Source organism: Promicromonospora sp. NPDC052451 (genome assembly GCF_044547525.1).
In the GTDB taxonomy this organism is placed as follows: Bacteria; Actinomycetota; Actinomycetes; order Actinomycetales; family Cellulomonadaceae; genus Promicromonospora.
On record NZ_JBIUAP010000006.1, the window covers coordinates 171,293 to 228,963 of the forward strand.

Annotated in this window: 48 protein-coding genes, 2 tRNA genes and 1 riboswitch (2 of these 51 running past the window's edge); of the genes, 14 read left to right on the forward strand and 36 right to left on the reverse strand. The window is 73.5% G+C overall.

Annotated features, from left to right (window positions below):
* Window positions 1-608: the 5' portion of an ABC transporter substrate-binding protein gene (locus ACIG47_RS12690; protein WP_397431121.1), read on the reverse strand. 784 nt of this gene lie to the left of the window's left edge; only the first 608 of its 1,392 coding nucleotides appear in the window; it begins with the start codon at window positions 606-608; its stop codon lies beyond the left edge, outside the window.
* A 164-nt stretch (window positions 609-772) separates the two neighbouring features.
* Between ACIG47_RS12690 and ACIG47_RS12695 the strand changes: the two genes are divergently transcribed.
* Window positions 773-1,702, forward strand: coding sequence for a sugar-binding transcriptional regulator (locus ACIG47_RS12695; protein WP_397431122.1), 930 nt, complete (start codon window positions 773-775; stop codon window positions 1,700-1,702).
* Here the strand turns inward: ACIG47_RS12695 and ACIG47_RS12700 are convergent, their stop codons facing one another.
* Together ACIG47_RS12700 and ACIG47_RS12705 are read right to left on the reverse strand one after the other, a co-directional pair.
* Window positions 1,703-3,205 (reverse strand): mannitol dehydrogenase family protein, encoded by a 1,503-nt coding sequence (locus ACIG47_RS12700; protein WP_397431124.1) that lies wholly within the window; start codon window positions 3,203-3,205, stop codon window positions 1,703-1,705.
* A gap of 88 nt (window positions 3,206-3,293) precedes the next feature.
* A complete protein-coding gene (locus ACIG47_RS12705) occupies window positions 3,294-4,151 on the reverse strand; it encodes an SDR family NAD(P)-dependent oxidoreductase (protein WP_397431125.1) in 858 nt (285 codons plus the stop codon).
* Window positions 4,152-4,210: 59 nt separating this feature from the next.
* Here ACIG47_RS12705 and ACIG47_RS12710 point away from each other — a divergent pair, with 59 nt between their 5' ends.
* The gene (locus ACIG47_RS12710; RefSeq protein ID WP_397431127.1) at window positions 4,211-4,894 is read left to right on the forward strand and encodes a TetR family transcriptional regulator; all 684 of its coding nucleotides are present in this window, start codon (window positions 4,211-4,213) and stop codon (window positions 4,892-4,894) included.
* A 4-nt stretch (window positions 4,895-4,898) separates the two neighbouring features.
* On the opposite strand, the gene ACIG47_RS12715 is transcribed toward ACIG47_RS12710, so the two are convergent.
* Window positions 4,899-5,849 (reverse strand): helix-turn-helix transcriptional regulator, encoded by a 951-nt coding sequence (locus ACIG47_RS12715; RefSeq protein WP_397431129.1) that lies wholly within the window; start codon window positions 5,847-5,849, stop codon window positions 4,899-4,901.
* A 91-nt stretch (window positions 5,850-5,940) separates the two neighbouring features.
* Here ACIG47_RS12715 and ACIG47_RS12720 point away from each other — a divergent pair, with 91 nt between their 5' ends.
* The gene (locus ACIG47_RS12720) at window positions 5,941-7,101 is read left to right on the forward strand and encodes an epoxide hydrolase family protein (RefSeq protein ID WP_397431130.1); all 1,161 of its coding nucleotides are present in this window, start codon (window positions 5,941-5,943) and stop codon (window positions 7,099-7,101) included.
* Window positions 7,102-7,180: 79 nt separating this feature from the next.
* On the opposite strand, the gene aztD is transcribed toward ACIG47_RS12720, so the two are convergent.
* The 5 genes from aztD to lnt all read right to left on the reverse strand — a co-directional run bounded on the left by aztD (window position 7,181) and on the right by lnt (window position 13,680).
* Window positions 7,181-8,476 (reverse strand): zinc metallochaperone AztD, encoded by a 1,296-nt coding sequence (gene aztD / locus ACIG47_RS12725; RefSeq protein ID WP_397431132.1) that lies wholly within the window; start codon window positions 8,474-8,476, stop codon window positions 7,181-7,183.
* A gap of 169 nt (window positions 8,477-8,645) precedes the next feature.
* A complete protein-coding gene (locus ACIG47_RS12730; RefSeq protein ID WP_397431134.1) occupies window positions 8,646-9,278 on the reverse strand; it encodes a DUF6518 family protein in 633 nt (210 codons plus the stop codon).
* A 113-nt stretch (window positions 9,279-9,391) separates the two neighbouring features.
* Window positions 9,392-10,030 (reverse strand): GyrI-like domain-containing protein, encoded by a 639-nt coding sequence (locus tag ACIG47_RS12735; protein WP_397431136.1) that lies wholly within the window; start codon window positions 10,028-10,030, stop codon window positions 9,392-9,394.
* Window positions 10,031-10,149: 119 nt separating this feature from the next.
* Complete coding sequence (locus ACIG47_RS12740) at window positions 10,150-11,862, reverse strand: carbohydrate-binding protein (protein ID WP_397431138.1); 1,713 nt, start codon at window positions 11,860-11,862, stop codon at window positions 10,150-10,152.
* A gap of 96 nt (window positions 11,863-11,958) precedes the next feature.
* The gene (gene lnt / locus ACIG47_RS12745) at window positions 11,959-13,680 is read right to left on the reverse strand and encodes an apolipoprotein N-acyltransferase (RefSeq protein WP_397431140.1); all 1,722 of its coding nucleotides are present in this window, start codon (window positions 13,678-13,680) and stop codon (window positions 11,959-11,961) included.
* Between the two features lie 160 nt (window positions 13,681-13,840).
* Between lnt and ACIG47_RS12750 the strand changes: the two genes are divergently transcribed.
* Complete coding sequence (locus ACIG47_RS12750; RefSeq protein ID WP_397431390.1) at window positions 13,841-16,156, forward strand: glycoside hydrolase family 3 N-terminal domain-containing protein; 2,316 nt, start codon at window positions 13,841-13,843, stop codon at window positions 16,154-16,156.
* Window positions 16,157-16,225: 69 nt separating this feature from the next.
* Here the strand turns inward: ACIG47_RS12750 and ACIG47_RS12755 are convergent, their stop codons facing one another.
* The gene (locus ACIG47_RS12755; protein WP_397431142.1) at window positions 16,226-18,067 is read right to left on the reverse strand and encodes a LamG-like jellyroll fold domain-containing protein; all 1,842 of its coding nucleotides are present in this window, start codon (window positions 18,065-18,067) and stop codon (window positions 16,226-16,228) included.
* A 154-nt stretch (window positions 18,068-18,221) separates the two neighbouring features.
* On the opposite strand from ACIG47_RS12755, the gene ACIG47_RS12760 reads away from it, so the two are divergent.
* Window positions 18,222-18,294, forward strand: a tRNA-Ala gene (locus ACIG47_RS12760).
* Window positions 18,295-18,598: 304 nt separating this feature from the next.
* Window positions 18,599-19,225 (forward strand): superoxide dismutase, encoded by a 627-nt coding sequence (locus ACIG47_RS12765; RefSeq protein WP_397431144.1) that lies wholly within the window; start codon window positions 18,599-18,601, stop codon window positions 19,223-19,225.
* A 49-nt stretch (window positions 19,226-19,274) separates the two neighbouring features.
* Here the strand turns inward: ACIG47_RS12765 and ACIG47_RS12770 are convergent, their stop codons facing one another.
* From ACIG47_RS12770 to rplU, 13 genes are all read right to left on the reverse strand, one after another.
* Window positions 19,275-20,690 (reverse strand): hypothetical protein, encoded by a 1,416-nt coding sequence (locus ACIG47_RS12770; protein ID WP_397431145.1) that lies wholly within the window; start codon window positions 20,688-20,690, stop codon window positions 19,275-19,277.
* Window positions 20,691-20,754: 64 nt separating this feature from the next.
* Window positions 20,755-20,827: transfer RNA gene (locus ACIG47_RS12775), tRNA-Ala, on the reverse strand.
* 92 nt (window positions 20,828-20,919) lie between these two features.
* Window positions 20,920-21,585 (reverse strand): histidine phosphatase family protein, encoded by a 666-nt coding sequence (locus ACIG47_RS12780; RefSeq protein WP_397431147.1) that lies wholly within the window; start codon window positions 21,583-21,585, stop codon window positions 20,920-20,922.
* On the reverse strand, window positions 21,582-22,019 hold the full coding sequence (gene rsfS / locus ACIG47_RS12785; protein ID WP_397411404.1) for a ribosome silencing factor: 438 nt from the start codon (window positions 22,017-22,019) through the stop codon (window positions 21,582-21,584). The genes ACIG47_RS12780 and rsfS overlap by 4 nt, the downstream gene beginning before the upstream one ends.
* Window positions 22,016-23,086 (reverse strand): hypothetical protein, encoded by a 1,071-nt coding sequence (locus tag ACIG47_RS12790; protein ID WP_397431148.1) that lies wholly within the window; start codon window positions 23,084-23,086, stop codon window positions 22,016-22,018. Before ACIG47_RS12790 ends, rsfS begins: the two co-directional genes overlap by 4 nt.
* A 16-nt stretch (window positions 23,087-23,102) precedes the next feature.
* Window positions 23,103-23,717: a nicotinate-nucleotide adenylyltransferase gene (nadD, locus tag ACIG47_RS12795; protein WP_397411408.1), complete on the reverse strand. Its 615-nt coding sequence runs from the start codon at window positions 23,715-23,717 to the stop codon at window positions 23,103-23,105.
* Between the two features lie 44 nt (window positions 23,718-23,761).
* Window positions 23,762-23,914, reverse strand: a complete 153-nt coding sequence (locus ACIG47_RS12800; RefSeq protein ID WP_182485788.1) for a hypothetical protein — start codon at window positions 23,912-23,914, stop codon at window positions 23,762-23,764.
* A gap of 126 nt (window positions 23,915-24,040) precedes the next feature.
* Window positions 24,041-25,378, reverse strand: a complete 1,338-nt coding sequence (locus ACIG47_RS12805) for a glutamate-5-semialdehyde dehydrogenase (RefSeq protein ID WP_397431150.1) — start codon at window positions 25,376-25,378, stop codon at window positions 24,041-24,043.
* A gap of 58 nt (window positions 25,379-25,436) precedes the next feature.
* Window positions 25,437-26,897 carry a hypothetical protein gene (locus tag ACIG47_RS12810; RefSeq protein ID WP_397431152.1) on the reverse strand — a complete coding sequence of 487 codons (1,461 nt, stop codon included), beginning with the start codon at window positions 26,895-26,897 and terminating at the stop codon, window positions 25,437-25,439.
* Between the two features lie 45 nt (window positions 26,898-26,942).
* Window positions 26,943-28,115, reverse strand: coding sequence for a glutamate 5-kinase (gene proB / locus ACIG47_RS12815; protein ID WP_397431153.1), 1,173 nt, complete (start codon window positions 28,113-28,115; stop codon window positions 26,943-26,945).
* Window positions 28,116-28,185: 70 nt separating this feature from the next.
* Entirely contained in the window at window positions 28,186-29,703 is a 1,518-nt protein-coding gene (obgE, locus tag ACIG47_RS12820; protein ID WP_397431155.1) for a GTPase ObgE, read from the reverse strand.
* 116 nt (window positions 29,704-29,819) lie between these two features.
* Window positions 29,820-30,077: a 50S ribosomal protein L27 gene (gene rpmA / locus ACIG47_RS12825; protein WP_119143073.1), complete on the reverse strand. Its 258-nt coding sequence runs from the start codon at window positions 30,075-30,077 to the stop codon at window positions 29,820-29,822.
* A gap of 76 nt (window positions 30,078-30,153) precedes the next feature.
* A complete protein-coding gene (rplU, locus tag ACIG47_RS12830; protein WP_119143071.1) occupies window positions 30,154-30,462 on the reverse strand; it encodes a 50S ribosomal protein L21 in 309 nt (102 codons plus the stop codon).
* Between the two features lie 318 nt (window positions 30,463-30,780).
* On the opposite strand from rplU, the gene ACIG47_RS12835 reads away from it, so the two are divergent.
* Both ACIG47_RS12835 and ACIG47_RS12840 read left to right on the forward strand, forming a co-directional pair.
* Window positions 30,781-32,595 carry a BCCT family transporter gene (locus ACIG47_RS12835; protein ID WP_397431157.1) on the forward strand — a complete coding sequence of 605 codons (1,815 nt, stop codon included), beginning with the start codon at window positions 30,781-30,783 and terminating at the stop codon, window positions 32,593-32,595.
* Window positions 32,596-32,671: 76 nt separating this feature from the next.
* On the forward strand, window positions 32,672-33,262 hold the full coding sequence (locus tag ACIG47_RS12840) for a protein-L-isoaspartate O-methyltransferase (RefSeq protein WP_397431158.1): 591 nt from the start codon (window positions 32,672-32,674) through the stop codon (window positions 33,260-33,262).
* Between the two features lie 22 nt (window positions 33,263-33,284).
* On the opposite strand, the gene ACIG47_RS12845 is transcribed toward ACIG47_RS12840, so the two are convergent.
* The 3 genes from ACIG47_RS12845 to ACIG47_RS12855 all read right to left on the reverse strand — a co-directional run bounded on the left by ACIG47_RS12845 (window position 33,285) and on the right by ACIG47_RS12855 (window position 39,389).
* Window positions 33,285-33,983, reverse strand: coding sequence for a thymidine kinase (locus tag ACIG47_RS12845; protein WP_397431160.1), 699 nt, complete (start codon window positions 33,981-33,983; stop codon window positions 33,285-33,287).
* A gap of 289 nt (window positions 33,984-34,272) precedes the next feature.
* Window positions 34,273-35,478: an acyltransferase family protein gene (locus ACIG47_RS12850; RefSeq protein ID WP_397431161.1), complete on the reverse strand. Its 1,206-nt coding sequence runs from the start codon at window positions 35,476-35,478 to the stop codon at window positions 34,273-34,275.
* A gap of 197 nt (window positions 35,479-35,675) precedes the next feature.
* Window positions 35,676-39,389: an Rne/Rng family ribonuclease gene (locus ACIG47_RS12855; RefSeq protein WP_397431163.1), complete on the reverse strand. Its 3,714-nt coding sequence runs from the start codon at window positions 39,387-39,389 to the stop codon at window positions 35,676-35,678.
* 424 nt (window positions 39,390-39,813) lie between these two features.
* Here ACIG47_RS12855 and ACIG47_RS12860 point away from each other — a divergent pair, with 424 nt between their 5' ends.
* From ACIG47_RS12860 to cydC, 4 genes are read left to right on the forward strand one after another with little or no spacing between them, the layout of a single operon-like run.
* Entirely contained in the window at window positions 39,814-41,310 is a 1,497-nt protein-coding gene (locus tag ACIG47_RS12860) for a cytochrome ubiquinol oxidase subunit I (protein ID WP_397431164.1), read from the forward strand.
* Between the two features lie 45 nt (window positions 41,311-41,355).
* Window positions 41,356-42,405, forward strand: coding sequence for a cytochrome d ubiquinol oxidase subunit II (cydB, locus tag ACIG47_RS12865; protein ID WP_397431165.1), 1,050 nt, complete (start codon window positions 41,356-41,358; stop codon window positions 42,403-42,405).
* Window positions 42,406-42,419: 14 nt separating this feature from the next.
* Entirely contained in the window at window positions 42,420-44,288 is a 1,869-nt protein-coding gene (gene cydD / locus ACIG47_RS12870) for a thiol reductant ABC exporter subunit CydD (RefSeq protein ID WP_397431167.1), read from the forward strand.
* Window positions 44,285-46,090, forward strand: coding sequence for a thiol reductant ABC exporter subunit CydC (gene cydC / locus ACIG47_RS12875; RefSeq protein ID WP_397431169.1), 1,806 nt, complete (start codon window positions 44,285-44,287; stop codon window positions 46,088-46,090). The genes cydD and cydC overlap by 4 nt, the downstream gene beginning before the upstream one ends.
* Window positions 46,091-46,133: 43 nt before the next feature.
* Here cydC and ACIG47_RS12880 read toward each other — a convergent pair whose 3' ends face one another.
* Window positions 46,134-46,571 carry a GNAT family N-acetyltransferase gene (locus ACIG47_RS12880; protein WP_397431171.1) on the reverse strand — a complete coding sequence of 146 codons (438 nt, stop codon included), beginning with the start codon at window positions 46,569-46,571 and terminating at the stop codon, window positions 46,134-46,136.
* A gap of 48 nt (window positions 46,572-46,619) precedes the next feature.
* Window positions 46,620-48,245, reverse strand: coding sequence for a phytoene desaturase family protein (locus tag ACIG47_RS12885; protein ID WP_397431172.1), 1,626 nt, complete (start codon window positions 48,243-48,245; stop codon window positions 46,620-46,622).
* A 126-nt stretch (window positions 48,246-48,371) separates the two neighbouring features.
* Window positions 48,372-48,550: riboswitch (cyclic di-AMP (ydaO/yuaA leader) on the forward strand.
* Here ACIG47_RS12885 and ACIG47_RS12890 point away from each other — a divergent pair.
* Window positions 48,551-49,459 (forward strand): C40 family peptidase, encoded by a 909-nt coding sequence (locus ACIG47_RS12890; RefSeq protein ID WP_397431174.1) that lies wholly within the window; start codon window positions 48,551-48,553, stop codon window positions 49,457-49,459.
* A 94-nt stretch (window positions 49,460-49,553) separates the two neighbouring features.
* The gene (locus tag ACIG47_RS12895; RefSeq protein WP_397431175.1) at window positions 49,554-50,531 is read left to right on the forward strand and encodes an NAD(P)-dependent oxidoreductase; all 978 of its coding nucleotides are present in this window, start codon (window positions 49,554-49,556) and stop codon (window positions 50,529-50,531) included.
* Window positions 50,532-50,828: 297 nt separating this feature from the next.
* Here ACIG47_RS12895 and ACIG47_RS12900 read toward each other — a convergent pair whose 3' ends face one another.
* The 8 genes from ACIG47_RS12900 to ACIG47_RS12935 form a co-directional block, all read right to left on the reverse strand.
* Complete coding sequence (locus tag ACIG47_RS12900; protein ID WP_397431177.1) at window positions 50,829-52,055, reverse strand: DNA-formamidopyrimidine glycosylase family protein; 1,227 nt, start codon at window positions 52,053-52,055, stop codon at window positions 50,829-50,831.
* Complete coding sequence (rnc, locus tag ACIG47_RS12905; protein ID WP_397411449.1) at window positions 52,048-52,812, reverse strand: ribonuclease III; 765 nt, start codon at window positions 52,810-52,812, stop codon at window positions 52,048-52,050. The genes ACIG47_RS12900 and rnc overlap by 8 nt, the downstream gene beginning before the upstream one ends.
* Before the next feature lies 1 nt (window position 52,813).
* Window positions 52,814-53,008 carry a 50S ribosomal protein L32 gene (rpmF, locus tag ACIG47_RS12910; protein WP_108495103.1) on the reverse strand — a complete coding sequence of 65 codons (195 nt, stop codon included), beginning with the start codon at window positions 53,006-53,008 and terminating at the stop codon, window positions 52,814-52,816.
* Between the two features lie 2 nt (window positions 53,009-53,010).
* Window positions 53,011-53,565, reverse strand: a complete 555-nt coding sequence (locus ACIG47_RS12915; protein WP_397411451.1) for a YceD family protein — start codon at window positions 53,563-53,565, stop codon at window positions 53,011-53,013.
* Between the two features lie 162 nt (window positions 53,566-53,727).
* Complete coding sequence (gene coaD, locus ACIG47_RS12920) at window positions 53,728-54,240, reverse strand: pantetheine-phosphate adenylyltransferase (protein ID WP_397431179.1); 513 nt, start codon at window positions 54,238-54,240, stop codon at window positions 53,728-53,730.
* The gene (rsmD, locus tag ACIG47_RS12925) at window positions 54,237-54,854 is read right to left on the reverse strand and encodes a 16S rRNA (guanine(966)-N(2))-methyltransferase RsmD (RefSeq protein ID WP_397431181.1); all 618 of its coding nucleotides are present in this window, start codon (window positions 54,852-54,854) and stop codon (window positions 54,237-54,239) included. The genes coaD and rsmD overlap by 4 nt, the downstream gene beginning before the upstream one ends.
* Window positions 54,855-54,956: 102 nt before the next feature.
* Entirely contained in the window at window positions 54,957-55,934 is a 978-nt protein-coding gene (locus ACIG47_RS12930) for an endonuclease/exonuclease/phosphatase family protein (RefSeq protein WP_397431182.1), read from the reverse strand.
* A 65-nt stretch (window positions 55,935-55,999) separates the two neighbouring features.
* Window positions 56,000-57,671, reverse strand: the 3' portion of a protein-coding gene (locus tag ACIG47_RS12935) for an ATP-dependent DNA helicase RecG (protein ID WP_397431184.1). The gene runs 614 nt beyond the window's last position; only the last 1,672 of its 2,286 coding nucleotides appear in the window; its start codon lies beyond the right edge, outside the window — the gene reads right to left on this strand; the stop codon is at window positions 56,000-56,002.

Sequence of the window (57,671 nt, forward strand, 5' to 3'; positions counted from 1 at the left end):
CCCGAGAAGTCCTGTGCCGGGTCGTTCAGCTCGCCGGCCAGCTCGCGCACGTCGTCCCAGGTGGGGTTGGCGGGCATCTCCAGGCCCGCCTCCTCGAACAAGTCGGCGCGGTAGGCCAGGAAGGACGACTCGCCGTAGAACGGCACGGAGTACATGTCGCCGTCGCGCGAGAGGGCCTCACGGACGCTGGGCACGAAGTCCTCGGCGTCGTAGCCCTCGGTGTCGTCGATGTACGGCTGCAGGTTCTCGATCCAGCCGTTCTCGGCCCACATGGGCGTCTCGTAGTTGGAGATCATGACGACGTCGAACTCGCCGCCGCCGGTGGCCACGGACGCCGTGATCTTGGCGCGGGCCTCGTTCTCGGGCAGCGACACGAACCGCACGTCGACGCCCGGGTGGGCGGCCCGGAACTCGTCCTGCAGCGAGATCGCGTCCTGCATCTGCGGGTTCGAGACGATCGCGACCACGATCTGCTCGCCCTCGCCACCGCCCACGGCGCCCGCCCCGGCACAGCCGGACAGGGCCAGCGTGACGGCTGCCGCCCCGGCGGCCAGCGTCGCTCTCACCGGCACGCCCGGCGCCGGGTTACCCCTTGGAGGTCGGAACATCCTCGTCCTCTCCTTGGCACAGCCTCTCCGCCGCGCTCATTTGAGAAATCTTTCTTGCTCATCTGCATCCGCAGAGTAGTTGGGTATGCTCAGGTGAGCAAGACCCCCCGCTCAACAGTCGCTCTACCGTTCCCCGCCACCGCCTGCGGGGAGTGAGGACGCAGGTGACCCAGAACGACTCCAACCTCATGGTCGAGGTGAGTACCGACTACTACGTCGACGGCAAGTCGAAGGTGGAGATCGCGCGTCATCGCGGCATCTCCCGGTTCCAGGTCGCCCGCCTGCTCACGCAAGCCCGGGAGCAGGGCGTGGTCCGCATCGAGATCACGCCGCCGCGGGTCGACGGCGAGCGCGGCGCACGACTGGCCGCCCGGCTCGGCGTGCGCGAGGTGCTCGTCGCGGCCAGCGGCGAGGACACGCTGAGCACCCGGGAGAACGTGGCGGTCGAGCTCGCCCGCACCGCGCGCGAGCACATCACGGAGGGCTCGACCGTGGGCGTCTCGTGGTCCCGCACGGTCGAGGCCGCGGTGCGGCACATCGGCCGCCTGCCGCACTGCGACGTCGTGCAGCTCGTCGGCGCGCTGCCCGTGGAGGGCAGCGGCAACTCGCTCGGGCTCATCAACACGTTCGCCCAGATGCCGGGCGTGCGCACGTGGCCCGTGTGGTCACCGCTCCTGGTGGCCGACGCCGCGACCGCCGCCGGCATGCGCCGGCAGCCGGAGATCGCCGACGCGCTGGCCCGCGCGGACCACCTGGACGTCGCCGTCGTGGCGATCGGCCACTGGTCCGAGCGCACGTCCACGGTGTTCCCCCAGATCAGCACCGAGGAGCAGCAGGCCGCCACCGCCGCGGGCGCCGTCGCCGAGTGCTCGGGCCGACTGTTCGACTCCACCGGGCAGCCCGTGCGCACCAGCCTGGACGAGCGGGTCGTGGGCGTGACGCTCGAACAGCTCGTCGCGACGCCCGAGGTGATCGCCATCGGCTACGGCGCCGCCGTCGCCCCGGGCCTGGTGGCCGCCGTGCACGGCGGCATCGCCACCACCCTCGTGGTGGACGACGCCGCCGCGACGGCCCTGGAGGCCCTCACCCCCTGACTACGCGCTGACGCGCGCGACCAGGGCCTCCACCGTGGCGCGGGCACCCTTCTCGTGCAGGGATGCCAGCGCGGAGGCGTACGCGGCGGTGAACCGCTCGTCGTCGACGAGGTCACCGAAGACCTCTCGGTCGCGCAGGAAGGCGAGCGGGTCGTCCTGCTGCGCCAGGGCCGCGGCGTGCAGCCGCTCGGCCAGCCGGTCCACGATCTCGATCGGCTCCCCCACCTCGTCCACGCCCTCGTCGTACCGGGCCCAGGAGGCGACCACGAGCGCGGCATGGTCGATCGGCCCGCCGTGCGCCAGGTGGTACCGGACCACGGGCAGCAACCACTTGGGGATACGGTCCGACGACTCGGCGCACAGCCGCGCCAGCGTGTCCGCCACGTGCAGGTTGGCGAACCGCTCGATGAGGGTCCGCTTGTACAGGTCCAGGTCGATGCCGGGCACGGGCTCGAGCGTGGGCGTTCCCTCGTCGTCCATGTAGCCGAGCAGGAACCGTGCGAACACGTCCTGCCCCGCGACCTCGTGCGCGTACCGGTGGCCCGACAGGTACCCCACGTAGCACAGGGCCTGGTGGCTCGCGTTGAGCAGCCGCAGCTTCATCAGCTCGTACGGCTCGACGTCGGCCACCACCTGCACCCCGGCGTCCTCGAACGGGGGCCGGCCGGTGGGGAACGTGTCCTCCAGGGCCCACTGCTCGAACGGTTCGGCCACCACGGGCCAGGCGTCGTCGATGCCGAACCGTTCGGCGACCAGCGCCCGGTCGGCGTCGGTGGTGACCGGCGTGATCCGGTCGACCATCGAGCTGGGGAACGCGACGTGCTGCTCGATCCAGTCCGCGAGCTGCGCGTCCTTGGCACGGGCGAACGTGGTGAACGCCCGCTTCGCGACCTCGCCGTTGCCCTGGATGTTGTCGCAGCTCATCACGGTGAACGGCGGCACGCCGCGGTCGCGCCGACGGCGCAGGGCCTCGGTGACCAGCCCGAACGTCGTCGCCGGGACGGCACCGTCGGCCAGGTCCGCGGCGACCGCCGCGTCGGCCAGGTCGAACTCGCCGGTCACGTGGTGGATGTTGTACCCGCCCTCGGTCACCGTGAGCGAGACGATGCGGACCTCGGGCGAGGCCATCTTCTCCAGCACGGCCTCCGGGTCGTCGGGCGCCAGGAGGTACTCCGTGATCGACCCGATCACGCGCGCCTCCAGGCGCCCGTCCGGGTGCTTGAGCGCCAGGGTGTACAGGCCGTCCTGGGCGGCCAGCGCGTCGCGCATCCGGGCGTCGCCCGGCAGCACGCCGACCCCGCAGACCGCCCAGTCCAGCGCCTTGCCCTGGGACATCAGCCGGTCCAGGTACATCGCCTGGTGCGCGCGGTGGAAGCCACCCACGCCCAGGTGCACGATCCCGGTGGTCAGCCGCGACCGGTCGTAGGTGGGGACCGTGAGGTCCGCGCCCTGGGGCGCGGACGCCACCAGGCCGTCCACGGTCTCTTCGCTGAGTGCCGTCATCGTGCTCCTCCGCCGCCCTTCTGACTCCTGCGTGAAACGCCGTCAGGCTAACAGATGAGCGTCGGAGGAAGCACAGATGAGCGCCCGGTCAGGCCGGGGGCTCGACCGGGAAGGGCTCGCCGAAGTCCGCCGACCGGCTCACGGCGCTCCACCGCAGGTCCGACTCCAGCAGGCGGCGGTCCTGTGCCGCGGACATCTCGGCGGCGTTCACGCCGAGCGGCAGGTTGTCGGGCAGGTCGTCACGCCCGGCGAGCGTGACGAGGATCTGCGCCGCCCGGTCCGGGTCGCCCGCGGCTCCCGCGCCGGACTGCCGCATGCGCGCGTTCATGGCACCGACGGTGGACTCGTACTCCGACGGCACGTCGGCCACGGTCATGGACGCGCCGGCCCAGTCCGTCCGGAACCCGCTGGGCTCCACGACGAGCACCCGCACGCCGAACGGCGCCGTCTCGACCCGGAGCACCCGGCTGAACCCGTCGATGGCGAACTTCGCCGCCTGGTAGGACGCGATGCCCGGCGAGCCGCCGACCCGCCCGCCCACCGAGGAGAACTGGATCACGAGGCCGCCGCCCTGCTCGCGGAGCAGGGGGATCGCCGCCTTGGACACGTGGTAGACGCCCCAGAAGTTGGTCTCGAACTGGGTGCGGAAGTCGGCGTCCGAGGTGGTCTCGATCGGGGAGACGTTGGCGTAGCCCGCGTTGTTGACGATCACGTCGAGCCGCCCGAACCGGGCCGACGCCTCGGCGAGCGCCGCCTGGGCCGCCGCCGGGTCGGTCACGTCGAGCCGGAGCGGGAGCACCCGGTCGCCGTACTCGGCCACGAGGTCGTCGAGCTGTTCGGGGCGGCGCGCCGTGGCGGCGACCCGGTGGCCGGCGGCGAGGGCCGCACGGGCGAGGGAACGGCCGAAGCCGCGGGAGGAACCGGTGATGAACCATGTCTGCTGCATGGCTTTAATAAAACACCGTTGCTCTAAGTTGTACAACCCCGTTGCGCTAAGATGTGACCATGACGACAGGCGACTTCCAGCGAGCCCGCTCCCCCGAGGCCAAGCGCGTCCGGGAGGTCGCCATCCTCGACGCCGCCCGCCGGCTCGGCACCGAGCGGGGCATCCGGCAGGTCACGCTGACCGACATCGCGGACGCCGTGGGCATGCACAAGTCCGCGATGCTGCGGTACTTCGAGACGCGCGAGGAGATCTTCCTGCGCCTCACGGCCGAGGGCTGGCGGGACTGGGCGCCGGACCTCGCCGAGCGCCTGCGCGGCCTCGCGCGGCCCGACGCCGACGGCGTCGCCGCCGCGTTCGCGGCCTCGCTCGCCGCCCGAGGGATGTTCTGCGACCTGCTGGGCCAGACGCCGCTGAACCTGGAGCGCAACGTGTCGGTGGAGAAGGTCCGGGAGTTCAAGCTCACGACCGGCGAAGGGCTGGGCGTCATCGTCCCCGCCGTCCGCGCCGCGCTGCCGGGCCTGACCGAGCAGGACGGCGTCGACCTGATCGCCGCCGCGACCTCGATGGCGGGCACCTTCCACCAGATCGCCACCCCGGGGCCGGAGGTCGCGGAGCTCTACCGCTCCGACCCGCGCATGGCGCACGCCCTGGTCGAGGTGGAGCCGCGGCTGGCCCGGATCCTCGCCGCGATGCTCCGGGGCCTGGTCAGCGAGCGCACCGCCGGAACCGGCCGCACCGCCTGAGCCGTCACCCGCGGACGGCTGCCGCGTACCGCCGGGACAGCAGCGCCAGGTGTTCCACGAGGGCCGGCGGCCCGTCGGCCGTGAAGTCGAGCCCGAGCATGCCGATCCACACGGCCACCGTCTCGATGCTGTCCCCGCCGGTGACCAGCACGCACGTGGCGTCGTCCCGTGGCTCGACCGTGCCGACGGCGGGGTTGATGCGGTCCAGCACCTCGTGCGCCGGTGCGTGCACCAGGATCCGGGCGTGCACCGCCCAGCCCGTGCGCGCCACCTCGCGCACCACGAACTCGGTCAGGTCGAACGGCGGCTCCACGGGCGTGAACCGGCGTCCGCCCGGTGTGCGCAGCTCCAGCCAGTCCACGCGGAACGGCTCCCACCCGCCCGAGGCCACGTCCCGGCCCACGAGGTACCACCGGCGCTGCCACGCGACGAGGCGCGCCGGCTCCACCTCCCGCGGCTGCTCGCGGTACCAGAACCGCAGCCCCTGGTGGTCGCGGATCGCGGCGGCCAGCGCCGTGAGCAGCGCGGGGTCGACCGCGGGGTCGGTGACGTTGCTGTCGGTGTTCACGGGGCCCGCGCTCGTGGCGTCTCGCAGGGCGGCGACCTGGCGGCGCAGCCGGTCGGGCAGCACCTGCTCCAGCTTGCCCAGCGCGCGGGCGCTGCTCTCCTCGATCCCCGCCACGGCGTTCGCGGCCCGCAGCCCCACCGCGATGGCGACCGCCTCCTCGTCGTCGAGCACGAGGGGTGGCAGCCTGCCGCCCACGCCGAGCCGGTACCGCCCGCCGGGCCCGCGCACGGCGTCCACCGGGTAGCCCAGATCCCGCAGGCGGGCGACGTCGTTGCGCACCGTACGACCGGTGACGTCGAGGCGCGCGGCGAGCTCGGCGCCGGACCAGTCGGCGCGCGACTGCAGCAGACCCAGGAGGGCGAGCAGACGCCCCGCGGTGGCACTCATGGGACTCCTTTTCTCGCTTCTCGAACCCGATCTCGAATCAGCTCAGAATAGAGGAAAGAAGCGTTCCTGAACCCTTCGTAGTGTCGGAGACATGGACACCACGACGAACACCTCAGCCCCCACCGACATCCGGCCGTTCCGCATCGCGATCCCCCAGGCCGACCTCGACGACCTGGCCGACCGCCTCGCCCGGACCCGCTTCGCCCCGGCCGCCCCCGGCGACTCCTGGGACTACGGGACACCCGAGTCCTACCTGCGCGGCGCCGTCGACCGCTGGCGCACCGGCTTCGACTGGCGCGCCGTCGAGGAGCGGGCCAACAGCTTTCCGCAGTTCCTCACCGAGATCGACGGCCAGACGGTGCACTTCCTGCACGTCCGCTCGGCCGAGCCGGGCGCCCGGGCGCTCGTCCTGACCCACACCTACCCGGGCTCGTTCCTCGACTTCGTCGACATGATCGGCCCGCTCACCGACCCGGTGGCCCATGGCGGCCGCGCCGAGGACGCGTTCCACGTGGTGGTCCCGTCGATCCCCGGGTTCGGCTTCAGCACCCCGCTGAGCGAGCCGGCCGACGGCGGCTCCTGGACCATGGCCCGCGTGGCCCGCACCGTCGACACCCTGATGCGCCGGCTCGGCTACGAGTCCTACGGCGCGCACGGCAGCGACGCCGGGGCCATGGTCGGCCGGGAGCTGGCGGTCCTCGACCCGGCGGGCTTCCTGGGCGCCCACGTGCTCCAGCTCTTCTCGTTCCCCACGGGAGCCGAGGGCGAGATGGACGGGTTCGGCCCCAAGGAGTTCGCCGCCCTGGGGCACCTGCAGTGGTTCCAGAGCGTGGGCGGGTACAACGCGATGAACGGCTCCCGGCCCCAGACGATCGCGGCCGGGCTCAGCGACTCTCCGGTGGCCCAGCTCGCCTACAGCGAGCTGTTCGAGAACTTCGGCAACGGCACCAGCAAGGTCTCCCTCGACCAGGTGCTCGCCCAGGCCAGCCTCTACTGGCTCACCAACACCTCGGCCACCTCGGTGCGGTACCACTACACCGAGCAGCGCTCGGGCGCGGAGCCGGTGGTCAGCACGGGCCGGATCGGCGTGGCCGTCTTCGCCGACGACTTCCAGACCATCCGCGCGTTCGCCGAGCGCGACAACGCCCGGATCGAGCACTGGGCCGAGTACCCGGAGGGCGGCCACTACGCGGCCCTGGAGGTCCCCGAGGTCGTGGTGGAGGACCTCCGCGCCTTCTTCCCCCACTCCTGACCACCCCGGCAACGCCGAGTGCTGGACGTTCGCCCTCTCCGACCCCCGGAAGGGCGAACGTCCGGCACTCGGCGTCGGCTCAGTGGGCCTCGTGCGTGTGGGGCTCGCCGCCCGAGACGCCGTTCAGCTCGTTCGGGGTGACGCCCAGCTCGGCGGACTTCCAGACCTCACCCGTCTCGATGTCGACCGCGTGGATCGAGTCCGTGGCCGGGTCGGTCACGTACACCGAACCGTCCAGCGTCAGGATCGCGGGCCGCGGCTCCTGCCACTCGACCGGCTCCTCCCACTCGTCGATCACCGGGACGGACTTCGTCAGCTCGCCCGACTCCGGGTCGATCACGTGCACCTGGCCGTCCGTGCCGAGCACGAGGGCCTCGCCGTCGTCGCCCCGCGCGAGCGACCGGAAGGTGTACGACGACGGCAGGTCGACCAGCTCCAGCGACCCGTCCCGGGTGTCGATCAGGGAGACGCGGGTGGGACGCTCCAGCTCGGCGTCCTTGTCGGTCTTGTAGTCGCCCAGCACGATCGGCGACGCCTCGGAACCGGCCTGGTTGCCGATGCGGCCGTAGCTGTCGGGGGCCTCGACCTTGGTGATCTTGCCGTCCGCGTAGACGACGGCACCGTCCTCGCAGCCGATCACCACGGCCTCGTCGGCCGCGACGGCCTCGCCGTGCACGCCGGGGCACTCGTCCGACGCCGCGATCTCCTCGCCGTCGCCGTCCAGCACCCGGATGCCCGTCCGCGCGTCCTCGGTGCCCTCGGAGACCACGAGCGTGCCGTCGGTCAGCTCGACGGCCACGCCGTGGTGGGCCGACGGCGTCGTGTACTCCCGGGCGGCGGCGTCGGCGTCGGCCACGTGCTCGGAGTCGACGACCCGGACCAGGCCGGTGCCGTCGTCGAACAGGGCCGTACGGCCCTCGTGCACCACGACGTGACCGGGTTCGGTGGCGTCGTACCGCACCTCCGTCAGGGTGGGCTCGGCCGTCCAGTAGTGCGAGTGGTCACCGTGCGCCTCGGCCCAGGTGCCCAGGTCGAGGGCCTGGAAGCCGCCGGTGGTCGAGACCATCAGGTGCCGCTCGTCGCCGGCCGGGTTGAGCCGCGTGAAGCCCTCCAGCTCGACCTCGCCGACGGGCTCGAGGCTCATCGCGTCGAGCACGAGCACACCGCCGTCGTAGGTGACGGCGACACGCGGCGTGCTCGCCTGGACCTCGGTCGCGTCCGGCGCCTCGTGCTCGTCGGCCCCGTGCTCGTCGGTACCGGCCGACGACGACGGCGAGCCCGCCGCAGCGCCGTCGTCCGCCGCGCAGGCGCTCAGCAGGAGCAGGGACAGGGCGGCGCCGAGGCCGGCGGCCGTGCGGGTGGTGTGGTTTCTCATCGTGGTCGGGCGGCCCGGTCGGGGTCGCCCGCTCCTTTCTTCTAGAATGACAACCATTCTCATACCGGGCCAGAGTCAACCACGTATGAGAACGATTCTCAAACAGCCTCCGGCCGCGGGGCGCCCGCCTCCGCGGCAAGCTTCCGTCGAGGCCGGCAGAGAAGACGGGTCAGACCCCGCCCAGACCCGAGTACGCGGCGACGAAGGCGACCCCGACCACCACCGTGCCCGCGACCGCGAGCGCCACCGGCACCGCACCCCGGATCCGCCGCACCAGCATCACGGTCAGCAGCGCGAGGCCGGCAACGCCGATGAACGTCCAGTACACCGGGCTGGTCGTCTCCCGTACGACGGTCAGCCCGTACAGCGCCTCCCCCGCACCGATCCCCGCGAGCAGTGCCGTGCCGAGCGCGGCTCGGACGCCGGCGGCCCGCAGCCATGCGGTCGCGACGCCGACGAACGGGCCGACCACGATCCCCACCACGGAGAACAGGAGCGGGTCGTAGACGAGACCGCGCACCTGGGACGCGACCGTGTAGCCGAGCACCAGCAGCACGAAGCTCACGGCGCCGAGCACCGCCGCGGGACCGGTGCGCATCCGGGACCAGTACAGGAGCGACGCCGTGAGCACCGTCCAGCCGCTGGCCGAGTTCGCGAACGACGCGAAGGAGTCGGGCAGGAACCCCTGGGCGTAGGACGTGAGGCCACCCAGGAGGAAGCTCAGGGCGACGACGGCCAGCGCCCGCACGAGCGGACGGGTCAGAACGGCGTCGGCGGACGACGCCCGGGTCACGGTGGTCATACCGCGAACCTAACGACGGTGGTCGTCCCCGCACATCGGACCCTGGTCGGACGGCGTCCGACCAGGGGTGGACACGCCGTCGGGGTGTGGCGGCAACCGCGCCGCCGGCCCGGTCACGAGTCCCCCGCGGCCTCCACCGGCTGCCGCAGGATCGTCCGCCGCCTCTCGGGCGGCACCCGGCGGAAGTCGCTCAGATAGATCTCGTGGTGCCGCCCGGTCGGACGCAGCCCGTTGTCGGGTACGAACTCGTCGTGCATCCGCGCGAGCACCGCCGCCTCGTCGTCGAACGACCCGACGTGCAGCGTCTGCACACAGCGTCCCTCCGACAGCGGGGCGAGGCGGACGTCGTCGAGCCGCACCGGACCGCTTCGTGCCCGCACATGCTCGACCGCGGCGCCGAAGGCGTCCGCCGTGATCCAGTCCGGCTGCAGGATCATCAGCGTCCAGTCCCACCGTGACTTGTCCCGGGCGACCGTGAAGGAATTCATGTCCCGCGCCCACCACAGGCCTTCCAGCGGCATGACCACGAAGTCGCGGCCCAGGTCCCGCCTGCTCGCGAACTTCAGCGCGTAGGCGACCGGGTACAGCGCCTCGACGGCCTCGGCGAACACCGGGGTGTTCGGGTCGCCGTGGCCGTCGACCATCAGGTACTGCTGGTCGGGCACGTCGAGCAGCCGGAACCGACCCTGCTGCGCCCGGTAGCCGTCGAGGCTCTTCTTCAGGTCGACCTTGTCGGCCATCTTCTCGGCCATCTTGTCGGCACCCCGCCTGTCGAGAATCCGTCGTCGGCTCCGTCCCAGGGACAGTAGCGGGCACGAGCACCCGCCGCCACGAGGACGCCGGGCGAGCCGACGACGGGACGAGCCCCGCTCTACTGCTGCGGCCGCCAGGGCCCCCACTGGTCGCCGGGCGTCTGGTTCCGTGTCCACCAGCGCGCCACGTAGGTCGTGCCGTCGTGGACCGCGACGTCGCCGGCCTCGAAGATGCGCGACGGAGTCCACTGCGCCACACCGTCCCGCTCGGCGATCTCCTGCCACGGGCCATAGGCCGCACCGGGCTCCTGCCCGCGCGTCCACCAGGCCGCCCGCCAGGTCGAGCCCGCGAACGACACCTCGTCACCCGCCCCGTAGGCCGACGCCGCCGCCCAGGCCGGTGCCGCCGGCGCGCACCCGTCGTCGCACACGCTGAAGGACGCGAGGACCGCCTTGTGGTCCGAGGGCCAGACGGCGTCCGGCGTGAGGATCTGGTCGGCGCTGTCGTCGTCGACCCGCTCGTTCCGCACGATCGTCGACTGCGGCCCGACCACGGACGCCGCGTCGATCGACACCCGCTCGTCGGGCGTGACGAAGACGTAGTCGATGCGGTCGCGCTCGTCGGCCTCGGGGGCCCAGGTGAGCTCGGAGGTCGGGAAGAGCGGGTTGTCCGAGGGCCAGGTGACGCCGGGGTTCGCGACCGGGTCAGGGTGCACCTCGCGGTAGGCGTCGACCAGGCCGCCGTCGAGCAGCGCCTGCGTGCTCTGCCACGGGATCACGAGGCCGTTGTGGTCCTGGAGGTCGGCGGTGGCCGCGGTCCAGTCCTGCACCGACGGCTCGTTGAAGTCCCCGCCGACCACCGCGATGCGGCCCGCCGCGCGCTCGGCGGCGACGTCCTCGACGAGTGCCGCGACCGTCGCCGGGCGGCCGGACTGACGGTTGGCCTCCAGGATCGCGTCCACGTCCGTGACCGGGCCGCCCGGGAGCTTGTCCCACGTGTCCCAGCCGTCCGGCCAGTCGCCGAGCACCGCGCCGCCGTAGCCGCGCGGCAGGTAGGTGGCGTACCAGCGGTACTCGAGGTGGCCGCCGTAGGCCACCACCTCGGTGCCGTTGACGTCGAGCACCGCCTTGGTCCACCAGCGGTCCACGGTGCTGGTCTCCAGGATCGGGTAGCGCGAGACGATGCCGGTGTCGGTCGCGATGACGTGGTCGTAGCCGAGCAGCGCGGCGACCTGCGCGGGCGCGTCGCCCTGCTCGGGCATGAAGGTGACGTCGGCGTCGGTCTCCCGCAGCACGTCGGCGATCTCCTGGGCGCCGTCGTCGATCTGCGTGCCGCCGTGCCACAGGTTGAACGTGAGCACGTTGAGCTCGCTCACGCCGTCCACCTCGGGCTTCGGCTCCGCCGGCGGCACGGCCGCGCCGTCCTCGACCGTGAGGTCGACGGGACCGGCGAGCACGTCGTAGCCGTCGTCCTGGAGCAGGTAGACGTCGTAGTCGCCCGCGCCGACCGACGCGGCGTTGTGGGTCCAGCCGTCCCGGTCGCCCGGGCCCCAGGTGACGGTGCCGGTCGCGTCCGGCACGTACCGCCAGTCGAGCGACGCGGGCCCGCCGGGCACGGCGCCGTCGCGGTAGATGCCGATCCAGTTGCGGTCGTGGACGGCTCCGGTGGCGTCGAAGGTGATCGAGACGGACTCGTCGGCACCGATCACGGACCGGTCGAGGCCGAGGGACGGCTCGGCGGCGGAGGCGACCGGGGCGACCGCGAGAGCGGCGAGGACGCCGCCCGTCACGAGGGTCGCGAGGAGTCCTCGGCGAAGGCGTGCGGATGACATCGGCTGGTTCTCCCGGGCTCGGAAACGCGCTGCGGCCGTGACAGTACGAGGCGAGCATGGCCGGTCCGTGGCCGGGAGGTGAACTGCCGCGGCGGCTCAGACCGTGGTGTCGGCCTTCCGGCGGGACGAGCGCCGGGCCTGCACCGCGAGCCCCGCCAGGGCGAGCACGGTGCCCGCCACCACCAGCCCCTGGACCCACGGCCCGAGGGCCACCCCGGCGGTGACGCCGTCACGCAGCTCGACGTCGGTGACGATCAGGCCGGCCTGGTCGGCGGGCAGGGCGGGGCCGGCGGTCCCGTCGGGCGCGAACACCTGGCTGGTGCCCGTGGTGGAGAGGTTGACGACGGCGCGGCCGGTCTCGACGGCGCGCATCCGGGCGAAGGCGGTCTGCTGCAGGTTCTCGTCGGTGCCCCGGAAGTCGGCGTTGTTCGTCTGGAACATGAACGCCTGCGCGCCGTTGCCGATGCCCTCGCGGACGACGTCGTCGAACACGACGTCGAAGCAGATCGCGAGGCCCACGACGGCGTCGCCGGTGTCGACGGCGGGCACGTCGGTGCCGGGCGTGTACTCGCGGCCCAGCAGGTTGACGAGGCTGGGCACGATGGCGCCGTAGAGCCACCGGTCCGGCACGTACTCCCCGAACGGGACGGGGTGCCGCTTGGCGTGCGAGGCGGTGGCGCCCTCCTCGGTCCACAGGAACGACGTGTTGTAGATCAGCTCGCCCTTCGACGACGCGGCGTTGACCAGCAACGGGGCGTCGTACTGCCGGGCCGCTGTGTCCAGGGCCCGCTCCGTGGCGGGGTCGGCGAGGGGATCGCTGCCGACGCCGCCCTCGGGCCAGACCACGAGGTCGACCCGCTCGTCCGCCAGGGGTGCGGAGGCGGCGAGCTGGGCGTCCAGCAGGGCGCCGGGTGCGCGCTCGTCGGAGTAGGCCGCGGGGCCGTTCCCCTGGACGGCGCCGACCCGCAGGGTGCCGGCGTGCGACGTCGGGAACTGGGGCGTGACCAGCAGCAGGACCGCGAGCACCACGGCGGGCACGGCGGTCGGCAGGGTGGCGGGCAGGGCGGCGGTCCACCGCCGCCACCGCCGGGCTGCCCCGGCGCCGTCCTCCCCTGCCGGGACCGGGACGTCGTCGACCCGTGCCGGGGCGGTGGTGCTCGCGACCCGGACCACCTCGATGACGGCGGCGCACAGCAGCACCATGCAGAAGCTGAGCCCGGACACGCCGAGCCAGGACGCGACGGGTGCGATCGGGCTCGCGGACTGGCTCATGCCGAGGCGCCCCCAGGGGAACCCGCCGTACGGCCAGGAGCCCATGGCGAGCTCGCGCGTGGTCCAGGCTCCGGCGACCAGGAGCGGCAGCACGACCAGCCGCACCACCCCGGTGGAGCGCCACCGGGGCAGCCACCGGTAGGCGAGCGTGACCAGCGGGGACAGGGCTGCCGTGAAGAGGGTCTGCGCGGTGGCCAGCGCCACCCAGGGCACCCAGCCCAGGGGGTCGTCACCCAGGAACCGCGACGACCAGGACACGTGCGGGAACCAGAAGGCCGCGCCGAACGCCGCACCGGCCAGCACCGCACCCCAGGCTCGCCGTCCGACGAGCGTGAGCAGCGCGAGGGTCACGGCGACGAACGCGAGCGGCCACCACCCGAGGGCGGGGAAGGCGCCGTCGAGCGTGACACCGGCCAGCGCCGCGACGGGAACCGCTGCCGCGAGCGGCAGGAGCGGCGGGTCGAGGGGCCGGGTCCGCGCGGTCGTCCGTGCCTCGGGGGCGGGGCCGGCGCCGGGGGCCGGCTGCGAGAGGGCTGCCTGCGTCACGACCGGAGTCTCCCATCCCTGGCTGGGAACGGCGGCCCGCCCGGCGGTGAGACACTTACCGGTCTGTAAGTTTTCGTGGTTACGATCGCCCGACGGACAGACCCGATCGATACGAAGGAGTGCCGTGGTGGACCAGCGCGAGCAGGAGGTGGGTCTCCGGATGGACACCCAGGAGCCCGACGGGACGCCCGTCTACCTCGACCCGGACCGCCCGGTCCCCGAGCGGGTGGCCGACCTGCTGTCCCGGATGACCGTGCCCGAGAAGGTGGGGCAGATGCTCCAGCTCGACGCGCGCGGCGACTACGAGGGCGACATCCTGCGCAAGCACGTGGGGTCGATCCTGCACACCTCCCCCAGCCGGCTGGAGCGCGCGCACGACCTCGTGGAGCAGACCCGGCTGCGCATCCCGCTCCTGGTGGGCGAGGACTGCATCCACGGCCACTCCTTCTTCGAGGGCGCGACCATCTTCCCGACGCAGCTCGGCATGGCCGCGACCTGGGACCCCGCGCTGGTGGAGCAGGCCGCCCGGATCACCGCGGTCGAGGCGTCCGCGACCGGCGTGCACTGGACCTTCAGCCCGGTGCTCTGCATCGCCCGCGACCTGCGCTGGGGCCGGGTGGACGAGACGTTCGGCGAGGACCCGTACCTGATCGGCGAGCTCGCCTCCGCGATGGTGCGCGGCTATCAGGGCAACGGCCTGGCCGACCCGACCGCGATCCTGGCCACCGCCAAGCACTTCGCCGGGTACTCGGAGACCCAGGGCGGCCGCGACGCGTCCGAGGCGGACATCTCCCGCCGCAAGCTGCGGTCCTGGTTCCTGCCCCCGTTCGAGCGGGTCGCCAAGGAGGGCTGCGCCACCTTCATGCTGGGCTACCAGTCCATGGACGGCGTGCCGATCACGATCAACGACTGGCTGCTGAACGACGTGCTGCGCGGCGAGTGGGGCTACACCGGCACCCTGATCACCGACTGGGACAACGTGGGCCGCATGGTCTGGGAGCAGAAGGTCCAGCCCGACCACGCCCACGCCGCCGCCGCGGCCGTCCGGGCGGGCAACGACATGGTGATGACCACGCCGCAGTTCTTCGAGGGCGCCCAGGAGGCCATCGACGCCGGCCTGCTCGCCGAGTCCGACCTCGACCGTGCCGTGGCCCGCATCCTCACCCTGAAGTTCGAGCTCGGCCTCTTCGAGAACCCGCGCCGGCCCACCCTCGCCCGGGACGGCGCGCTCATCGGCTGCGCCGACCACGCGGCCGTCAACCTCGACGTCGCACGCCGCTCGCTCGTCCTGCTGCGCAACACCGGCGGCACGCTCCCCCTCGCGGGCGGCTTCACCACCCGGGACGACGACGGTCGCGCCGCCGGGGCCGGTGCCGACCGGCCCCGGCACGTCGCCGTCGTCGGGCCGCTGGCGGACGCCGCCCAGGAGCAGCTCGGCGACTGGGCGGGCAGCTCGGGGCAGGCCGACTGGCTGCCCGACGGGCACCCGCGCGACATGATCACCACGGTGCTCGACGGGCTGCGCGACCTGACGCCGCGGGACTGGACGGTGACCAGCGCGCTCGGGGCCGAGATCGTCTCGCTCGTCACGCCGCCCGAGGGCGACACCCTGCCCGACGGCCAGCCCCGGCCCAAGATCGCCGTGCCCCGCGACCCCGACCCGGAGCTCGTCGCCGAGGCGGTGGCCCGGGCGCAGGAGGCCGACTACGTCGTCGCCGTGGTGGGCGACCAGGTCGAGCTGGTCGGCGAGTACAAGTCGACCGCGACGCTGGAGCTGGTCGGCGGGCAGGTGGCACTCCTGGACGCGCTGGCCGCGACCGGGACGCCGCTGGTGGTCGTGGTGATGGCGTCCAAGCCGCTCGTGCTGCCCCGGTCGGCCCTGAACGCGGACGCGCTGCTCTGGGTGGCCAACCCCGGCATGCGGGGCGGGCAGGCGATCGCCGAGCTGCTGCTCGGGCTGATCGAGCCGTCCGGGCGGCTGCCGATCTCGTTCGCGCGGCACGCGGGCCAGCAGCCGGTCTACTACAACCAGATCCGCGGCCAGCACGGGTCCCGGTACGCCGACCTGACCCAGGAGCCGGCGTTCGTGTTCGGCCAGGGGCTGTCCTACGGCACGGTGGAGTACTCGGGTCTGGAGGTGCTCGGCACCGAGGTCACCCACGAGGACACCGTCCGGGCCCGCGTCACCCTGACCAACACGGGCACCCGCCCGGTGCGCGAGACCGTGCAGGTCTACGTCAGCGACTCGGTGACCTCGGTGAGCTGGGCGGACAAGGAGCTCAAGGCGTACCGGCAGGTCGACGTCGCCCCCGGGCAGCGCGTGGTGGTGGACCTCGCCCTGCCGGTGGCGGACTGCACGATCGTGGACCGGGAGGGCCACCGCGTGGTCGAGCCGGGCAGCTTCGAGCTCCTGGTGGGCCGCTCGTCCCGCGACGCGGACCTGCTGCGCGCCCCCTTCACGGTGCTCCCCCGGTGAGGTCGTGACGTTGCGTCGAGGTCGGTACAGCCCTCTGCCGACCTCGACGCGACGTCACGACCTCGGCCGTCAGCGGGTGGCCAGGAGGAACTGCTCCGGGCGCAGGGCGCGGGAGACGATCCGGGTGTCACCGATCCAGCCGTAGAAGCCCTGGCCGAACGTCCCGGCACCCTGCGTGCCCCCGAGGGCGAACGGCTTGCCGACCGTGCTGATCCCGCGCGACACCGTCGCGGCGTTGCGGGCGATCTTCGAGCCGTCCACGTACAGCGTCGTGTACCGGCCGTCGTTGACGATCGCGATGTGCGTCCAGCGACCCACAGGCAGCGCGTGGCTCCAGGAGGTCGGGTCGTCGTCGATCGGCACCGGGTAGACCACGAACTGCAGGAACCGCTCGCCCGTCACGTTCAGGCTGCACGGTGCGTCGTCCTCGGACCACCCGCCGCTCTTGCCGGCGTCGCCCGCGCGGCCCTCCCAGCTCAGGATGCCCATCCAGGAGTGGTCGCCCTGGAAGGGCTCCGGGAGCTTGACGAAGGTCTCGATCGTGTAGCCCGACTCGAACGTCATGCCGTTGACCGGCGCGTGCGGGCCGGTGTGCAGCACTGCGCCACGGTCGGGCCCCTTGCCGCCGTCGAACCGGAGGCTCGCGTGGGCCGGCTGGTCGTCGTGGTGCTCGGCGGACCAGGTGAGCGCGGCGGGCGCGCTGTCGTGCAGCAGCACCGAGGTGAGGTGGTTGCCGTTCCCGCTCAGGTCACGGACGACCGTACCCGGTGCCACGGGGGCGCCGTCGGCCGCGGCCCCCGCCAGGCCCGCCTCGTCGAACCGCCAGTAGGCGACGGTCCCGCGCGGCATCACGGCCGACGGCGGCCGCGGCGCGGGCACCACGGGCGGCGCGAACGCGGCGAAGCGCTCGTCGAAGTCGATCTCGACGGTGAACCGGTCGACGTCGCCACTGAGCTCGACGTGCTCGTTCTCCAGGGGCGTGGGGTCGGGCTTCGCCCCGAGCCACGGCGAGAACGTCTCGACGTCGATCACGCCGCGGGACAGGTCGAACGAGTAGTAGCGGAGCATGCCCGCGCCGCCGTAGTAGCGGTCCTGGTAGTTGGTGATGTGCAGGTGCACGGCGTGGCCGGCGTCGTTGGTCAGCGTGGTGCGGCCGGACGGCCAGTAGTGCCCGCCGAGCGCGAGGAAGATCTGGTCGTTGGTCGTGATGAGACGGTCCCAGAGCCGCTGACCGTTGTCGGACAGGTGGGCCTGGCCGTCGTCCTCGGCCCAGACGAGGTCGTGGGTGGTCAGGATGGCGGGCAGCGTGTCGTGCTCGTCCAGCACGCCCTGGGCCCAGGCCAGCCCGGCGTCGGACACCCGCCAGTCGAGCGCGAGCACCAGCCACTCGCGTCCGCCGCCACGCACCACGTGGTAGCTGTTGTAGCCGTCGGGCGAGGATCCGCCGTAGGTCTCCATCCGGGCGAACCGCCGCGGGCCGAAGGTGCGCAGGTACGGGGTGTCGCCCCGCTGGTCGTCACCGGAGACGTCGTGGTTGCCGGCCAGGACGCTGTACGGCATGCTGCCGGCGGCCTCGAACGCGCGGCGCGCCGCGAGCATCTCCGCCTCGGTGCCGTGCTCGGTGACGTCGCCGAGCTGGGTCATGAAGACGATGTTGTCCCGCTTCCGCTCCCGGACCAGGTGGCGCAGGGTGGCGCGCACCGGTTCGGGGTCGGAGCCGCCCTCGTCCAGGAGGTACTGGGTGTCGGGCAGGACGGCGATGGTGAAGCGCGGGTCGGTGCCGTCCGGCAGCCCGCCGCTCGCCTCGGTGATCGAGGGGGCGGCCGCTGCCGCGGCGGCGGGGGCTGCTGACAGGACCGGTACGGCCGCAGCGGCCCGGAGCAGGGATCGGCGCGAGAGCTTGGTGTCCACGGCTCACAGCGTGGCCGCGGCGGTTGGCGCCGGGGTGACGCGCAGCGGAACGGAGGCCGGCGGGACGGCGACGCCGGGGCGCCGTCCCTCGCTTTGGTGTCCCGGCCCTGATCGGTCTAGACTCAGGGGGCTCGCCCACCTGGGCGAATGCTCTGGGGCTGTGGCGCAGCTGGTAGCGCACCTGCATGGCATGCAGGGGGTCGGGGGTTCGAGTCCCCCCAGCTCCACCGGTGTGATGGCGCGGGACATCGTTGATCGGTGTCCCGCGCCATCGTCTTTTCACACAGCCGCCGCCCCGTCGTGATGGTGGGTCGCGACCAAGGGCGAGCGGTGACAGGCCCTCCGAGGGTGCCCCGCGCAGCGGTGTTGCACCGCGTCGACATTGTCTACGGTCAGCAACGTCCCCTCGCGGGCCCCCTTCACCAACGACCGGGTCCGGCTCGCGGAACCGCCCGGACGGGCACCAGGCCAGTTGACCTCAACCGTGGTTGAGGTTCTAGCGTCGGAAGCATTCGACGAGAGGACGAGGACATGCCCGCCTACACCCTGCCTGACCTGCCCTACGACTACGCGGCGCTCGAACCGCACATCAGCGGGCGCATCATGGAGCTGCACCACGACAAGCACCACGCCGCGTACGTCGCCGGCGCGAACGCCGCGCTCGACGCGCTGGCCCAGGCCCGCGAGACCGGCGACCTGGCCGCGGTGAACCTGCACGAGAAGAACCTCGCGTTCAACCTGGGCGGGCACACCAACCACACGGTGTTCTGGCACAACCTCTCGCCCGAGGGCGGCGGGGAGCCCGACGGCGAGCTCGCGGCGGCGATCGCCGACCAGTTCGGCAGCTTCGCGGCCTTCCAGGCGCACTTCGCGGCCGTCGCGACCGGCATCCAGGGCTCCGGCTGGGCCGTGCTCGGCTGGGACGGCGTCGGGCAGCGGCTCGCGGTGTTCCAGCTCTTCGACCAGCAGGCCAACGTGCCGCTCGGCATCACGCCGCTGCTCATGCTGGACATGTGGGAGCACGCGTTCTACCTGGACTACCTGAACGTCAAGGCGGACTACGTCACGGCGTTCTGGAACCTGGCGAACTGGTCCGACGTCGGCGCGCGGCTCGACCGGGCGCGTGCGGCCACCACGGGCCTGCTCGTGGCGGCGTAACACCGCACGACGTGACGCAGGGCCCGGCCGCCGGCCGGGCCCTCGTCCGTCACCGCCGCGTGGTCTGCGGCTTCGGCTTCGGCTTCGCCGGCTTCGGCGTCAGCGACGGCCCCGTCGACGCCGGGTCCGGCCGCTTCTTGCCGTCCTCCCCGATCATCCGCGGCGCGGGCTTGATGGGCCAGCGCTCCACCACCCGGCTCCGCAGCTCGTAGCCCCGCCTGGCGGCGACGACGTCCCACACGACGGCGACCAGCACGACGGCGGCCGAGCCCACGAGGGTGATCAGCGCCTGCGGCACGAACCCGCCGAAGGTCTCGTCCGCGTCGCCGTACAGCGTCGCGACGTCCTCCATCCCGCCCGTGCCGAGGCTGTACACCCCCCAGCCGAGCACGGCCCCCAGCGCGGCCAGCAGCGTCAGGGCCTGCACGAAGATCACCGGCTGATGGTTGGCGTACTTGCGCAGCAGCACCCGCGGGGGGCGCGGGGCCGTGGGGTCGTCCAGCGCCTCACGCAGGATCTCCTGCTCCCTCTGCTGTACGGCCGAGTCGGCGAAGAACCCCACGACCAGGAGCACGACGGCCGCCACCATGAGGGCCGCGAAGACCCAGACCCCGGCCAGGAGCACGACCTCGATGCTCTCCCCGTACTCCATGCGCGGACCGGCGTCGGTCCTGGTGCGGAACGGGTGCGTGACGAACAGCCAGAGCTGCATGAGGCTGAACCCGAGCGCGAAGCACACGATGCCCACGTACTCGAACCAGGTGGCCCGCCGCCGTGTGCGCAGGAGGTCGTCCGGGAGCCCCGTCTCGTCGTCCGCGTCCGACGCCGGCGCGGCGCGGCGCCACGCCGCCCCCTCGTCCGGGGTGGTCCAGTGCGCGGCGATCTCGAGCCGACGCCGGTGCTGCGCCGGGCGACCCCCGTACGCGAGCAGCAGGAACACCCCACCGACCCCGGTGGCCGCGAGGAAGATCCAGAGCAGGTACACCTCGCTGCCGTTGACCGTGAAGGCGGCGATCACGGACATCAGCAGGCCGACCCCTGCCACCACGTAGGCCATGACGAGGAACGGGCCGAACGGCGGCTCGGCCGCCACCTGGTCGACCTGGCTCGGGTGCGGCACGGCCGTCCGGGGCGCACCTTCCCGGGCCGCTCGGGCGATGGCGCGCGACGTGATCACCTCGCGCAGCGCGAACAGCATGGTCGTGACGATGCCGGCGGCCAGCGCGAGGACGAGCACAGGCACCATGGCGGCCCGGGCGAGCTGGTCGAGCGCGCCGCGCACGGCCGGCTCGTAGGTCAGCGCCTCCTCCGCGACCATCGCGACGGCCAGGAGGAGCACGAAGGACGCCCCGATGCCGAGGAGGAAGGGGGCGAGCGCGTTGATCGCCGCGTTCACGACGTTCCCCGCGAGGCCCACCGGGTACACCCGCCAGTGCGGCTGATCTGCAGGTCGTTGTGTTGTCATGGCGCGGGCAGTCTATCCATGGGGATGAAAAAAGGCCCGGCCGACGGCCGGGCCCTTCATCCGGTGGAGCTGGGGGGACTCGAACCCCCGACCCCCTGCATGCCATGCAGGTGCGCTACCAGCTGCGCCACAGCCCCAGATTGGTCTCCCCCGGACCGTTCGGCCGGGCGAGCGTCGTTAGTCTATGCAGACCGGCGCCCGGGACCAAATCCACATCCGGTGCGCTCCGTCACTGCCGCGCCTCGGGTCCCGACTGCCAGGTGTCCAGCGGGTACCCCGCACCCACGTTGTGCGCCACGAGCCGCCACGCCGGCGTCGCCCCGGGCGCCGAGGCGTGCAGGTGGGACCAGTGCACGTTGTGCAGGCCGTGCAGCCCGCGCCACGTCGCGGGATCCAGGCCCAGGAGCCGCGTCACGGCCTGCGTGATCGCCGACCCGTGCGACACGACCACCAGGGTCTCCCCCGGGCTCAGGGTCTCGGCGTGCCGCAGCACGGCCTCCTCCATGCGCCGTGCCACGACGCCCTTGGACTCGACGCCCTCGACCGGCGGCTCGCCGCCGCCACGCCAGACGGCGTGCTGCTCCGGCCAGCGCTCGGCGATCTCGGCGTCGGTCAGCCCCTCCCAGATGCCGAAGGAGCGCTCACGCAGGCCGGCGTCGGTCACGACGTCCAGGCCCACGTGCCGCGCGTACGCGGTCGCCGTGTCCCGGGCGCGCTGCAGGTCGCTGGAGACCACCAGCGACGCCTTGTGGGACGCCGCCAGCGCCGTGGCACCCTGCTCGGCCTGCCACCGGCCCACCTCGTCCAGCGGGATGTCGATCTGACCCTGCAGGCGCAGGCCCGCGTTGTACGCCGTGCGCGCGTGGCGCAGCAGCACGATCGCTCCTGCGGTCACCGCTGCACGTCCCCCGCCAGGTGGATGGCACCGTCGTCGGGGTCGCGGTACTCCGCCGGGTCGCCGCCACCGCGTGCGTCCTCCGGCAGCGGGATCGCCGGGCAGTCCTTCCAGAGGCGCTCGAGCGCGTAGTAGGTGCGGTCCTCGGCGTGCTGCACGTGCACCACGACGTCACCGAAGTCGAGGAGCACCCACCGCGCCTCCGACTTGCCCTCCTGCCGGATCGGCTTGACGCCCTCCTTGAAGAGCGCCCGCTCGACGGCATCGACGATCGCGGACACCTGACGCTCGCTCGCGCCCGAGGCGATGAGGAACACGTCGGTGAGCACGAGCTGCTCGCTCACGTCGAGCGCGATGATCTCCTGCGCCTTGACGTCGCTCGCGGCGCGCGCGGCGACGATCGCGAGCTCTGTGGCCCGCTCGGTGGCGGTCATGCCGTGCCTCCTCCTCCGAAGCCGGGCAACCCGCCCAGCAGTGCCGCGGCCTGGTCGGGCTCGATGGAGCTGTCGCCCTCCAGCACCAGCTTCCAGATCAGCAGGCCCAGCACGAACGCGACGACGACCAGGATGACGTAGTGCAACCAGGTGTACTGCGGGCCCTCGTCCTCCTCCTCGTCCCACTCCTCCTCCACCTCGCGGCGGGCGGACCGGGACGGCGCGGCAGGGGCCGGGAACTGGCCGCCCGCGCCGGGGAACGGGGCCTCGGGCCCGGAGCCCTGGGGCGCGGCGCCACCGACCGGCCCGGACCCGGGGCCCGGACGCCGGGGGAACGGGGAGCCGGGATCAGCGGGAGCACCACCCGGGGCGAGGGACTGCGGCGCCGACGCCGGGCTGCCTGCCTCCCACGGGAGTGCGGGTGCGGCGGCCGCGGAACCGCTCGGCGGACCACCGACCGGGGCGCCCGGTCGCTGTCCCCGGCCACCCGGGGCGCCCGGGGCTCCGGGACGAGGGCCGAACGGCGACGGGGGGTTCGACGGCGGCTGCGTCGGCGCAGGCGCCGCGGCGCTCCACTGCGTCGTCTGGCCGGGGTCGCCCGAACCGCCCGGGGCCTGCGGAGCCGGGGCGGAGAATCGTCCGGACCTGCCCTGCTGCGGAGCGGGCGGCACGGGAGCCGCGGGCTGGCGAGAACCGAAGGGGCTGGGCGGTCCACCCTGCGGGCCCTGCCCGCCAGGGCCGGCGGGGCCCCCGCGGCCGGCCGGCGCGGGGCCGGGGCCGCCCGGGGCGGACTGCCCGCCCGGCCGGCCCGGGCTGAACGGCGACGGCGGGTTGCCGCCCGGCTGCTGCACGGGCGTCAGCCGACCGGTCGCGTCCACGCCGCGCGTGCCGCCCGTGGCCTGCGGCGGCCGTGCCACCGGCGGGTTCTGCGGCGACCAGCCGCCCTCGGGCGCGGCCGCGCCGCGGTGCGGAGGCTGCTGGGCCTGCCCGCCCTGCGGCGGGTAGGAACCACCGCCGGCAGCGGCGGCCGCGGCAGCCTCACGCTCGCGGATCTCGCGGCGCGTCATGGGACGACCTTTGTTGTCACTCATCGTGAAGACCTCGATACAGTCCGTGCTTGGCGATGTACTGAACCACGCCGTCAGGCACCAGATACCAGACCGGCAACCCCTCCTGCGCCCGACGACGACAGTCGGACGAGGAGATGGCGAGCGCAGGGACCTCGAGCGTCGTCACACCGTCCCGAGGAAGCCCGTCCACGGAGAGCATGTGCCCTGGCCGTGTGACAGCGACGAAGTGTGCCATGTCCCACAGCTTCTCGGCATCCTTCCACCGAAGAATCTGCTGGATGGCGTCCGCTCCCGAGATGAAGTAGAGGTCCGCGTCGGGACGCTGCTCCCGCAGGTCCCGGAGGGTGTCCACCGTGTAGGTGAGGCCTTCGCGGTCGATGTCGACGCGGCTCACCGTGAAGCGCGGGTTCGACGCCGTGGCGATCACCGTCATGAGATAGCGGTGCTCCGCCGGTGTGACCCGCTGCTTCTGCTTGAACCCCGGCCGGCCCGTGGGGACGAAGACGACCTCGTCCAGCCCCAGGTGTGCCGCCGCCTCGCTCGCGGCCACGAGGTGGCCGTGGTGGATGGGGTCGAACGTGCCACCCATCACTCCGATGCGGGGGCGGGTCCCGGCGGGGGTACTCATGCGGTGGGCGCGCTCATCTGGTCGTCAAGCTCCCGTCGGGTGGCTCAGTGTCGGTTTCCGACGTTGCGGAACGCGTAGGTGACGACCAGCGCGGCGACGAGGGCGCCGAAGGCGATCAGGCCCAGCGCGATCGGCGAGATCGGCTCGTTGGCGTGCTCCGAAGCGGCCTCGGCGGCCAGGACGGCGGTGTGCAGCACGGGTCTTCCTCCCAGTCGGACGTGCTCAGGTGGGCTTTAGTCTCTCACGGACGCCTTGCGGCGAGTGCACCGCGGCACTGGGTCGCAAGGAGATCCTGCGGAGGTCTCCCGGACCCCCGGGACGTGTCACGGCTTGATGTGCCCGTCCCCGGTCACGACCCACTTGGTGGTGGTCAGCTCGGTCAGGCCCATGGGGCCGCGCGCGTGCAGCTTCTGCGTGGAGATGCCGATCTCGGCACCCAGGCCGAGCTCGCCGCCGTCGGTGAACCGGGTGGAGGCGTTCACCATGACCGCGGCGGAGTCGACCTCGGCCACGAACGTGTCGGCCGCCGCGATGTCGCGCGTGACGATGGCCTCGGTGTGCCCGGAGGACCACGTGCGGATGTGCTCGATCGCGGCGTCCAGCGAGGGCACCACCCGCACCCCGAGCTCCAGCGCGAGGTACTCGGTCGCCCAGTCCTCGTCCGTCGCGGGCACCATGTCGGCCCCGGCGGGGGCGAACGACATGGCCGCCGGGTCCCCGTGCAGCACCACGCCCGCGCCGGCCAGCGCGGCGAGCGCCGCCGGCAGGAACGCCGCCGCGGCGTCCTCGTGGACGAGCAGCGTCTCGGCCGCGTTGCACACGCCGACCCGCTGGGTCTTCGCGTTCATCACGATCGCGACGGCCATGTCGACGTCGGCCGTGGCGTCCACGTAGACGTGCACGTTGCCGACACCCGTCTCGATGACCGGCACGAGCGACTCGCGCACCACGGTCTGGATGAGGTCGGCGCCACCGCGCGGGATGAGCACGTCGACCAGGCCGCGCGCCCGCATGAGCGCCACCCCGCCCTCCCGGCCGTACGCGTCGATCGACTGGACCAGGTCGGCCGGCAGGCCACGCGCCTCCAGCGCACCCCGCATGACCTCGACGATCAGCGCGTTCGACGCCGCCGCCGCGCTGCCCCCGCGCAGGATCACGGCGTTGCCCGACTTGAGGGCCAGGCCCGCGGCGTCCACGGTCACGTTGGGGCGGGCCTCGTAGATCATGCCGACCACGCCCATGGGTACCCGGACCTGGCGCAGCCGCAGGCCGTTCGGCAGGGTCTGCCCCCGCACCACCTCGCCGACCGGGTCGGGCAGGCCGGCGACGTCGCGCAGCGCGTCCGCGATCGTGCCGATCCGCTCCGGCGTCAGGGCGAGGCGGTCCAGCAGGCCGTCGGACATGCCGTTCGCCCGGCCACGCTCCAGGTCCTCCGCGTTGGCGGCGACGATGGGGTCCGCCGCGGCCACCAGGGCGTCCGCGACGGCGCGCAGGGCGGCGTCCTTCGTCATCCGGTTCGCCGTGGCCAGGGCGCGGGCTGCGACCTTGGCACGCCCGGCGACGTCGCGCACCGCGGAGGTCACGTCCGTGGTGTGCGGCGGCTGCGCCGCTCCGGGGGTCTCGCCTCCGGTACGGGTCGCCTCGTGGCTCACTGTCGTCATGCGTCGAGCGTACGTCGGACGGGCGCGGATGCCGAGGGCGATCCCGTGGTGCGGACGCTCACCAGGAGGGTCGCGCGCTCCGCGGCGGCACGAAGTGCGTGAACGCGGGCTCGTGCCCGGAGACCCCGGTCACCGGGTCGAAGACCCCGAAGTAGTCGGGGCCGAGCCGCCACGCGGCACGGTTGGTGGCCCGCGGGCTCAGCGCGGGCCAGCGGCCGGACTCGACGCGCTCCTCGAGCGCGCGCACGGCGACCAGCTCCTCCGCCAGGCTCACGGTGAGGTGCGCACCCCGCTCGACGTACAGGTTGCGGTAGCGCTCGGGGTGACCCACGTGGGCCACCCGGTCACCGAAGGACCGTTCGTACGACGGCGGCGCGCCGCCGTCACCGGTGGTGTGCAGCGTGAGGACGGGCGACGGCGTCGTCCCCTCCGGCCGGTGCTGCACCAGGTTCGCCCGCGCCTGGGGGTCGGCCTCGATCACCGGTGCGGCGGCGAGCGCGGTGAGGTCGGCGGACAGGTCGGCACCGGGTGCCGCGGCGTAGGCGGCACGGACCTCGCGGAGCATGCCGGAGTGCACGAGCCGGCGCGACCAGCTCCCGTCGAAGGAGGCCGAGGCGTTACCGCCGAGCTTGGCCTCCCAGTCCACGCGCGCCGTCGGGCCCAGGCCGAACGAGTAGGCCCACATGAGCCACTGCGCCTGGCCGCGGGTGCGGTCCTCCACGCTGCCGGGTTCCGGTGCCGACACGTCGTACCAGCCCGTGATGTCGTTCAGGGAGGCGATGAGGGCGATCTTGGCCCGGCCCTCCGGCGTCTCCGCAGCGGCGGCGACCGCGTCCACGAGGGCGGCGCGGCCCGCCCGCGCGTCGGTGGGGTGCACCAGCTCGATCGGGTTGCCGTTGGCGTCGGTGCCGTCGGTGAGCAGCACCTTGGTCGCAAGGTTCACGTCGAGGATCGTGTCGAGCATGCCCACCACGTCGATCGCGCCACCGATGGCCAGCACGCCGTCGATCCGGTCGGGTTCGACCTCGGCGTGCTTCAGGGCCGTCACCGCGCCCATGGAGGAGCCGGTGGTGAAGGTGCGCTCGGGCTCACCCACGTGCTGCTCGAACCAGTCGAGCAGCCTGGACTGGTCCGCCACGGCCGTGGGCACGGTGAAGTCGTAGCCGCCGTCCTGGAACATCGACGCCGCCAGGGCATAGCCGTGGTCGGTGAGCACCTCCTCGGACGCAGGCTGGTTGCCGAGCAGGTGCGGCAGCGGCTGGCCCGCGAAGATCTCGGAGGGGTAGTTGCCGTGGCTGTACAGCAGCAGCGTGCCGTTCCAGTCCTCGGGGACCAGCACGCGGTAGGCCGCGCCGGCGATCTCGCCCTCGTACTCCGTCGGCGGCGCGTCGGCCGTCGCGGCGGCCGGTTCCGGTCCTGCCGACGACGGCGCGGCCGCCGCCGGGACGCTCAGCAGGGGTACGAGCACGGCGGCCAGGGCCGCCGACGCCGTGCGGGCAGGGTGCCGGGTGCGTCGCATCTGTTGCTCCTCGGGTCGTGCGGCGCGCCCGGGGTGCGCTGCCGCCTACCCGTTCCGACGTGCTGCCGCCGGGGAACTCATCGGCCGGTCGAGCACCAGGTCGTCCCGGTGCACGACGACCCGGTCGTACCCCTCGCCCAGCTCGTCGCGCAGGGCGTACGTGGAGCGCCCGAGCAGCGCGGGCAGGTCGCTCGCGTCGAACGCGACCAGTCCGCGCGCGATCACGGCGCCGTCGGGCGCGACGAGCTCCACCGGGTCGCCCGCCTCGAACTCCCCCTCGGCCCGCGTGATCCCGGCGGGCAGCAGCGAGGCGCGGCCGCCGAGCACGGCGCGCGCGGCGCCGTCGTCCAGGTGGAGGCGGCCCTCCGTGCGTGCGGCGTGCGCGATCCACAGCCGCCGGGCCGAGGTGCGGCGTCCGGTGGCGGCGAAGAACGTGCCGACGTCGTCCCCGGCGAGGGCCGCGGCCGCGTTGGCCGCGAGCGTCAGGACCACGGGCACGCCCGCGCCGGTGGCGATCCGCACCGACTCCAGCTTGGTGACCATGCCGCCGGTACCGACAGCGCTGCCGCGGGCGGTCACCTCGACGCCCGCCACGTCCTCCAGGTCGGCGACCAGCGGGATGCGGCGCGCGCCGGGGCGCGACGGCGGGGCGTCGTGCAGGCCGTCGACGTCGGTCAGGAGCAGCAGGGCGTCGGCTCGCACCAGGTGGGACACGAGGGCGGCGAGGCGGTCGTTGTCGCCGAACTTGAGCTCGTCGGTGGTGACGGCGTCGTTCTCGTTGATGACGGGTACCACGCCGAGGGCGAGCAGGCGGTCGAGCGCGCGCTGCGCGTTGCGGTAGCGGGCGCGCCGCACCGTGTCCTCGGCGGTGAGCAGGATCTGGCCGATCTGGAGGCCGAACGCGGCGAACTCCTCCTGGTACCGCCGCACCAGCTGGCCCTGGCCCACGGAGGCGGCGGCCTGCATGGTGGCGAGGTCCCGCGGCCGGGCCCCGAGCCCGAGCGGACCGATGGCGGCCGACACCGCACCGGAGGTGACCAGCACCACCTGCGCACCCGCGGACTGCCGGGCCGCGAGCACCTCGACGACCCTGCGCAGCGCACCGACGTCGAGGTGCCCGTCCGGGCCCGTCAAGGAGGACGAGCCGACCTTCACGACGACGCGTCGCGCCGAGGTGATCGCGGACCGGGCACCTGCCGAGGAGTCGTGGGAGCTCACGCCCCCATCCTCGCCGCACTGCGTGCCCGGGTGCGCGCTCATTTCACGACCCGGGCAGCCCCCGTGCCCGTCAGGCGTCGTCCGGGTCCGTCCAGTGGCCCGACTCGCGTTCCGTCCACAGCTCCTGGCGGGCCGCCGCCTTGGCGTCCATGCGCTCGTGGTGCTCGCGACGCTTCTCGCCACGGGTGGGCCGCTCGTTCTGGTCGAGCCGCAGGTCGGTGCCACGACCACCGAGCAGCTCGGGGCCGGTCTGCAGCGTGGGCTCCCAGTCGAAGACGACGGCGTTGCGCGGGTCGCCGATGCGCACCTCGTCACCCGCGACGGCGCCCGCCTTGAACAGACCGTCCTCGACGCCGAGCTTGGCGAGCCGGTCCGCGAGGAAGCCGACGGCCTCGTCGTTGTTGAAGTCCGTCTGCCGCACCCAGCGCTCCGGCTTCTCGCCGCGCACCTCGAACCAGTAGTCGGTCTCACCACCCAGCCGTCGCACGGTGAACTTCGACTCGTTCACGGCACGCGGGCGCAGCACGATCGGCGCGGGCTCGGGGGCCGGCGCGGCCGCCCGGGCCTTCTCCACGACCTCGGCGAGCGCGAACTTCAGCTCGCGCAGGCCCTCGTGGCTCGCGGTGGAGATCTCGAACACGCGCAGGCCGCGGGCCTCCAGGTCGGGGCGCACGAACTCCGCCAGCTCGCGCGCGTCGGGCACGTCGATCTTGTTCAGCACCACGAGCCGCGGACGCTCCTCCAGCGGCACCCGTCCGCCCGCGATGCCCAGGTCACCCGAGTAGGCCGACAGCTCGGCCTCGATCACGTCGAGGTCGGTGAGCGGGTCGCGGCCGGGCTCCAGCGTGGCGCAGTCGAGCACGTGCACGATCATCGCCGTCCGCTCGATGTGCCGCAGGAACTCCAGGCCAAGGCCCTTGCCCTCGCTGGCGCCCGGGATCAGGCCCGGCACGTCCGCGACGGTGAAGCGCGAGTCTCCCGCCTGCACCACGCCGAGGTTCGGCACCAGGGTGGTGAACGGGTAGTCCGCGATCTTGGGCCGGGCGGCCGAGATCGCGGCGATCAGCGACGACTTGCCGGCACTCGGGAAGCCGACGAGCGCCACGTCGGCGATCGTCTTGACCTCGAGCTCGAGATCGGCGGTCTCGCCCTCCTCGCCGAGCAGCGCGAAGCCCGGGGCCTTGCGCTTCGGCGACGACAGCGCCCGGTTGCCGAGGCCGCCCTTGCCGCCCGCGGCGGCCACGTACTCGGCGCCCTCGCCCACGAGGTCGGCCAGGACGTTGCCGTCGAGGTCCTTCACGACGGTGCCGTCCGGCACCTTGAGGATCAGGTCGCCACCCTTGGCGCCGTCCCGGTCGTCGCCCATCCCCTGCGTGCCCGACGTCGCCCGCCGGTGCGGCGAGTGGTGGTACTCCAACAGGGTGGTGGTGTTCGAGTCGACGACGAGGCGGACGGAGCCGCCGTCACCGCCGTCGCCGCCGTCGGGTCCCGCCAGGGGCTTGAACTTCTCGCGACGGATCGAGGCACAGCCGTTCCCGCCGTTGCCTCCGACGGCGTGGAGCACCACCCGGTCCACGAAGCTGGCCATGTCTTGATCCTCTCAGGTACTGCTCGGGCGAGCGGCCCGGGGCCGCTCATGAAAAGGCGTAAGGGGGCGCACCGTCACCGGTGCGCCCCCTTACGCGGAAGCCGGTACCTCCCGGCTCAGGCCTCGACAGTCACGATGTCGACGACCTTGCGGCCACGACGCGTGCCGAACTGCACGGCGCCGGCGTCGAGGGCGAACAGGGTGTCGTCCTTGCCGCGGCCCACGTTGCTGCCGGGGTGGAAGTGGGTGCCGCGCTGGCGGACGATGATCTCGCCGGCCTTGACGACCTGGCCACCGAAGCGCTTCACACCGAGGCGCTGGGCGTTGGAGTCACGACCGTTGCGCGAGGAGCTCGCGCCCTTCTTGTGTGCCATCTGAAGAACCTGTCTTTCGGGACGAAGGAGAATCTGTATCGCACGCGGGCCCGTCGAGACGCGCCCGCAGCGGAAGTCACTTGATGCCGGTGACCTTCAGGCGGGTCAGCGACTGGCGGTGACCCTGGCGCTTGCGGTAGCCGGTCTTGTTCTTGTACTTGAGGATCGTGATCTTGGGACCCTTCTCGTCCCGCACGACCTCAGCGGTGACCTTGACCTTCGCGAGCTTCTTCGCGTCGGTGGTCACCTTCTCCCCGTCCACGAGCAGCAGGGCCGGGAGCTCGACGGTCTCACCGGGCGCCGACTGGACACGGTCCATGACGACGATGCTTCCGACGGACACCTTCTCCTGGCGGCCACCGGCCTTGACGATCGCGTACACCACGTTCAACTCATCTCTCTAGTCTTGGCGTGCGCGCACGACGGGATCCACCGGCTTCGCTGAGACTCGCTCCGCCGCGGCGGTCGAGTGCGGTGCGCCATGGGCACGCAGGACGGGTGCGCAGACAGCACACCGAAGAACCAGGTTACGCGATGCCCCTTGCGGGGACAAACCAGCGGCGGCGTGGCCTTGCCCACGCCCGGCTCCATATCGGCCCGGCCATGAATTGACCTCTCGGAAACCAAGCAGAATTCACCCGTCTGCTAGCGTGCATGACTGTTTTTTGACCGAGACTTCGTCGCCGCACGAGAGGACCCTCCGATGGCGAGCCGCAAGAGCACCGGCAAACCGACCGCCCATCCCGCACTCCTGCCCGGTCTGGGCGTCGAGAGCACCCGCAACAGATTCGGGACGAGCTGGGGCGTGTTCGCCTTCGCGGCCGTCCTGGTCGCAGGTGTGATCATCTGGGGTGCCGCCGCGCCCGACAGCCTCGCCGCGGCGTCCGGCGCCGGCCTGGCCTGGGTCTCCGGATCGTTCGGCTGGTTGTTCGGCCTGCTCACGTGCGCCGTCTTCCTCTTCATGATGTGGCTCGGCTTCGGCCGTTACCGCAACATCCGGCTCGGCCAGGACGGCGAGAAGCCGGAGTTCTCCACGGGTTCCTGGCTGGCGATGCTGTTCTCCGCCGGGATCGGGATCGGCCTGCTGTTCTACGGCCCGTACGAGCCCATGACCTACTTCCTCGACCTGCCGCCGGCGTACGAGAGCCTCGACCCGGGCAGCAACCCGGCCATGCACGCCGCCCTGGTGCAGACGCTGTTCCACTGGGGGCCCATGGCGTGGGCCTACTACGCGCTGGTCGGCGGCGCCGTGGCCTACGCCGCCTACCGCAAGGGCCGCAGCCCGCTGATCTCCTCGCTGCTGGAGCCCATCTTCGGCGAGCGCACCAAGGGCTGGCTGGGTGCGGTCGTCGACTCGTTCGCGATCATCGTGACCCTGTTCGGCGTCGCGGTCTCGCTCGGGATCGGCGCGCTCCAGATCGGGCGCGGCGTCGAGATCGTCGCGGGGACCGGGCCGCTCGGCAACGGCGCGATCATCGGCATCATCGCCCTGCTCTCGATCGCGTTCATCGTGTCGGCGGTGTCGGGGGTGAAGCGCGGCATCCGCGCCCTGTCGAACATCAACATGGCGGTGGCCGGGTTGCTCGGAGTCTTCGTCTTCGTCGTCGGGCCGACGGCGTTCCTCCTCAACCTGCTCCAGGGCACCTTCATGCAGTTCGTCGGCGACTCGTTCCGGCTGATGGCGCAGACGGCGGCCACCGCACCCGACGCGCAGGCGTTCATGGACACCTGGACCACGTACTACTGGGCGTGGTGGGTCTCGTGGACGCCCTTCGTGGGCCTGTTCATCGCCCGCATCAGCCGGGGCCGCACCCTGCGCGAGTTCGTCACGACCGTGATCGTGACGCCGAGCGTCGTGTGCCTGGTGTGGTTCACGGTGCTGGGCGGCACGTCGATGTGGATGGAGCAGGCGAACGGGGCGCTGAGCTCGGCCGAGTCGCCGCAGGACATGCTGTTCGCCCTGCTCCACGAGCTGCCCGCCGGCACCTTCACGTCGATCGTCGCGATGATCTCGATCGTCATCTTCTTCGTGACGAGCGCCGACTCCGGGTCCGTCGTCATGGCCAGCCTGTCCCAGCGCGGCAACCCGAACCCGAGCCCCTGGGTCACGATCACCTGGGGCGTCGCGCTGGCGGCCATCGCCGCCGTCCTGCTCGTGGGTGGCGGGTCGGTGGCGCTGAACGGACTGCAGAGCCTGGTCATCATCACCGCGCTGCCGTTCGCCCTGGTGGTGGTCCTCGTGATGGTCGCGTGGGGCAAGGACCTCGCCCGCGACCCGCTCACGCTGCGGCGCCGGTACGCCCGCGAGGCGATCGTGCAGGGCGTACGCACGGGCATCGAGGAGCACGGTGACGACTTCGTGGTCGGCGTGGTGCGCACCGAGGGCGCCGACAAGGGCGCCGGCGCGTGGCTCGACTCGGACGACCCCGCGCTCACCGCCTGGTACCAGCCGGAGCAGGTCACGGTCACCGAGAGCTCTCGCGACGCCGGGGAACCGGAGCCGGTCGGCTCCCGCTGAGCCGCCTGCTCGCCCCGGGGTGGCGCACCTGGCGACCCCGGAGCGTCTGTGCCTACCCTGGCAGCAGGTGATCCTGATGGTCTCTGAGCCGGCAGCCGAGCACGACGACATAGGGCGGGCGATGCGGGCGGTGCCCCGCCGGGACTTCCTGCCCCGGTCCCAGCGTCCGTTCGCCGGCCAGGACCGCCCGTTGCCGATCGGGCGGGGCCAGACGTCCTCGCAGCCCTCCACGGTCGCGGCGATGCTCCGCCTGCTGCGCGTCCCGCTGGGCGCACGGGTGCTCGACGTCGGCGCGGGCTCCGGCTGGAGCACCGCGCTCCTGGCCTTCCTGACCGGCCCGCAGGGCGCCGTGCTCGGCGTAGAGCGGGACGAACGGCTGGCGGCGTGGGGCGCCGCGAACGTGGAGCGCACCGGCATGAGCTGGGCGCAGGTGGTGCAGGCGGAGCCGGGCGTGCTCGGCATGCCGCGGGAGCACGGGTGGGACCGGATCCTGGTGTCGGCGTCGGCCCCGGCGCTGCCGCGCACCCTGGTGTCGCAGGTCGGGTACGGCGGCCGCATGGTCATCCCCGTACGGACGTCGCTCCTGCTCATCGAGCGCCTGCCCGACGGCCGCACCCGGGCCACCGATCACGGGGGCTACCGGTTCGTGCCCCTGATCGAGGACTGAGCGGGACGCTGCGTCCCGCCGGTCACAGGACGGCGCCGCGCCCCGTGGCGTGGCGCCGGCAGCGGGCCTCGTAGGACTCCGAGCCGCCCACGTGCGCGGCGACCGGCACCAGCGCGTCGCCCGGGCCGACGCCGGAGTTGTCCTGGCCGGCGCCCGACCCGGCCTGGCCGACACCGGGCAGCGGCGGCGCCTCCGGGATCCGGACGTGGAACGCGGCGTCCGCACCGCAGACCGAGCAGACGGCGGTGAGCTTCTCGACCGACTCCGCGAGCGCCATGAGCTCGGGCAGGGGTGAGAAGGGCTGTCCGTCGAAGGTGACCGACAGCCCCGCCACCACGACCACCAGCCCGCGGTCGGCGAGGTCCGAGACCACGGGGACGAGCCCGGCGCCGAAGAACTGGGCCTCGTCGATCGCGACGAGTTCGACCGGACGGGCGGCGTCGTCGTCCCCGGCGGGACGGGCGCCGCCCGGGCTGTCGGCGGTGTCGAGCAACGAGGGGATGTCCGCGGCGTCGGACACGGTGCGGGACGGGAGGCCCGCGCCGGAGTGCGACGTCACGCGACCGCTCCCCCGGCGCGTGTCGAGCGCGTGACTCACCACGAGCACGCCGCGCTGCGCGATCCGCGCGCGGCGCACCCGGCGCAGCAGCTCTTCGGACTTGCCGGCGAACATCGGGCCGGCGATGACCTCGAGGCGCCCGGCGCCCAGACCGTCCTTCATGGGCGCCAGTCAAGCATTCCGTGGCCTCCTCCGGCACGGCCACCGACGTCGGCACCGTCCGTTCCTGCCCGGCCTGGGCGCCAGCAAGGAGCCCGGGGCGGCCCGTGCGCTCCGTGACCTGCTCGACGAGCGGACGTCCCGCGGGCGGCGTGCAGGTAGACCGCTTGGCGTGCCGACCGAAGGTGCCCCGTGGAGGCCGGTCACTCTGCGTCGACATTGTCTACGCAGAGTGACCGGCCTCCGCGGGGCACCTTCCCGCCCGGGTGCTCTCGGCCCTCCAGGACAGGACCTACAGGACGCGCGCCACCCCGGGAACCCGGCGCAGCAGGTGGGCGAAGGTCCAGCACAGCGGGATCGAGAGCACGAGCAGGATCAGGAACTTCACGCCGGCCGGGGCGGTCAGTGGCGCGAGCAGGATCGCGACGCCGACCAGCACCAGAGCGTGGATGACGTACACGGCGAACGAGTTCCGCGCAGCGAACCTCGCCCATGCCGGCTGCCCGGAGAGCCGCTCCCGGAACAGCACCAGCAGGGCCACGATCGTGCTCACCGCGAACACGCTCTCTGCAAGGGCCGCGCCGAGCTGAGCGAGGAGCCCCGCGCCGGGTGCCGTCGCGAGGGCCACGGCGCCGAGTGCCGGTCCCACGCTGACGAGCGCCGCGACCAGCGCGACCCGGCCCTGCCGCGGGGTGAGCCCGGCGAGCCACCCGCGGCGGGAGGCCAGCACGCCCACCACGAAGAGGATCACGTACTGCGGCAGGTACGCCGGCGTGGGCAGGCCGCCGAGCTCCCAGTAGGTACCGGTCGGCACCGCGAGCCGCCACAGGAACGCGGCGAGCGTCAGTACCCCCACGAGGAGCCCGATCCCCCGGTACCCGAGCGGGCCGGACCAGCGCCCAGCCACGGCCTGACCCGCGTCGGCCACGGCCTGACCCGCGTCGGGCACGGTCTGACCCGCGTCGGGCACGGTCTGACGGGCGTCGGGCCTCGAGAGCGCGGTGGAGCGGGCGCGGAGCGCGCGGAAGGCCGCGTAGGCGAGCGACATGACGAGCAGCACCTCGACGAACCACAGCGGGCCAGGGTCGCCCACGGTGAACCAGAAGTGCAGGAAGGTCTCGCCCTCGGCGCGCGCCGCCGGCCACTGCGGCAGGGACAGGACCGGCCGCGCCACCAGCAGGAAGGCGACGAGCGGCACACCGAGCCGGATCACCCGGTCCCGGGCGAAGGCACCGGGGCCCTTGCGGTCGACCGAACCGGCGACGAACAGGCCGGAGAGCAGGAAGAAGGCGCCCATGAACCAGAACTGGTTCACGATCACGAACAGCATCAGCGCGATGCCCGACGGGCTGGTGCTCGGCTCCGCCCAGTACCAGACCGGCAGGGCGCCGTAGGTGACGGCGCAGTGGTGCGCGATCACCAGCACCGTCAGCAGCACGCGCAGGTTGTCGATGTATCCCAGCCGGGTGGTGGGTGGTGCGGTGGTGGTCGTCGTCATCACGGCTCCGTCGTCCGGGGATCCCCTGGATCCTGGTTCGGTGGTTCATTACTCGACTAATGAACCATAGAACGTCGACGGTCCGCAAGGAAGTTCTCGCCCGGACACACGAAACGAGGGCCGCCACCGGATGGTGGCGACCCTCGTCGGGATCAGGTCAGAGGCCGAACAGCCTCGCCCAGAAGCCCTTCTTCTGCTCAGGCGACCTCGTCGCCAGCTCCTTTGGGCGGTTCCGGCTGCCCGGTGCCGGAGCCCCCCTCCGGCGTGTCGTCGGTCGTCGGTCGCACGTCGTCGGACGTGCGCGAGGGCGGGTCGGCGGGCGCAGCGTCAGACACTTCCGCGGGAGCGGCTGCCGGGGCCGAACCGGCCGCGGGGAGCTGGATCTCGTCCAGGGTGGCGGGACCCTCCGGGGCCGGTTCCTTCGGCTCGTGCGCGTGCTGCGCCGCGGCGGCGATGGTCGCGAGCGTGGCCTTGACGGCCTCCCGCGCCTCGGACCGCTCCTCGGGAAGGCTGGCGACCGGGGCGGCGGGCTCCTGCGCCGACGCCTTCTCCTTGCCCCGCTTGCGGCGCGCCCGCGCGGAACGCGGGCCCTCCTCGGAGGACGCCACCGAGGCAGCGGCCGAGCCGCCCGCCGACTTCTCGATCGGCTCCTCGTGCACGATGAAGCCGCGGCCCTTGCAGTGCTCGCAGGTCTCCGAGAACGCCTCGACCAGGCCCTGGCCCACGCGCTTGCGCGTCATCTGGACAAGGCCCAGCGACGTCACCTCGGCGACCTGGTGCTTGGTGCGGTCCCGGCCCAGGCACTCGACCAGGCGACGCAGCACCAGGTCACGGTTGGACTCGAGCACCATGTCGATGAAGTCGATGACGATGATGCCGCCGATGTCGCGCAGGCGGAGCTGCCGCACGATCTCCTCGGCCGCCTCGAGGTTGTTCCGCGTGACGGTCTCCTCGAGCGTGCCGCCCGCACCGGTGAACTTGCCGGTGTTGACGTCCACGACGGTCATGGCCTCGGTACGGTCGATGACGAGCGAGCCGCCCGAGGGCAGCCAGACCTTGCGGTCCATGCCCTTGGCGAGCTGCTCGTCCACCCGGTGCACCGTGAACACGTCGGTGTTCTCGACCCACTTGGACACGCGCTCGCGCAGGTCGGGAGCGAGCTCCTCGACGTAGTGCGCGATCTCGTCCCACGCGCCCTCGCCCTGCACCACCAGCGACGAGAAGTCGTCGTTGAAGATGTCGCGGACCACGCGGATCGCCATGTCCGGCTCACCCTGCAGCAGGGCCGGGGCGGACGCCTTCTTGGCCTTGGCCTGGATGGCGTCCCACTGGCCCTGCAGCCGCTCGACGTCGGCGCGCAGCTCGTCCTCGCTGGCCCCCTCCGCGGCGGTGCGCACGATGACACCCGCGCCGTCCGGCACGACCTCGCGCAGGATCTTCTTGAGGCGCGACCGCTCGGTGTCGGGCAGCTTGCGGCTGATGCCGGTCATGCCGCCGCCCGGCACGAACACCAGGTACCGGCCCGCCAGCGTGATCTGGCTCGTCAGGCGGGCTCCCTTGTGGCCGATCGGGTCCTTGGTGACCTGCACCAGCACGGAGTCGCCCGACTTCAGCGCCTGCTCGATCCGGCGCGGCTGACCCTCCAGGCCGGCCGCGTCCCAGTTGACCTCGCCCGCGTACAGCACGGCGTTGCGGCCCTTGCCGACGTCGACGAACGCCGCCTCCATCGAGGGCAGCACGTTCTGCACGCGGCCCAGGTACACGTTCCCGGCCATGGACGCCTGCGACTGCTGCGAGACGTAGTGCTCCACGAGCACGCCGTCCTCCAGCACCGCGATCTGCGTACGGCCGTTCTTCTCGCGCACGATCATCGACCGCTGCACCGACTCGCGGCGGGCCAGGAACTCGGCCTCGGTGATGATCTGGCGACGGCGGCCGTGGTCGCGGCCCTCGCGACGGCGCTGCTTCTTGGCCTCCAGGCGCGTGGAGCCCTTGAGCGCGGTGACCTCGTCGCTGCGGCTGGACCGCGCGGCGGCCGCCTCGGCACGCTCGCCACGGGTCCCCCGGCGGCGCCGGCGACGACGGCGGCTGCCACCGTCACCCTCCGCGGCGTCCTGCGCGTCGTCCTCGCCGTCGGCCTCCGTGTCGACGTCCTCGTCGGAGGACGCCTGCGCGCCCTCGTCCTGGTCGTCGTCCTGGTCCTCGTCGGCGGAGTCGTCCTGGTCGTCCCCGCGTCCGGCGCGGCCACCGCGACGGCCGCGCCCACCCCGGCGACGACGACGGCGCGACGGGCGCACCTCCTCGTCGTCGTACTCCTCGAAGTCCTCCGGGGCGAGCTCCTCGAGCTCGACACCCTCGGCGACGAGCTCCTCCTCGATCGCGCCGACCTCGTCGACGGCCGCGGCGTCGTCCTCGCTCAGCTCCGCGGCGACGAACTGCGGCGCCGCCGGGGCGCTCGGCGCGACGGCGGTCGCGTCGCCCGCAGGCTCGGCGCTCTCCAGCGCGGCGGCCTCGGCCTCGGGCTCGGGACGGGCCGCCGGCTCGGCGCTCGGACCCGTACCGCGGACGGCCCGGCGCGAGCCGGACCGGCGGGTCCGGGGCTCGGCGGGCGCCTGCGCCGCCTCGGCGGCCTGCTCGACCTGCTCGGCGACGACCTCGGCCGCCGGCGCGGCCGGCGCCTCGGGAGCAGGCTCGGCCGGGCGCTCGGCGGTGCGGGGCACCGGACGGGCGAACTGCGGCGTCAGGTCCTGCGGACGCGGCGGACCGGCGGGGGCCTGCGCACGCCGCGAACGGCGTGCGGCGGAGTCGTCGGGCGCCTGGAACAGCAGCGCCGTGGTGGCCAGGCGCGGCACGCGCGTGCCCGAGGTGGTCGCCGCGGGCGACACCGGGGCCTGCGCGGCCGGGGCCTCGGCGGCCTGGGCGGGCTCGGCGGCCTGCGTGGTCTCGGCCGGGGTCGAGGTGGCACGACGGCTGCGGCGCGCGCGGCCCTTCGGGGCCTGCTCCGCGGGCGCGTCCGCCACGGTCTCCTCCGTCGCGGCGGCGCGCGGAGCGGACTCCTCCGGCGCGGGCTCGGCGACCTGGTCGGCGGTCTCCGCGACCGGCTCGGTCACGGGCTCCGCGGCCTTGCGCCGCGAGCGACCGCGCTTGGGCGCCGCCTCGGCCTCGGGTGCGGCGTCGGCCGGCTCCGCCTTCCGGCGGGTGCGCCGGCGGGGTACGGCTTCGGACTCCTGTGCCGGGCCACCGGGCAGCACGATGTCGTCGAGGCTCGCGACCTCACGCACGGGCACCTCGGCGGGGGCAGCGGGCTCCGGCAGCACGATGTCGGCCGGTGCGGGCGCGTCGGCGCCCTGCTCGTCAACGGGCTCGTCGACCGGCTCGTCGACGGGGGCGGCGGCCTCGGCCTCAACCTCGGCCGGCTCGGCCTCGGCAACGGCGGCAGCCTCGGCGGGATCGGCAGGCTCGGCTCCGGCGGGCTCCGCCGGCTGCGTCCCGGCAGTGAGATCCGTCTCATCCGGGGCGACGGTCCCGGCCGGGGCGGACTGCTCGTCCGCCGTCGGGCCGGCGTCCACGACGGGTGCCGGGGAGGAGACGCCGCGCGTGGCGCGGCGACGCGGACGCCTGGTGGCGGTCTCGCCGGCTGCCGGGGCCGCGGGCGCGGCCACCGCTGCGGTACCGCCCGTGGTCACCGGCTGGGCCTCGGCCGGGGCCGAGGAGGTGTCGGACGAGCCGACGACGATGGGGCCGGCGCTGGCCGTGGAGACCACGGACCGGGTGGCCCGACGACGCGGGCGCTTCACCGGCGCGCTGTCCGCCGGGGCCTCCCCACCAGTGGTGACCTGGGCGTTCGCCTCAGGTGCGTCGTGATCATCCTGTGACCCGATGGTCGAACCGGTGGTGCTGGAAGGCGTCACGTGAGGTGCTCCTGTAGCCGGCGCCCGCTCCACACCACGCGGACCGCCAGGCGGTCGGTCGTCCGGCGATGCGTCGCGGCGAAGCGACACACCCGAACGGAAGTCTTGGCTGCGGCCCTCTGCCCGTCGTCTTCGCGGACGCCTGCCACCACGTTCTGTCGTGACAGCGGCACCGCGTGCGGATCACGGGCAGTGCTGGACTCTGCAGGCCACGCAGGGATGTGGGCCCGCGCGGGTTCGACCAGTATCGCACAGGAGGCGGCGCCCGCCCTGCCTGGACCAAAGCGTGGTTCAACAGCGTGTACAGTTCCTTGTGAAGACATTCACAAGCGACGGAATCACCCCGCGGCGGCGCGCGGACCTGCTCGATCAGGCCTAGCGTCCCCAGGGACAGAGCCGTTCGAACACCTCACAGGAGCCCGGAGTGGAAGCCCTCGACCTGGCACGCTGGCAGTTCGGCATCACCACCGTCTATCACTTCATCTTCGTGCCGCTGACGATCGGCCTGGCGCCCCTCGTGGCGATCATGCAGACGGCGTGGGTCCGCACCGGGAACGAGCGCTGGCTGCGGCTGACCAAGTTCTTCGGCAAGCTCTTCCTGATCAACTTCGCGCTCGGCGTGGTCACCGGCATCGTGCAGGAGTTCCAGTTCGGCATGAACTGGAGCGAGTACTCGCGGTTCGTCGGTGACGTGTTCGGTGCCCCGCTCGCCATGGAGGCGCTGGCCGCCTTCTTCGTGGAGTCGACGTTCCTGGGTCTGTGGATCTTCGGCTGGGACCGCCTGAACAAGAAGGTGCACCTGGCGTGCATCTGGGCCGTGGCGGTCGCCGTGAACCTGTCCGCCTTCTTCATCCTGGCCGCCAACTCCTGGATGCAGCACCCCGTGGGCGCCCGGTACAACCCCGAGACCGGCCGCGCCGAGATGGAGTCGATCTGGGCGATCCTCGCCAACAACACGCTGTGGGCCGCGTTCCCGCACGCCGTCGCGGCCGCGTTCCTGACCGCGGGGACGTTCGTGGCCGGGATCGCCGCCTGGTGGATGGTCCGCCTGGCCCGGACCAGGCGGCCGGAGAACGTCGAGCTGGCGCGCGACGTCTACCGCCCGGCCGTGGTGCTGGGCACCGTGGTCATGCTGGTCGCCGGCGTCGGCGTCGCGCTGACGGGTGACGCCCAGGGCAAGCTGATGTTCGAGCAGCAGCCCGGCAAGATGGCCTCCGCCGAGGCCCTGTGCGAGGGCGAGGAGGCCGCCAACTTCTCGATCCTCACCATCGGCGACCTGTCCAACTCCTGCGAGGGCGTGCGGCACATCCTGGAGGTGCCCGGCCTGGCCAGCTACCTCGGCACCGGCCACTTCTCCGGCCCGGACAGCTTCCTGCCCGGTGTCAACGACGTGCAGCAGGAGTACTCCGAGCGGTACGGCGAGACCGACGACGCCGGCAACGCTATCTCCTACACCCCGAACCTCGCCGTCACCTACTGGAGCTTCCGGCTGATGATCGGCTTCGCCGCCGGGTCGGCGCTGCTCGCCCTGGCCGCCCTCTGGTTCACGCGCGGCGGCCGGGTCAGCGACAACACGTGGCTCGCCCGCATCGGTATCGCGGCGATCCCGACGCCGTTCCTCGCGTCGTCGTTCGGGTGGATCTTCACCGAGATGGGGCGCCAGCCCTGGGTGGTGGCGCCCAACCCGACCGGCATCGACCAGATCCGGCTGCTCACCATGCGGGGCGTCTCCGAGGTGGTGAGCCCCGGCATGGTGCTCACCTCGATGATCGTGTTCACCCTGCTCTACGGCGTGCTCGCCGTGGTCTGGTACCGGCTCATCCACCGCTACGCGATCGAGGGCGTCCCCACCACGGTGCGCGACGAGTCCCCCGAGGCGGCGGACGACGACACCGACCGGCCGCTCTCGTTCGCCTACTGACCCCTCTGACCTCCGCCAGAACCAAGACTGACAAAGGACATGACCGTGGATCTCGCGCTCGTGTGGTTCCTCATCATCGCGGTCCTGTGGACCGGATACCTCGTGCTGGAGGGCTTCGACTTCGGCGTCGGCATGCTGATGTCGTTGCTGCCCCGGGGTGACGGCGCGCACCGGGAGAAGGAGCGGCGCGTGCTGGTCAACAGCATCGGGCCCGTGTGGGACGGCAACGAGGTGTGGCTGCTCACCGCGGGCGGCGCCACCTTCGCGGCGTTCCCCGAGTGGTACGCCACCCTGTTCTCCGGCTTCTACCTCCCGCTGCTGGTCATCCTGGTGGCGCTCATCGTCCGGGGCGTCGCGTTCGAGTACCGCGGCAAGATCGCGGACGCCGTCTGGGCACGCCGCTGCGACGTCGCGATCCAGGTCGGGTCCTGGGTGCCCGCCGTGCTCTGGGGCGTGGCGTTCGCCAACCTCGTGCGCGGCGTCCAGCTCGACGAGGCGCACCAGTACGTGGGCGGGTTCTGGGCCCTGATCAACCCGTTCTCGCTGCTCGGCGGCGCCACCACGCTCGTGCTCTTCCTGCTGCACGGCTCGGTGTTCGTCGCCCTCAAGACGGACGGCGAGATCCGGGCGCGCGCCCGGCGGTTCGCCGGCGTGCTGTCGGTCGGTGCCCTGCTGGTGGCCGGCGGCTGGGCCCTGTGGGCGCAGCTCGCGTTCTCCGTCACCTGGACCTGGGCCGCCGTGGTGGTCGCCGCGCTGGCCCTGGTCGGCGTCGTGCTGACCAACCGCGTGGGACGTGAGGGCTGGGCGTTCGGCCTGTCCGCCGTGACGATCGTCGCCGCCGTCGTGCTGATCTTCGGGTCAATGTTCCCGGACGTCATGCCCGGGCTGGACGGCGGCCCGTCGCTGAGCATCGCCGAGGCGGCGTCCACGCCGTACACCCTCACCGTCATGACCTGGGTCGCCGTGGTGCTCACCCCGCTGGTGATCCTGTACCAGGGCTGGACCTACTGGGTGTTCCGGCGCCGGCTGACCGTGGACCACATCCCCGCGCCGGCCGGGCTGACCTGGAAGAAGATCAAGGAGTCGGCCTTCTAGGCCGAGGAGCACGCGTGAAACCCCTGGACCCCCGGCTGCTGCGGCAGGTGCGGGCCGCCCGCTGGTACGTGGCGCTCACCGTCGGGCTCGGCATCGCCGCGGCCGCACTGATCGTGGCGCAGGCCCTCCTCATCGCGGCGTTGCTGACGCCTGTGGTGCGCGGGGACGGCGTGTCCGGCCCTCTGCTGGTGCGCACCTTCGCCGGGCTGGCGCTCGTCGTCGGCGGGCGGGCCGCCGTCGCCTGGGCGCAGGAGCGCTACGCGCTGCGCGCCGCCGCCCGGACCGTCGCCGAGCTGCGGCGGGCGGTGGTCGAGGCGTGGGCGCTGCGCGGGCCACGGGCGGCCTGGCCCACGGCAGGGAACGCGGCCGGCGCGACGGCGGACAGCACGGCCGAGCCGGCCGACGCCGCCACCGGCGGGGCCAGCCCCGAGGCCGAGGTCGCCACCCTCGCGACGCGCGGGCTCGACGCGCTGGAACCGTACCTGGTGCGCTACGTGCCGCAGCTCGTGCTGACGGCGCTGCTCACCCCGGCGCTCGTCGTCGTGGTGCTGGGCCTGGACTGGGTCTCGGCGCTGATCGCGATCGTGACCCTGCCGCTCGTGCCCGTGTTCATGGTGCTGGTGGGGCGCCTGACCGCCGGGACGTCGGAGCGGCGCCTCGCCACCGTGGAGCGGCTCGGCGCCCAGGTGCTCGATCTCGTCGCCGGGCTGCCGACCCTGCGCGCCTTCGGCCGGTCGACCGGCCCGGCCGAGCGCGTGCGCGCCCTGGGCGACGCCTCCCGCAAGGCCACGATGGGCACCCTCCGGGTCGCGTTCCTGTCCTCGATGGTGCTCGAGCTGCTGACCACGCTGTCGGTCGCGATCATCGCCGTCGGCGTCGGGCTGCGGCTCGTCGAGGGGGCCATGGACCTGCAGCCGGCGCTGGCGGTGCTCGTGCTCGCGCCCGAGGTGTACCTGCCGCTGCGGCGGGTGGGCGCCGAGTTCCACGCGTCGGTCGACGGGATGGCGGCCGTGGACCGGGCGTTCACGTTGCTCGGGCCGCATCCGTCGGGGGCGGTCACGGAACGCCCGGCCGCCCGAGGCCGTTCCCGGTCGGCGGGCGGCACGCTGGTGCTGGACGGGGTGTCCGTGCGGGCACCCGGACGCGGCGTGGTCGCGCCCGCCGGGCTGTCGGCGCGGATCCCCCTGGGCGACGGCCGGCCGGGCAGCGGCCGGGTCGTCGCCCTGCGCGGACCGAGCGGGTCGGGCAAGTCGACCGCGGTGCTCGCCGTCCTGGGCCTGCTCACGCCCGACGCCGGGCGGGTCGGCGTGGTACCGGACGGGCACGACGACGGTGCGCTCCGCGACCTCGCCGCCCTCTCCCCGGACGACCTCGACGAGTGGTGGTCCGGCCTCACCTGGGTGCCGCAGCGGCCGGCGCTCCCCCCGGGGCGGCTGCGCGACGTCGTCCGGGACGGCCTGCCGCACCCCGTCGACGACCGGGCGCTCGCCGACGCCGCTCGCCGGACGGGGCTGGACGCCGTCGTCGGCACCCTGCCCGAGGGGTGGGACACGCGGGTCGGGCTCGGTGGCGTGGGACTGTCCGTGGGCCAGCGGCAGCGCGTGGCGCTCACGTCCGCGCTGCTCGACGACGCCGCCGACCGGCCGCTGGTGGTCCTCGACGAGCCGACCGCGCACCTCGACGCCCGCGGGGAGCAGACCGTGCTCGACACGGTGCGGGCCTGGCGGGACGCCGGCCGGACCGTGCTCGTCGTCGCGCACCGGGCGTCGCTCCTGGCCCTGGCCGACCAGGTGATCGACGTGCACGCGGCGGCGGAGCCGACCGCGGAGCTGGCGACGGCCGTCCCCGCCGCGCGCCCGGCGACCGACGGGAGGACACCGTGAACGCACCGGCGACCCGCGACCGGCCCCGCACCGGCTCCCCGGTGCGGGGCGCGGGGAACGATCCGCTGCGCCGCGTCCTGCCGCTGCTGGAGATCCGCCCGGGCAAGGTCGCCGCGGCGATCGCGCTCGGCGTGCTCACCCTGGGCTGCGCCATCGGGCTCGCCGCGGCCGCCGCCTGGCTCGTGGCGCGCGCGTCGCAGATGCCGCCGGTGCTCACGCTCTCGGTGGCCGTGGTCTCCGTGCGGGCCTTCGGCATCGGACGCGGCGTGCTGCGGTACTGCGAGCGCCTCGCGTCGCACGACGTCGCCCTGCGGGGCATGGCCGCCCTGCGCGCCAACCTGTACGAGCGGCTCGCCGCCGACGACCGCCCGGTCACGGTGCGGCGTGGCGAGCTGCTGGCACGGATCGGCCAGGACGTCGACGACGTGGGCGACCTCGTGGTGCGCGCGCTGGTGCCGGCCGGGGTCGCGGTGGTGACGTCGCTCGGTTCCGTGGTGCTGCTGGGTGTGCTGCTGCCTGCCGCGGGGGCGGCGCTGGCGGTGTGCCTGGTCCTCGCGGGGATCGTGACGCCGTGGCTGGCGGCCCGTGCGGCGGCCCGGACCGAGGCGCGGGGTGCGGCGGCCCGCGGCGAGGTGACCGCGCTGTCCCTGGAGCTCCTGGAGCAGTCGGCGCAGCTGCGCGTCGCCGGCCGGTTCGGCGCGCGGCTGCGCGACCTGGACGCCGCGGACGCGCGCCTGTCCGCCGTGTCGGACGACGGCGCCCGCACCTCCGGGCTCGCCGCCGGGCTGGGGGCGCTGGCGCAGGGTCTGGCGGTGCTCGCGTCGCTGGCGTTCGGCATCCCGGCGGCGCTGGCCGGGACGCTGTCGCCCGAGGCGCTGACCGTCGTGGTGCTGACGCCGCTGGCCGTCTTCGAGGCGACGGCGGGTCTGCCCGCCGCGGCGGTCCAGCTGCACCGGTCGCGGGCGGCGGCGGGCCGGCTGGTCGCGCTGCTGCCCGCGGACCCGGGTGCCGGCGGGTCACGGACGGAGGTGAGCACGGACGCGTCCGGCGCACCCGCCGACCAGGACGACCGCCGGCTGCTCGTGCTCGACGACGTCGCCGCGGGCTGGCCCGGCGCGGACGGGCTGCCGCGCGCCGCGGTGGCCGGCGTGTCCCTCGCGCTGGAGCCAGGGTCGGTGGTGGCGCTGGCCGGCCCGTCCGGGGTCGGCAAGACGACCCTCCTGATGACGGCGGCCCGTCTGGTCCCGCCGGTGGCCGGGACGGTCGGCGGGCAGTCGGGCGCGGGCCTGTTCGTCGCCGAGGACGGGCACCTGTTCGACACCACCGTGCTGGAGAACCTGCGGGTCGCGCGGGGTGACGTGACCCCCGAGGAAGCCCGCGCTGCGCTCGACGCCGTCGGGCTGGGTGCGTGGCTCGCGGCGCTCCCCCGGGGCCTGGAGACGGTGGTCGGCACGGACGCGGCCGCGGTGTCGGGTGGGGAGCGGCGGCGGCTCCTGGTGGCGCGCGCCCTCCTGGCGCCGGCCCGGGTGCTGCTCGTGGACGAGCCGGCGGAGCACCTGGACGGCGACACGGCGGACGCCCTGGTCCGCGCGGTCGCGGCGCACGCCCGCGCGACGGACCGGGCGGTGCTGCTGGCGACCCACCGGCTCAGCCCGCTGGCGGTCGCGGACGAGGTGCTGTTCCTGGGTCGCGCCGCGGGCGGAGGCGCGCCGGGGCCGGCCGGCGTCGTCGCACGGGGCCGCCACGAGGACCTGCTCGTCTCGGATCCGGCGTACGGCTGGGCGGCCGCGCAGGAGCGGTGACCCATGGTCGCCGTGCCTGGTGCGGCGTGTCGTACGCCGGGGATCAGGAAGCCGGCAGGCTCTTGTCGAACTTCTTCGCGCGCTGCTCATACCCCAGCCGCTCGTAGAAGGCGTGCGCGCCCTCGCGCCGGAACGCGGAGGACACCGTGATCCGGACACAGCCGTGGGCGATCGCCCAGTCCTCGACGGTCGCCACGAGCGCGCGCCCGGCGCCGGTGCCGCGCTGTGTCTCGTCGACCACGAGGGCGGTCAGCTCGGCCACGGGCGCGTCGAGCTCGAACGGACTGCGGACGTGGCCCGCGGCGAACCCGGCCACCGCGCCGGACGGGCCGTCCACGGCCACCCAGGCCGCGTCGTACGGGCTCCCGGCCACGCGCGCGAACCGGGCGTCGAGATCAGCGGCGGTCGTGGGGTACCCGAGCTGGCCGAGCAGCGGGGCGACCGCGGGTGAGTCGGCCGGGACGGCGCGTCGGATCTGCACGCCTCATCGTAGGCGGCGTGATCGTGGGCGGGGTGATCGTGGGCGGCCTCAGCCGTCGCCCAGCAGCGCCATCGCCGCCGCCCGGCCGGGGATGCCGCTCACCCCGCCGCCGCGCCGGGCGCCCGCACCCGCCAGCAGCACCCGGCGGTGCTCCGTCTCGACGCCCCACCGCCCGGCGTCGTCGGCGGGCTCGGCGAACGGCCAGGCCAGGTCGCGGTGGAAGATGTGCCCGCCGGGCAGCCCGACGTCGCCCTCCAGGTCCACCGGGGTGCGCACCTCCAGGCAGGGCGCGCCGTCGGCGTCGTGCGCCAGGACGTCCTCGACCGGTTCGGCCAGCACCGAGTTCAGCGAGGCGAGGGTGGCAGCGAGGGCCCGCTCGCGGGCCCCGTCGGGATCGGCGCGGAAGAGCCGGGCGGGCATGTGCAGCCCGAACAGCGTGATGGTCTGCGCCTCGGTCGCGGCCAGGTCCGGGCCGAGGATCGACCGGTCGGACAGCGTGTGGCAGTAGATCTCGCTCGGCGGCAGGTCGGGCACCCGGCCTGCGGCGGCCTGCGCGTACGCCGCCTGGAGCTGGGTGAGGGACTCGTTGACGTGCAGCGTGCCGCTGAACGCCGCGACCGGGTCCACGCCGTCGCGCAGGCGAGGCAGCCGGTCGAGCAGCATGTTCACCTTGAGCTGCGCGCCCTCGGGGTGCGCCGGGGACGTGGTGGCCCCCACCGCGTCCCGCCCGTCGGCCGGGCCCCGGCCGGCGGCAGCCAGGAGCCGGTCGAGCTCGGCCGGCGCACACCCGGCGAGCAGGTGTCCGGCGGTCACGCCCCGGGTGCGCCCGTCGGCGTCGGTCCAGGTGACCTCCACGCCGGTGGCCCCGGGGTCGACGGCGGTGACCGTCGCCGAGGTGACGATCGTGGCGCCGGCGGACACGGCGGCATCGCGCAGGGCGCCCGAGACGGCGCCCATGCCGCCCACCGGCACGTCCCAGTCGCCGGTCCCGTTGCCGATCACGTGATACAGGAAGCACCGGTTCTGGCGCAGGGACGCCTCGTCGACGTCGGCGAACGTGCCGATGAGGCCGTCGGTGGCGGCGATGCCGCGGACCACGTCGTCGGCGAAGGTGCGCCGCAGCAGCGCGCCGAGCGGCTCCTCGAAGAGGGCTCGCCAGGCCTCCTCGCCCACGCCGTCGACCACGAGGTCCCGCACGGCCGAGCGTGTGAGCAGGGGTTCGGTGAGCGTCGGCGCGAGGCGGCGGGCGACCTCGGCGGTCGTCGCGTAGAAGCGGCCCCATGCCTCGAAGTCCGCGTCGGATCCGGTCAGGCTCCGGAACGAGGCCCGCGTGGCGGCGTCGTCCCCCGTGTCGACGAGGAGGCCGCCGTCGGCCACGGGCGTGTAGGAGGACCAGCGCCGCCGCCGCAGCGTGATCGGCAGCCCGAGCTCGGTGACCACGCGCCGCGGCAGCAGCGAGACCAGGTAGGAGTAGCGCGACAGGCGCGCGTCGACACCCGCGAAGGGGCGGGCCGAGACGGCGGCGCCGCCCACGTGGTCGGCACGCTCCAGGACGAGAACGGACCGTCCGCTTCGAGCGGCGTACGCCGCGGCGGTGAGGCCGTTGTGCCCGCCGCCCACGACGACGGCGTCGTACCGGGAGTGCAGGCGCGGGGACGTGGTGGGATCGACCATGGCGGACATGGTGACACGGAACTCATTGCCAAGAGAGTTCCATCACAGGACGGTATGTGACCTAATCGTGACATTTGCCAGGGACCCCGGTACGGTCGGTCTCACCTCTCCAGAAGCGGGGAGGTCCAGGTCCGGACGCCGAGCCCTGTCACCGGACCTGAGCAGCTACGACGTGACAGGGGCGGGGGAACCAGGTAAGCCGGGCACGCGAGTGTCCTCGGGGTGAAGCCTCGTACGAGGCCGGGTGATCGAACTCCCCATCCGAACCCGACAGCTCACCTCGTAGGCGTCCGAGGAGATCACTGGTGACCGTACTCACCGACCGCACCCACGACTGGGCGGACGACCAGGCAGACCGTCCCGCCAGCCGGGGCCGGCACCGCGCCGAGGGCCCCGCTCTCACCCCCTTCACCGCACTCACCCAGACCGCTGCCGAGAATGCCGCCCGCACAGGCGCCATCGCGGTCGTCACCTCCGGCATGCTGGCCTCGGTCTTCACCCAGACCGCCCACACCGCGCCCGCCGAGTCGCACACCCAGGCCACGCTCGCGAACGCCACGCCGGTCAGCAACACCGTCGACACCACGATCCCGGCCGGCCTGGCCGAGAACCTGGTCACCAAGGTCAAGGTCACGCAGAACGCCGACTTCTGGGCCGAGAGCGGCCGCGTGTCGGTGACCCCGTACGCCGAGACCGAGGAAGGCATCGCCGAGGCGAAGGCGAAGGCCGAGGCCGAGGCACGCGCCAAGGCCGAGGCAGAGGCCAAGGCCCGCGCCGAGGCCGAGGCCGCCGCCGCGGCGGAAGCAGCCGCCGCCGCAGCCGCTGCGGAGGCCGAGGCGGAGGCCGCTGCGGCAGCAGCCGTGGAGAGCTCCGCCGACCTGGGCCAGCAGGCCGTCAACCTGGCGCTCGAGTACGTGGGCGTGCCCTACGTGTGGGGCGGAGCCTCCCCCAGTGGCTTCGACTGCTCCGGGCTCATCCAGTACGTCTACGCGCAGCTCGGGATCGACCTCCCGCACAGCTCGAGCTCGATGGCGACCGTGGGCTACCAGGTCTCCGCCGCCGAGGCGCAGCCCGGTGACATCGTCTGGACGTCGGGCCACGTCTCCCTCTACGCGGGCGACGGCATGGTGGTCGAGGCCCAGCAGGAGGGCGTCCCCGTGCACTACACGGAGATGTGGCAGAACAACCCGGTCTACATCCGGGTGACGGGCTGACCCTCCAATCCCGGAACGCCCGCCTGGTCCCCCGGCCCGGCGGGCGTTCCGCGTGGTGGGTGCACACCCGCGCCCGTCCGGTAACGTCCCCGGCGTGAAGATCCTCGTACCGGACGTACCGTTCGACCTCGACTTCCCGTCCCGCCTGCCCGACGGCGGAGCCTCCTTCGCGCCCGGCGGCCCCGACAGCGTGGTCGCCTACGCGATGAACGAGCCGGTCCCCGAGGAGCACACCGACGCCGACGTGCTGGTCACCTGGTCCAGCCCGCCGAAGGTCGTCGCCGACGCCGCCCGCCGGCTCACCCGCGTGCGCTGGGTGCAGACCCTGACCGCGGGGCCGGACGTCGTGCTCCGCGCCGGGTTCGCGCCCGACGTCGTCGTCTCCTCGGGCCAGTCGCTGCACGACGACACCGTGGCCGAGCACGCCCTCGCCCTGATCCTGGCCACCGTGCGCCGCATCGACGTCTCGCTCGCCGCCCAGCAGGAGCACCGCTGGGCCAAGGAGATCACGTTCGCCCAGGCCGACCCGGTCACCGGCCGCGAGTACACGCTCGACGAGGCACGGGTGACGATCTGGGGCTTCGGCTCGATCGCCCTGCGGCTCGCCCCGCTGCTGACCGCGCTCGGTGCCCAGGTCACCGGCGTCGCCTCCCGTGCCGGTGAGCGCGCCGGGTACCCGGTGGTGGGCGCGGACGGCCTGGAGGCACAGCTCGCCGAGACCGACCTGCTGGTCTCGCTGCTGCCGGCGCTGCCCTCCACCCGGCACATCCTCGACGCCCGCCTGCTGGGCCTGCTCCCGCCGACCGCGCGGTTCGTGAACGTGGGCCGGGGCGCGACCGTCGACGAGGCCGCCCTGGAGAACGCGCTGCGCTCCGGGCGGCTCGCCGGCGCTGCCCTGGACGTCATGGAGACCGAGCCGCTGCCCGCGGACTCGCCGCTGTGGGACGTGCCGAACCTGATCCTCACCCCGCACGTGGCGGGCGGGCGCCCCCGGCGAGCGGCCCAGTTCCTGGCCGACCAGCTCACGGCCTGGCGGGCGGGCAGCCCGATCCGCAACGTGACGGCGCGATAGCGCGGGGTGGCTCGACAGGGCGGGGGGGCGAGGTGACGGGGCGGGGGCCGTGGCGTCGGCGGGCCCGCGGCGACGGAGCGGACCCGAGGCCTCGGGGCGGCGGGCCCGGGCGGATGCGCTCGACACTCCCGGCCGAGTCCGGCGCGCTCGACGCTCCCGGCCGGGCGGGTGTGGCAGGAGGTGCGCTTCTACCCAGCGATTAGGCCCAAAAACGGCAATGATTCTGGGCACAATCGCTGGGTAGAAGCGCACTCTCTGCGTTCGGGCGTCATCTCGCCGTCTCTGCGCGTTCTGGCGTCATCTCGGCGTGCGCGGGCGGGGCTGGCAGACGGGGCACGTGAACGACGACCGGTTCATGAACGGGTCACGGCGGATCAGCGCGCCGCAGCGGCGGCACTCCTCGTTCTCCCGGCCGTACACGGCCAGCGACCGGTCGAAGTAACCGGACTGCCCGTTGACGTTGACGTACAGGTCGTCGAAGCTCGTGCCGCCCTGGGCCAGCGCCTCGCGCATCACCTCGGCCGCAGCATCCAGCACCCGGCGCACGTCCGCGGCCCGGAGCCGGTCGGTCGCACGCGCCCAGTGCACCTGTGCGCGCCACAGCGCCTCGTCGGCGTAGATGTTGCCCACGCCGGACACGACCGTCTGGTCCAGGAGCGCGCGCTTGATCTGTGTCCGACGCCGGCGCACCCGCCGGACCAGGCTGTCCAGGTCGAGGTTCGGGTCCAGCAGGTCGCGGGCGATGTGCGCCACGGGCTCCGGGAGCAGCGGGAGGTCCGAACCGTGACCGGCCGGGGCGGATGTGATCGACGCAGCGGGCAGGGCAGACGCTGCGGCCACGGGCGAGGCGACAGCCGAGGCGACGGGCGAAGCGACGGGCGAGGCGACAGCCGAGGCGACGGGCGAAACGACGGGCGAGGCGACAGCCGAGGCGACGGGCGAGGCCGCTCCGTCCGGCACGAGATCCTGGACGCTCAGGTGCCCGAACGTGCGCTGGTCGACGAAGTCGAGGTAGCGCGCACCGGACGGCGCGCCGGTCAGGTGCAGGCGGACGCGCAGGTGCGGGTGCCGCCAGTCGTCAGCGGGTGTGGCGCCGTCCGGGCCCACGGCGCCGTCGCCCGGCGTGGGGTCGCCGGTCGTCGCCCCGCGCACGAGGAGCTGACCCGACATGCCCAGGTGCGCCAGCAGTGCAGCGGCCGGCAGCGCGGTCTGCAGCGTGTTCGGCAGCGCACGCCCGGCGCCGGGCGGGGCGCTCGCCTGGATGCTCGGCCCGGCCGCACGGTCCCCCGGCCCGGCCGCACGGTCCCCCGGCCCGGGGAGCTCCAGCGGCAGCCACAGGAACTTGCCGCGGCGCACCGCTGCCGCCAGGCGCCGGCCCACGAGCTGGTCGCGGAACGAGCCGGGGCCGCCGTCGTGCCGGCGCACGCTGTACTCGCGGAACACCTCGACGTCGCGCACGACGGCGCCGACCACCAGGCGGTCGAGGCCGTCCCGGACGGTCTCGACCTCGGGAAGCTCAGGCACCGGCGGCCGACGCCTTGCTGCCGGACGTGTCCCCGGACCCCGGGAGGGGGAACTTCTGGAGGAGCGCCCGGTAGGTCTCCTCGGCGGCACCCTGCTCCGCGTGCTTCTTCGCGGACCCGGAACCGGAGCCGTAGGTGACCCCGTCGATCACGACGGTCGAGTGGAAGATCCGGGCGTGCTCGGGTCCCTCGAACGTGGCGACGTACTCCGGTGCGCCGAGGCCGCGCTCGGCGGACGCCTCCTGGAGCGACGTCTTCCAGTCCAGCCCGGCGCCCAGGCCCGCCGCGACGTCGAGCGTCGCGTCCACGAGCCGGTGCACGAGCGCGCGCGACGTCTCCAGGCCGTGCGACAGGTAGGTGGCACCGATCAGGGCCTCGACCGTGTCGGACAGGATCGAGTCCTTCTCGAAGCCGCGCGTGCGGATCTCACCCTTGCCGAGCAGCACGTACTTGCCCAGGCCCAGGGTGCGCGCGACGGCGGCCAGCGCGCGCTGCGACACCGTCGCCGCCCGCATGCGCGCCAGATCGCCCTCGGAGAGGTCCGGGTGACGCCGGTAGAGCGCCTCGGTGACCACGAGCCCCAGCACGGTGTCGCCCAGGAACTCCAGGCGTTCGTTCGTGGGGATGCCCCCGGCCTCGTGCGCGAACGACCGGTGGGTCAGTGCCAGCACAAGAAGCTCGGGGTCCAGATGGACCCCGAGCTTCTCGAGCAGCGCGGTAGGTTCCGGCCGTGCCGGCGACGTCCCGCCCTTGGCCACGTCAGCCCGCGTGAACGGTCTTCAGGGCGTCGCGGTAGGTGCGACCCTTGTAGGTGCCGCACGTGGGGCACGCGGTGTGCGGCAGCTTGTTGCCCTGGCACTGCGGGCAGGTGGTGAGGGTCGCTGCGGTGGTCTTCCACTGCGAGCGACGCGCACGGGTGTTGCTGCGCGACATCTTGCGCTTCGGAACAGCCACGGCTAGCTCTCTTTCGTCTCGTCCGACACGCTCGTAGATTCGAGCATGCTCTGCAGCGCCGACCAACGAGGGTCGACTACGTCATGGTGATGACCGGGGTCGTCGGCCAGACGCGCTCCGCACTCGGAGCACAGGCCCGGGCAGTCCTCCCGGCACAACGGTTGAAATGGTAGTGCAGTGACGACCGAATCCCGAAGCGGAGGCTCCAGGTCGGCCAGATCGTCCTCCAGGACGGACTCCTCGTCCTGGACCTCGTCGTCCCCCGCCTCGGCCGACGCGGCGGCCTTCTCGGGGTAGGCGAACAGCTCGGTGACGTCGACGACGGTCTCGTACGAGATCGGGTCGAGGCAGCGGCTGCACTCCCCCTGGACCGTGCCGCGGACCGTCCCGGAGACCAGGACGCCCTCCATCACGGCCTCGAGCCGGAGGTCCAGCTCCAGGTCGGAACCCTCCGGGATGCCGATCACGGCGGTGCCGAGGTCGGCAGGTGCCTGCACGGTCGCGGTGTGCGTCCGTGACGTTCCGGGACGCCGAGACAGCTCGTGCGTGTCGAGCACGAGCGGCGAGTTCGGTTCGCGGGAAATGGCAGGCTCCGAGGAAGACGGTTGTCCGGGTGGACGAGGAAGGGGGTGGGCCGGCGCACGATCGCACGCCAAGGACCAAAAGCCAATCCTACGACATCACGCGAGCGCCACGCACGGCGGACGGCGTGAGGGGGCTCACGACCCGGCGGGCGGGCGGGCCAGCGCGGTGCGCAGCGCCTCGGCGACCCCGGCGGGCACCAGGTCGTCGACCGGTCCGCCGTGCCGCACGATGTCCTTCACCAGCGACGACGCGATGTGCGCGTACCGCTGGTCACCCGGCAGGAAGATCGTCTCCACACCGGACAGGTGCCGGTTCATCAGGGCCATCGGCTGCTCGGCGTCGAAGTCCGCGCCGCCGCGCAGCCCCTTGACCACGGCGACCGCTCCGGCCTCCCGGCAGAAGTCGACCAGCAGTCCGGGCACGACGGCGACCCGCACCCGCGCCATCGCCGGGTCCGTCTGCGCTGCGCCGTGCACGGCGGCGCGCACGAGCGAGGCGCGCGTCTCCAGGTCCAGCAGCCCGGACTTGCCGGGGTTCTTCGCGATGCCGACCACGACGTCGTCGAACATCGTGGCGGCGCGGCGCACCACGTCGAGGTGGCCGAGGGTGATGGGGTCGAAGGACCCGGGGCAGACGACGGTGGTCACGCGCTCACGCTATCCGACGGATCCGCGGGGCCGGCGTCCGGGACCTCCGGCTCCGCGTAGTACACGACCGTCTCGCCGTAGTCCTTGCGGGCGAACCGCTCCAGGCCGTCGGGCCAGGCCGGTTCCGGCGTGCGGGTCGACCGCTCCACGACCACCACCGCGCCGTCGGCCAGGACGCCGGGCGCGGCCAGGTGCGCCAGCACGACGGCGAGCGCGTCCTCGCCGAGGTCGTAGGGCGGGTCGAGGAAGACGAGGTCGAGCCCGGGGCCCGCAGCCTGCCCCGGCCCGGCGAGCGCCGCCGCGAACCGCTCGGCGGTGTCGGTGACGACGCGCACGCCGGTCAGGCCGAGCGTGGCGACGTTCCGGCGGGCGACGTCGGTCGCGGGGCGGGCGCTGTCCACGAGGGTCACCGTGGCCGCGCCGCGGCTGGCGGCCTCCAGCCCGAGCGCGCCCGAGCCGGCGTAGAGGTCGAGCACCCGGGCGCCGTCGAGCACGTCGAGGTGCTCCAGGCGGGAGAAGACGGCCTCGCGGACCCGGTCGCTGGTCGGCCTGGTGCCCTTCGCGGGCACCGCGATCGACCGCCCGCCGACCACCCCCGCCACGATCCTGCTCACGCCCCCGACCCTAACCCGCCCCCGGCACCGTTGAGTGCGGGATATTCGCCCCTCCGGCACGCGAAGAAGGGCGAACATCCCGCGCTCAACGGTCGTGTCGGGTCAGGAAGAGGGGGTGTCGATGCGGGCCAGGATCGGGAGGTGATCGCTCGGGGTGCGGGGCAGGGCGCGGGTCTCCGTGACCGTGGCGCCGCGGGCGAGCACGTGGTCGATCTGCACCACCGGGAAGGTCGCCGGGTAGGTGAGCTCGAAGCCGGTGGTCGGCGCGGTGACGAGGTTGGTCAGGGGTGCGATCGCGTCGTCGGCGAGGACGGCGTTGAGGTCGCCCGCGACGAGCACCGTCTCGTTCTCCTCGGCGGCCACGGCGTCCGCGAGCTGCAGCGCGCTCGCGTTGCGCAGCCCGGTCTCGAACCCGCCGCTCCCGAACCGGACCGACGGGAGGTGCGCCACGAACAGCGTGACGGCGGCGTCCTCGCGCCGGATCACCACGCGCAGGCACCGGTCCCAGGTCGCCTCGACGCCCTCGGGCCGGATGTCCACGGGGGTCGCGTCACGCAGCGGGTACCGCGACCAGACGCCGACGGTGCCCTGCGTCTCGTGGTGGGGCAGCGCCTCCCCGAACGCGCGCGTGTACTGCTCGGCCGTCTCCCGGGAGACCTCGGTGAGGGTCACGACATCGGGTTCGGCGGCGAGCAGCACCTCGGCCGTGCCCGCCACGTCGGTGTTGGTGTCGCTCGCGTTGTGCTGCACCACCGTCAGGTCCGCGGGGGCCGGCTCCGGCGGGCGAATCTGTGGCAGGAAGACCCAGATCCAGGCGACGAGCGGCAGCAGGACGACGAGGATCGCGAGCGCCGACCGCCGCACCAGGGCGGCGAGGATGCCCAGCGGTACGGCGAGCCCGAGCCAGGGCAGGAAGGTCTGGACCAGGCTGCCGAGGTTTCCCCACCGGTTGGGCACGAGCTCGTGGCCCAGCAGCAGCGCCGCGACCAGCACGGATCCGAGCGCCAGCAGCCTGCCACGCTGCCACGCGGTCTTCGCGGGCCTGTCGCTGTGTATCGCATGCCTCGCGTCGACCGTCATCGGCGGGGACTCTATCGTTTGCCTGTTTCGAACGTAAGGCGTGGGTCATCCCTTTCACCCGGTCCTCACGTGCGTTCCAGGAACTCCTCCTGGTCCTCGTCGAGCTGTGCCCGGATCGCGGCGGCGAGCTCCGGGAACTCCGTCAGGTCGGGCGACGCCCGCACGACGTCGGTGGCTGCGGTACGGGCCTCCTCGATGAGCCCGGCGTCCTTGACCACCCGCAGCAGCCGCAGGGAGCTCGCCCGGCCGGACTGGGCGGCCCCGAGCACGTCGCCCTCGCTGCGCAGCTCCAGGTCCAGGTTCGCGAGCTTGAAGCCGTCGGTGGTCTGGGTCATCGCCTCCAGGCGCGCGAAGGCCGGCGTGCCCGGCTCGGCGTCGGACACGAGGAGGCACAGGCCCGGGTCGGTGCCACGGCCCACGCGGCCGCGGAGCTGGTGGAGCTGGGAGATGCCGAACCGGTCGGCGTCGAAGATGACCATCGCCGTTGCCTCGGGGACGTCCACGCCCACCTCGACCACCGTGGTCGAGACGAGCACGGGTGCCTCGCCGGAGGCGAACGCGGCCATGGCCGCGTCCTTCTGGTCGGGTGGCATCTGCCCGTGCAGGACGCCGATCTCGACGCCGGTCAGCTCGGGCCGCGAGCGCAGCTCCTCGACCACCTCGAGCACGGCGCGCAGCGGGGGCCGGTCGGCGGCGCCGTCGGTGCCAGGGTCCGCCGGGTCGAGGAACTCGGGCACGTCGTCGAAGTCCTTCGCCGCGGCCCGGCCGCTCACGCCGGCAGCGCCCGTCTGGTCCTCGTCCGGGTGGATCCGCGCGCACACGACGTAGGCGCGGCGGCCGGCGTCGACCTCCTCGCGGACGCGCGCCCAGGTGCGGTCGGTCCAGCGCACGTTGCGGGCCGGGACGGCGACGGTGGTGATGCCCGCGCGGCCGGCAGGCACCTCGGTGAGGGACGACGTCTCGAGGTCGCCGAACACGGTCATCGCCACGGTCCGCGGGATGGGCGTGGCAGTCATGACCAGCAGGTGCGGCGACACGCGCCCCTTGGCCCGCAGCGCGTCCCGCTGCTCGACGCCGAACCGGTGCTGCTCGTCCACGACCACGAGCCCGAGGTCGGCGAACTGGACGTGCTCCGACAGCAGCGCGTGCGTGCCGACCACGATCCCGGCCTCCCCGCTCGCGGCCTGCAGCAGCGCCTCCTTGCGCGCCTTCGCGCCCAGCGAGCCGGTCAGCAGCGCCACGCGGGTGCTCGCGCCCGTGCGTTCCGCCCCGAACAGCGTGCCGCCCTCCGCCAGGGGACCGAGGAGGGTGCGCAGGGTCCGGGCGTGCTGCGCGGCCAGCACCTCGGTGGGGGCGAGCAGCGCGGCCTGGCCGCCGGCGTCGACCACCTGGAGCATGGCGCGCAGCGCGACCACCGTCTTGCCGCTGCCCACCTCACCCTGGAGCAGGCGGTGCATGGGGCGGGGGTCGGCGAGCTCGGCGGCGATCTCCTGCCCCACGGAGCGCTGGCCGTCGGTGAGCGTGAACGGCAGCGACGCGTCGAAGTCGGCCAGGAGGCCGGGCGTGCCCGCGGGCAGCGGCGGGCGGGCGGTGGCGTCCTCGGCCGCCGTGCGCGCGCGGCGCTGCGCGAGCGCCGCCTGCAGCACGAACGCCTCCTCGAACCGCATCCGGTGCCGCGCCCGGTAGGCCTCCTCCATGGTCGCGGGCCGGTGCAGGCTGCGCAGGGCCGCGGCCCGG

What these genes read in the sequence shown, in the direction of transcription:
- ACIG47_RS12705 (WP_397431125.1), bottom strand. Translation starts at nt 4,151, where the DNA reads ATGCAGCAGACATGGTTCATCACCGGTTCCTCCCGCGGCTTCGGCCGT.
- ACIG47_RS12740 (WP_397431138.1), bottom strand. Translation starts at nt 11,862, where the DNA reads ATGTCATCCGCACGCCTTCGCCGAGGACTCCTCGCGACCCTCGTGACG.
- rpmA (WP_119143073.1), bottom strand. Translation starts at nt 30,077, where the DNA reads ATGGCACACAAGAAGGGCGCGAGCTCCTCGCGCAACGGTCGTGACTCC.
- nadD (WP_397411408.1), bottom strand. Translation starts at nt 23,717, where the DNA reads ATGAGTACCCCCGCCGGGACCCGCCCCCGCATCGGAGTGATGGGTGGC.
- ACIG47_RS12845 (WP_397431160.1), bottom strand. Translation starts at nt 33,983, where the DNA reads ATGAAGGACGGTCTGGGCGCCGGGCGCCTCGAGGTCATCGCCGGCCCG.
- ACIG47_RS12710 (WP_397431127.1), top strand. Translation starts at nt 4,211, where the DNA reads ATGACGACAGGCGACTTCCAGCGAGCCCGCTCCCCCGAGGCCAAGCGC.
- ACIG47_RS12750 (WP_397431390.1), top strand. Translation starts at nt 13,841, where the DNA reads ATGGACACCCAGGAGCCCGACGGGACGCCCGTCTACCTCGACCCGGAC.
- ACIG47_RS12720 (WP_397431130.1), top strand. Translation starts at nt 5,941, where the DNA reads ATGGACACCACGACGAACACCTCAGCCCCCACCGACATCCGGCCGTTC.
- ACIG47_RS12835 (WP_397431157.1), top strand. Translation starts at nt 30,781, where the DNA reads ATGGCGAGCCGCAAGAGCACCGGCAAACCGACCGCCCATCCCGCACTC.
- ACIG47_RS12765 (WP_397431144.1), top strand. Translation starts at nt 18,599, where the DNA reads ATGCCCGCCTACACCCTGCCTGACCTGCCCTACGACTACGCGGCGCTC.
- rsfS (WP_397411404.1), bottom strand. Translation starts at nt 22,019, where the DNA reads ATGACCGCCACCGAGCGGGCCACAGAGCTCGCGATCGTCGCCGCGCGC.
- ACIG47_RS12810 (WP_397431152.1), bottom strand. Translation starts at nt 26,897, where the DNA reads ATGCGACGCACCCGGCACCCTGCCCGCACGGCGTCGGCGGCCCTGGCC.
- ACIG47_RS12735 (WP_397431136.1), bottom strand. Translation starts at nt 10,030, where the DNA reads ATGGCCGAGAAGATGGCCGACAAGGTCGACCTGAAGAAGAGCCTCGAC.
- ACIG47_RS12715 (WP_397431129.1), bottom strand. Translation starts at nt 5,849, where the DNA reads ATGAGTGCCACCGCGGGGCGTCTGCTCGCCCTCCTGGGTCTGCTGCAG.
- ACIG47_RS12885 (WP_397431172.1), bottom strand. Translation starts at nt 48,245, where the DNA reads ATGGTCGATCCCACCACGTCCCCGCGCCTGCACTCCCGGTACGACGCC.
- ACIG47_RS12840 (WP_397431158.1), top strand. Translation starts at nt 32,672, where the DNA reads ATGGTCTCTGAGCCGGCAGCCGAGCACGACGACATAGGGCGGGCGATG.
- ACIG47_RS12730 (WP_397431134.1), bottom strand. Translation starts at nt 9,278, where the DNA reads ATGACCACCGTGACCCGGGCGTCGTCCGCCGACGCCGTTCTGACCCGT.
- ACIG47_RS12930 (WP_397431182.1), bottom strand. Translation starts at nt 55,934, where the DNA reads ATGACGGTCGACGCGAGGCATGCGATACACAGCGACAGGCCCGCGAAG.
- aztD (WP_397431132.1), bottom strand. Translation starts at nt 8,476, where the DNA reads ATGAGAAACCACACCACCCGCACGGCCGCCGGCCTCGGCGCCGCCCTG.
- ACIG47_RS12790 (WP_397431148.1), bottom strand. Translation starts at nt 23,086, where the DNA reads ATGACGCGCCGCGAGATCCGCGAGCGTGAGGCTGCCGCGGCCGCCGCT.
- ACIG47_RS12700 (WP_397431124.1), bottom strand. Translation starts at nt 3,205, where the DNA reads ATGACGGCACTCAGCGAAGAGACCGTGGACGGCCTGGTGGCGTCCGCG.
- obgE (WP_397431155.1), bottom strand. Translation starts at nt 29,703, where the DNA reads ATGGCCAGCTTCGTGGACCGGGTGGTGCTCCACGCCGTCGGAGGCAAC.
- ACIG47_RS12850 (WP_397431161.1), bottom strand. Translation starts at nt 35,478, where the DNA reads ATGACGACGACCACCACCGCACCACCCACCACCCGGCTGGGATACATC.
- ACIG47_RS12805 (WP_397431150.1), bottom strand. Translation starts at nt 25,378, where the DNA reads ATGACGACAGTGAGCCACGAGGCGACCCGTACCGGAGGCGAGACCCCC.
- ACIG47_RS12770 (WP_397431145.1), bottom strand. Translation starts at nt 20,690, where the DNA reads ATGACAACACAACGACCTGCAGATCAGCCGCACTGGCGGGTGTACCCG.